Source organism: Nonomuraea wenchangensis (genome assembly GCF_900111685.1).
Taxonomy (GTDB): Bacteria; Actinomycetota; Actinomycetes; order Streptosporangiales; family Streptosporangiaceae; genus Nonomuraea; species Nonomuraea wenchangensis.
The window spans coordinates 1-56,799 of the sequence record NZ_FOHX01000019.1; the positions used below are offsets into that span (position 1 = coordinate 1).

General features: G+C 71.4%; 51 protein-coding genes and 1 other RNA gene (1 of these 52 only partly in view). 30 read left to right on the plus strand and 22 right to left on the minus strand.

From position 1 onward, the window contains the following. Window positions 1-1,008: 1,008 nt before the first annotated feature. The 4 genes from rnpB to BMW85_RS39160 form a co-directional block, all read right to left on the minus strand. Window positions 1,009-1,399: RNase P RNA component class A (rnpB, locus tag BMW85_RS39145), an RNA gene on the minus strand. A gap of 161 nt (window positions 1,400-1,560) precedes the next feature. Continuing rightward, a complete protein-coding gene (locus BMW85_RS39150) occupies window positions 1,561-2,847 on the minus strand; it encodes a bifunctional RNase H/acid phosphatase (RefSeq protein ID WP_245775318.1) in 1,287 nt (428 codons plus the stop codon). Then, window positions 2,844-3,584, minus strand: coding sequence for a zinc ribbon domain-containing protein (locus tag BMW85_RS39155; protein ID WP_091092002.1), 741 nt, complete (start codon window positions 3,582-3,584; stop codon window positions 2,844-2,846). The genes BMW85_RS39150 and BMW85_RS39155 overlap by 4 nt, the downstream gene beginning before the upstream one ends. Window positions 3,585-3,586: 2 nt before the next feature. Then, a complete protein-coding gene (locus tag BMW85_RS39160) occupies window positions 3,587-4,387 on the minus strand; it encodes a Nif3-like dinuclear metal center hexameric protein (RefSeq protein WP_091092004.1) in 801 nt (266 codons plus the stop codon). A gap of 94 nt (window positions 4,388-4,481) precedes the next feature. On the opposite strand from BMW85_RS39160, the gene BMW85_RS39165 reads away from it, so the two are divergent. Next, complete coding sequence (locus BMW85_RS39165) at window positions 4,482-5,936, plus strand: flavin-containing monooxygenase (protein WP_091092005.1); 1,455 nt, start codon at window positions 4,482-4,484, stop codon at window positions 5,934-5,936. 9 nt (window positions 5,937-5,945) lie between these two features. Further along, window positions 5,946-6,977 (plus strand): dipeptidase, encoded by a 1,032-nt coding sequence (locus BMW85_RS39170; RefSeq protein WP_091092007.1) that lies wholly within the window; start codon window positions 5,946-5,948, stop codon window positions 6,975-6,977. Between the two features lie 21 nt (window positions 6,978-6,998). On the opposite strand, the gene BMW85_RS39175 is transcribed toward BMW85_RS39170, so the two are convergent. Then, window positions 6,999-7,391, minus strand: coding sequence for an SSI family serine proteinase inhibitor (locus BMW85_RS39175; protein WP_091092008.1), 393 nt, complete (start codon window positions 7,389-7,391; stop codon window positions 6,999-7,001). Window positions 7,392-7,460: 69 nt separating this feature from the next. Here BMW85_RS39175 and BMW85_RS39180 point away from each other — a divergent pair, with 69 nt between their 5' ends. From BMW85_RS39180 to BMW85_RS39190, 3 genes are all read left to right on the plus strand, one after another. Next, a complete protein-coding gene (locus tag BMW85_RS39180; RefSeq protein WP_177241113.1) occupies window positions 7,461-8,249 on the plus strand; it encodes a GNAT family N-acetyltransferase in 789 nt (262 codons plus the stop codon). Between the two features lie 66 nt (window positions 8,250-8,315). Beyond that, window positions 8,316-9,743, plus strand: coding sequence for an Nramp family divalent metal transporter (locus tag BMW85_RS39185; protein WP_091092010.1), 1,428 nt, complete (start codon window positions 8,316-8,318; stop codon window positions 9,741-9,743). Between the two features lie 51 nt (window positions 9,744-9,794). Next, the gene (locus BMW85_RS39190) at window positions 9,795-10,802 is read left to right on the plus strand and encodes a helix-turn-helix transcriptional regulator (protein ID WP_091092011.1); all 1,008 of its coding nucleotides are present in this window, start codon (window positions 9,795-9,797) and stop codon (window positions 10,800-10,802) included. Here the strand turns inward: BMW85_RS39190 and BMW85_RS39195 are convergent. Genes BMW85_RS39195 through BMW85_RS39205 form a run of 3 tightly spaced genes read right to left on the minus strand, consistent with a single transcriptional unit; the run spans window position 10,797 to window position 14,484 of the window. After that, entirely contained in the window at window positions 10,797-12,287 is a 1,491-nt protein-coding gene (locus BMW85_RS39195) for an AMP-binding protein (protein WP_091092013.1), read from the minus strand. The genes BMW85_RS39190 and BMW85_RS39195 overlap by 6 nt on opposite strands. Next, entirely contained in the window at window positions 12,287-13,321 is a 1,035-nt protein-coding gene (locus BMW85_RS39200) for an acyl-CoA dehydrogenase family protein (RefSeq protein ID WP_091092014.1), read from the minus strand. The genes BMW85_RS39195 and BMW85_RS39200 overlap by 1 nt, the downstream gene beginning before the upstream one ends. Further along, window positions 13,318-14,484 carry an acyl-CoA dehydrogenase family protein gene (locus BMW85_RS39205; protein WP_091092016.1) on the minus strand — a complete coding sequence of 389 codons (1,167 nt, stop codon included), beginning with the start codon at window positions 14,482-14,484 and terminating at the stop codon, window positions 13,318-13,320. Before BMW85_RS39205 ends, BMW85_RS39200 begins: the two co-directional genes overlap by 4 nt. A gap of 203 nt (window positions 14,485-14,687) precedes the next feature. On the opposite strand from BMW85_RS39205, the gene BMW85_RS39210 reads away from it, so the two are divergent. From BMW85_RS39210 to BMW85_RS39220, 3 genes are all read left to right on the plus strand, one after another. After that, the gene (locus tag BMW85_RS39210) at window positions 14,688-15,287 is read left to right on the plus strand and encodes a TetR/AcrR family transcriptional regulator (protein WP_091092018.1); all 600 of its coding nucleotides are present in this window, start codon (window positions 14,688-14,690) and stop codon (window positions 15,285-15,287) included. A gap of 66 nt (window positions 15,288-15,353) precedes the next feature. Beyond that, window positions 15,354-16,340: an AurF N-oxygenase family protein gene (locus BMW85_RS39215; protein WP_091092019.1), complete on the plus strand. Its 987-nt coding sequence runs from the start codon at window positions 15,354-15,356 to the stop codon at window positions 16,338-16,340. Next, the gene (locus tag BMW85_RS39220) at window positions 16,337-17,191 is read left to right on the plus strand and encodes an SDR family NAD(P)-dependent oxidoreductase (protein ID WP_091092021.1); all 855 of its coding nucleotides are present in this window, start codon (window positions 16,337-16,339) and stop codon (window positions 17,189-17,191) included. The genes BMW85_RS39215 and BMW85_RS39220 overlap by 4 nt, the downstream gene beginning before the upstream one ends. On the opposite strand, the gene BMW85_RS39225 is transcribed toward BMW85_RS39220, so the two are convergent. Further along, window positions 17,121-17,918, minus strand: coding sequence for a class I SAM-dependent methyltransferase (locus tag BMW85_RS39225; protein WP_177241114.1), 798 nt, complete (start codon window positions 17,916-17,918; stop codon window positions 17,121-17,123). The two genes, BMW85_RS39220 and BMW85_RS39225, sit on opposite strands and share 71 nt — an antisense overlap. A 51-nt stretch (window positions 17,919-17,969) precedes the next feature. Between BMW85_RS39225 and BMW85_RS39230 the strand changes: the two genes are divergently transcribed. Together BMW85_RS39230 and BMW85_RS39235 are read left to right on the plus strand one after the other, a co-directional pair. Beyond that, on the plus strand, window positions 17,970-18,704 hold the full coding sequence (locus tag BMW85_RS39230; RefSeq protein WP_245775319.1) for a copper resistance CopC family protein: 735 nt from the start codon (window positions 17,970-17,972) through the stop codon (window positions 18,702-18,704). After that, window positions 18,701-19,732, plus strand: a complete 1,032-nt coding sequence (locus BMW85_RS39235; protein ID WP_091092024.1) for a CopD family protein — start codon at window positions 18,701-18,703, stop codon at window positions 19,730-19,732. The genes BMW85_RS39230 and BMW85_RS39235 overlap by 4 nt, the downstream gene beginning before the upstream one ends. Before the next feature lie 21 nt (window positions 19,733-19,753). Here the strand turns inward: BMW85_RS39235 and BMW85_RS39240 are convergent, their stop codons facing one another. Then, the gene (locus tag BMW85_RS39240) at window positions 19,754-20,932 is read right to left on the minus strand and encodes a hypothetical protein (RefSeq protein WP_245775320.1); all 1,179 of its coding nucleotides are present in this window, start codon (window positions 20,930-20,932) and stop codon (window positions 19,754-19,756) included. Window positions 20,933-21,020: 88 nt separating this feature from the next. Between BMW85_RS39240 and BMW85_RS39245 the strand changes: the two genes are divergently transcribed. Further along, on the plus strand, window positions 21,021-21,554 hold the full coding sequence (locus tag BMW85_RS39245; protein WP_091092028.1) for a GNAT family N-acetyltransferase: 534 nt from the start codon (window positions 21,021-21,023) through the stop codon (window positions 21,552-21,554). On the opposite strand, the gene BMW85_RS39250 is transcribed toward BMW85_RS39245, so the two are convergent. Continuing rightward, complete coding sequence (locus tag BMW85_RS39250) at window positions 21,445-22,815, minus strand: cytochrome P450 (RefSeq protein WP_218156135.1); 1,371 nt, start codon at window positions 22,813-22,815, stop codon at window positions 21,445-21,447. The two genes, BMW85_RS39245 and BMW85_RS39250, sit on opposite strands and share 110 nt — an antisense overlap. A gap of 124 nt (window positions 22,816-22,939) precedes the next feature. Between BMW85_RS39250 and BMW85_RS39255 the strand changes: the two genes are divergently transcribed. The 4 genes from BMW85_RS39255 (at window position 22,940) to BMW85_RS39275 (ending at window position 27,974) form a co-directional block, all read left to right on the plus strand. Next, window positions 22,940-23,395 (plus strand): PaaI family thioesterase, encoded by a 456-nt coding sequence (locus BMW85_RS39255; protein WP_218156137.1) that lies wholly within the window; start codon window positions 22,940-22,942, stop codon window positions 23,393-23,395. A gap of 112 nt (window positions 23,396-23,507) precedes the next feature. Continuing rightward, window positions 23,508-26,429 carry an alpha/beta fold hydrolase gene (locus tag BMW85_RS39260; protein ID WP_245775321.1) on the plus strand — a complete coding sequence of 974 codons (2,922 nt, stop codon included), beginning with the start codon at window positions 23,508-23,510 and terminating at the stop codon, window positions 26,427-26,429. Continuing rightward, on the plus strand, window positions 26,426-27,271 hold the full coding sequence (locus BMW85_RS39270; protein ID WP_091092031.1) for an ABC transporter permease: 846 nt from the start codon (window positions 26,426-26,428) through the stop codon (window positions 27,269-27,271). Before BMW85_RS39260 ends, BMW85_RS39270 begins: the two co-directional genes overlap by 4 nt. 391 nt (window positions 27,272-27,662) lie before the next feature. Then, window positions 27,663-27,974 carry a hypothetical protein gene (locus tag BMW85_RS39275; protein ID WP_143082562.1) on the plus strand — a complete coding sequence of 104 codons (312 nt, stop codon included), beginning with the start codon at window positions 27,663-27,665 and terminating at the stop codon, window positions 27,972-27,974. A 65-nt stretch (window positions 27,975-28,039) separates the two neighbouring features. On the opposite strand, the gene BMW85_RS39280 is transcribed toward BMW85_RS39275, so the two are convergent. Next, complete coding sequence (locus BMW85_RS39280; protein WP_091092035.1) at window positions 28,040-28,495, minus strand: GNAT family N-acetyltransferase; 456 nt, start codon at window positions 28,493-28,495, stop codon at window positions 28,040-28,042. A gap of 256 nt (window positions 28,496-28,751) precedes the next feature. Between BMW85_RS39280 and BMW85_RS39285 the strand changes: the two genes are divergently transcribed. Then, window positions 28,752-30,878, plus strand: coding sequence for an ATP-binding protein (locus BMW85_RS39285; RefSeq protein WP_245775322.1), 2,127 nt, complete (start codon window positions 28,752-28,754; stop codon window positions 30,876-30,878). 300 nt (window positions 30,879-31,178) lie between these two features. On the opposite strand, the gene BMW85_RS39290 is transcribed toward BMW85_RS39285, so the two are convergent. Further along, complete coding sequence (locus tag BMW85_RS39290) at window positions 31,179-31,589, minus strand: organic hydroperoxide resistance protein (RefSeq protein WP_091092038.1); 411 nt, start codon at window positions 31,587-31,589, stop codon at window positions 31,179-31,181. A gap of 270 nt (window positions 31,590-31,859) precedes the next feature. Between BMW85_RS39290 and BMW85_RS39295 the strand changes: the two genes are divergently transcribed. Both BMW85_RS39295 and BMW85_RS39300 read left to right on the plus strand, forming a co-directional pair. Then, window positions 31,860-32,468 (plus strand): TetR/AcrR family transcriptional regulator, encoded by a 609-nt coding sequence (locus BMW85_RS39295; RefSeq protein WP_177241115.1) that lies wholly within the window; start codon window positions 31,860-31,862, stop codon window positions 32,466-32,468. 284 nt (window positions 32,469-32,752) lie between these two features. Further along, a complete protein-coding gene (locus tag BMW85_RS39300) occupies window positions 32,753-33,760 on the plus strand; it encodes a DUF4236 domain-containing protein (RefSeq protein WP_091092042.1) in 1,008 nt (335 codons plus the stop codon). Window positions 33,761-33,891: 131 nt separating this feature from the next. Here the strand turns inward: BMW85_RS39300 and BMW85_RS51605 are convergent, their stop codons facing one another. The 3 genes from BMW85_RS51605 to BMW85_RS39310 form a co-directional block, all read right to left on the minus strand. Beyond that, complete coding sequence (locus BMW85_RS51605; protein ID WP_245775323.1) at window positions 33,892-34,317, minus strand: hypothetical protein; 426 nt, start codon at window positions 34,315-34,317, stop codon at window positions 33,892-33,894. A gap of 86 nt (window positions 34,318-34,403) precedes the next feature. Next, window positions 34,404-34,919, minus strand: a complete 516-nt coding sequence (locus BMW85_RS51610; RefSeq protein WP_342743490.1) for a DUF5685 family protein — start codon at window positions 34,917-34,919, stop codon at window positions 34,404-34,406. Between the two features lie 46 nt (window positions 34,920-34,965). Continuing rightward, a complete protein-coding gene (locus tag BMW85_RS39310) occupies window positions 34,966-35,967 on the minus strand; it encodes a terpene synthase family protein (RefSeq protein WP_143082564.1) in 1,002 nt (333 codons plus the stop codon). A gap of 240 nt (window positions 35,968-36,207) precedes the next feature. On the opposite strand from BMW85_RS39310, the gene BMW85_RS39315 reads away from it, so the two are divergent. Then, the gene (locus BMW85_RS39315; RefSeq protein WP_091092045.1) at window positions 36,208-37,116 is read left to right on the plus strand and encodes a proteasome assembly chaperone family protein; all 909 of its coding nucleotides are present in this window, start codon (window positions 36,208-36,210) and stop codon (window positions 37,114-37,116) included. A gap of 45 nt (window positions 37,117-37,161) precedes the next feature. Further along, window positions 37,162-38,202 carry a Gfo/Idh/MocA family oxidoreductase gene (locus BMW85_RS39320; RefSeq protein ID WP_091092047.1) on the plus strand — a complete coding sequence of 347 codons (1,041 nt, stop codon included), beginning with the start codon at window positions 37,162-37,164 and terminating at the stop codon, window positions 38,200-38,202. Between the two features lie 25 nt (window positions 38,203-38,227). Here the strand turns inward: BMW85_RS39320 and BMW85_RS39325 are convergent, their stop codons facing one another. Continuing rightward, the gene (locus tag BMW85_RS39325) at window positions 38,228-39,022 is read right to left on the minus strand and encodes a tyrosine-protein phosphatase (RefSeq protein ID WP_091092048.1); all 795 of its coding nucleotides are present in this window, start codon (window positions 39,020-39,022) and stop codon (window positions 38,228-38,230) included. 74 nt (window positions 39,023-39,096) lie between these two features. Between BMW85_RS39325 and BMW85_RS39330 the strand changes: the two genes are divergently transcribed. After that, entirely contained in the window at window positions 39,097-39,969 is an 873-nt protein-coding gene (locus BMW85_RS39330) for a hypothetical protein (RefSeq protein ID WP_143082565.1), read from the plus strand. 14 nt (window positions 39,970-39,983) lie between these two features. On the opposite strand, the gene BMW85_RS39335 is transcribed toward BMW85_RS39330, so the two are convergent. Both BMW85_RS39335 and BMW85_RS39340 read right to left on the minus strand, forming a co-directional pair. Beyond that, window positions 39,984-42,530, minus strand: a complete 2,547-nt coding sequence (locus BMW85_RS39335) for an ATP-binding protein (RefSeq protein WP_091092052.1) — start codon at window positions 42,528-42,530, stop codon at window positions 39,984-39,986. 85 nt (window positions 42,531-42,615) lie between these two features. Further along, a complete protein-coding gene (locus tag BMW85_RS39340; RefSeq protein ID WP_245775324.1) occupies window positions 42,616-44,718 on the minus strand; it encodes a M6 family metalloprotease domain-containing protein in 2,103 nt (700 codons plus the stop codon). A 106-nt stretch (window positions 44,719-44,824) separates the two neighbouring features. Here BMW85_RS39340 and BMW85_RS39345 point away from each other — a divergent pair, with 106 nt between their 5' ends. Together BMW85_RS39345 and BMW85_RS39350 are read left to right on the plus strand one after the other, a co-directional pair. After that, complete coding sequence (locus BMW85_RS39345; RefSeq protein ID WP_091092053.1) at window positions 44,825-45,973, plus strand: PucR family transcriptional regulator; 1,149 nt, start codon at window positions 44,825-44,827, stop codon at window positions 45,971-45,973. Window positions 45,974-46,055: 82 nt separating this feature from the next. Continuing rightward, window positions 46,056-47,087, plus strand: a complete 1,032-nt coding sequence (locus BMW85_RS39350) for an amidohydrolase family protein (protein ID WP_091092054.1) — start codon at window positions 46,056-46,058, stop codon at window positions 47,085-47,087. A 5-nt stretch (window positions 47,088-47,092) separates the two neighbouring features. Here the strand turns inward: BMW85_RS39350 and BMW85_RS39355 are convergent, their stop codons facing one another. Then, window positions 47,093-47,551, minus strand: a complete 459-nt coding sequence (locus BMW85_RS39355) for a MarR family winged helix-turn-helix transcriptional regulator (RefSeq protein WP_091092056.1) — start codon at window positions 47,549-47,551, stop codon at window positions 47,093-47,095. 68 nt (window positions 47,552-47,619) lie between these two features. Between BMW85_RS39355 and BMW85_RS39360 the strand changes: the two genes are divergently transcribed. From BMW85_RS39360 to BMW85_RS39385, 6 genes are all read left to right on the plus strand, one after another. Next, complete coding sequence (locus BMW85_RS39360) at window positions 47,620-49,356, plus strand: ABC transporter ATP-binding protein (protein ID WP_091092058.1); 1,737 nt, start codon at window positions 47,620-47,622, stop codon at window positions 49,354-49,356. A gap of 105 nt (window positions 49,357-49,461) precedes the next feature. Then, window positions 49,462-50,718, plus strand: coding sequence for an MFS transporter (locus BMW85_RS39365; protein WP_218156139.1), 1,257 nt, complete (start codon window positions 49,462-49,464; stop codon window positions 50,716-50,718). A 111-nt stretch (window positions 50,719-50,829) separates the two neighbouring features. Next, window positions 50,830-51,258 carry an Hsp20/alpha crystallin family protein gene (locus tag BMW85_RS39370; RefSeq protein ID WP_091092062.1) on the plus strand — a complete coding sequence of 143 codons (429 nt, stop codon included), beginning with the start codon at window positions 50,830-50,832 and terminating at the stop codon, window positions 51,256-51,258. Between the two features lie 54 nt (window positions 51,259-51,312). Next, complete coding sequence (locus BMW85_RS39375) at window positions 51,313-51,627, plus strand: MerR family transcriptional regulator (protein ID WP_091092064.1); 315 nt, start codon at window positions 51,313-51,315, stop codon at window positions 51,625-51,627. 44 nt (window positions 51,628-51,671) lie between these two features. Continuing rightward, entirely contained in the window at window positions 51,672-52,220 is a 549-nt protein-coding gene (locus BMW85_RS39380; RefSeq protein WP_091092065.1) for a hemerythrin domain-containing protein, read from the plus strand. 63 nt (window positions 52,221-52,283) lie between these two features. After that, the gene (locus BMW85_RS39385; RefSeq protein WP_091092067.1) at window positions 52,284-52,589 is read left to right on the plus strand and encodes a DUF5709 domain-containing protein; all 306 of its coding nucleotides are present in this window, start codon (window positions 52,284-52,286) and stop codon (window positions 52,587-52,589) included. Between the two features lie 72 nt (window positions 52,590-52,661). Here the strand turns inward: BMW85_RS39385 and BMW85_RS39390 are convergent, their stop codons facing one another. Beyond that, the gene (locus BMW85_RS39390) at window positions 52,662-53,315 is read right to left on the minus strand and encodes an HAD family hydrolase (protein WP_091092068.1); all 654 of its coding nucleotides are present in this window, start codon (window positions 53,313-53,315) and stop codon (window positions 52,662-52,664) included. Window positions 53,316-53,486: 171 nt separating this feature from the next. Between BMW85_RS39390 and BMW85_RS39395 the strand changes: the two genes are divergently transcribed. Further along, complete coding sequence (locus BMW85_RS39395; RefSeq protein WP_177241116.1) at window positions 53,487-54,038, plus strand: Uma2 family endonuclease; 552 nt, start codon at window positions 53,487-53,489, stop codon at window positions 54,036-54,038. Here BMW85_RS39395 and hrpA read toward each other — a convergent pair. Beyond that, window positions 54,028-56,799: the 3' portion of an ATP-dependent RNA helicase HrpA gene (hrpA, locus tag BMW85_RS39400; protein ID WP_091092072.1), read on the minus strand. 1,104 nt of this gene lie beyond the right edge of the window; the window shows 2,772 of its 3,876 coding nt (coding positions 1,105-3,876); its start codon lies off the right edge, out of view; its stop codon occupies window positions 54,028-54,030. The genes BMW85_RS39395 and hrpA overlap by 11 nt on opposite strands.

A 56,799-nucleotide genomic window follows, 5' to 3' on the forward strand; every position in this document is an offset into this window, starting at 1 on the left:
GTTCGCCCCGGAACCACCGCAGCACCAGGACCGCCTGCCAGAACGGGGTAAGGGCGCGGCTCCCTTTGGGGGTGCCGAGCCGGCGGCGCTCGTCGTGCAGCAGTCGGGCAACATAGTGAATCAGCGCGCGGGAGACGTCGAGCGTGGCACGATGAGCAATCACGTGGAGCCTTCCGGGTGACGGGATTTCTTGTGGTGAGAACTCATCTACCGGAGGCTCCACGTCTGTCTCCGGCCTTCGACGACTTCTCCCGAAAGGCCCGAAACGTTACTGCGGGCGTCCCGGACATCCCCTATCACCCGAATTATTTCGCTGAGATCACCTCACTGAGGCCTTTCATCCGTGGGTGAGCTCGTAGTTTTGCAGGACGGGGATCGGCTGGCATCGCCGAGGCGGTGGAACTCACGATCAACGAAGTCACCCATGCTCGCGCCACACGAACCGACCTCGTCGTCGTTGACCAGATCGGTTGGAGACGTCGTTCGGATGGCAGCATCGCCACTCGTGGTGGTCGCCGGCGACATTGGGTAGGTTGGGAACCTGCCGACCAGGACCTTCAGGTAACCCGGTATCGCTATCACCTACCAGATCGATGATCAAGGCTCCGTTCTTTCTATCGCAAGCCAGTGACCTCATCGGTTTGAACGCGTGGCGTGAAGTCCGTTAAGGGTCGATGTGGCAGTCAGGCAGGCTACGTCGATTGCAGGTAGCCGCTGATGGTCGGCGGGGTTGCTGCACTTTGCTGCTGCATGTACTGCCGTGCCAGTCGTCGGATACGAGCTGTACCGTATCTATGATCTCCCAATTGCACCTCAAGCTCTCCACCGCCCCGAAGTTTTTCGAGTGTTTGACTTATCGTTATGTGCATCAGAAGGGTGGTATTGAGTCGTCGATTGCGTGAAGGGTGCTAGTAAGTTCCAAGGCATTCAAGCCGGTACTCGTTGTGCCCCGAAAGTGCCCTGATTGATCAACGGCGGGGAAACGGCGCAGCTCAAGGGAGAGAAAGGGTGACGAGTCGGCCTGTAGGCCGGGTTCTGTCCTTCGTGTGAAGGGGCGACCATCCATCTAGGGCCGTCGTTGCCGGCGGCCTCGAGCGGTCTACCCGCGCGGCTCGGGCGGGCAGCCCTCGAACGTCGCGCGCGGAACGCTCCGAGAAGCGTTCCTTCTTGACCTTGCTCCGGGTGGGGTTTACCTAGCCGCCCACGTCGCCGTGGGCGCTGGTGGTCTCTTACACCACCCTTTCACCCTTACCTCCCGGCGTGCGGGAGGCGGTCTGCTTTCTGTGGCACTGTCCCGCGGGTCACCCCGGGTCGGTGTTACCGACCACCCTGCCCTGTGGAGCCCGGACCTTCCTCGGCGGGCCCGCTGGGAGCCCGACGCGGTCGCCCGGCCGACTCGTCTGGCAAAGGGTATCAGTTTCAAGCCGTTCTCAACTCAGCCGCAAGATCGGACCGGTGGAATGGGCAAGGTCATCGCCTGAGGGGGGCGATGCGCAGGCGGCCGTGCCGGGGCCTTGGCGGACCCCGGCACGGCCACAGCTCCGCGTGCGTAAGTGTGATTCAGCGCAAGTGTGCGGTGTCGTTGAAGGACTTCACTACGGCGGGGCCGTCGGCGTAGTACTCGATGAGGCTCAGGCAGGCCAGGTCGAGGTGCATGCGGTAAAGAGACTCCAGCGGGGCCATGAGCGCCTGGCGCAGGAGCATCTTGATCGGGGTGACGTGGGAGACGGCGAGGACGGTCTTGCCTTCGTACCGCTCCACCAGGCGCTCCCCCGCCGCCTGCACGCGGCGGGCGGCCACGGCGAAGCTCTCGCCGCCGGGCGGGGCGGCCTCGGGGTCGGCCAGCCAGGCGGCCAGCTCGGCGGGCCAGCGGCGCTGGACCTCCGTGAAGGTGTGTCCCTCCCACTCGCCGAAGTCGGCTTCCCTTAGCTCGTCGTCCACCTCGACGTCGAGGCCGGTGCGGGCCGCGATGGCGGCGGCGGTCTGGCGGGCGCGCTTCAGCGGGGAGGAGACGATCACGTCGGGACGGTACGGCTCCCGAGACAGGCGTACGGCGGCGGCCTCCGCCTGGGACAGGCCGTTGGGCGTGAGCTCGGGGTCGCCGAGGCCGGAGAAGCGGCGTTCGAGGGAGAGCTCGGTCTCGCCGTGGCGGAGGAGGAGCAGGGAGGTGGCGACGCGGGTGGGAGGACGCCACCCGGTGCCCGTCTCCACGTTCTTCCCGGCGGCCCGGGTGCGTTGCTGGGCGGCGGCCACGGAGGCGGTGGGTGCGGAGAGGTCCGAGGTGCGCGCGGCGGATCCCCTGGCCGGGGCGGAGATGCCGCTTACGTCCAGGAGGTCGGTCTGCTCAAGCGAGGGCGAGGGGGAAGGGGGCAATCCCGGTTCGGCGCTGTCGCTTGTGCCGCCGGCCCTCCAGCGCAGCCCCTGGGCGGCGGCGTCCATGGCCTCGTTGGCCAGGCGGTCGGCGTGCTGGTTGCGTTCGCGCGGAATCCAGGTCCACTCCGTGACCCGCAGCCGCCGCACCAGCGCCCCCGCCTCGGAGGCGAGCGGGCGCAGCCCTTCGTTCTTGATCTTCCAGCGGCCGGCCATCTGCTCGACGACCAGCTTGGAGTCCATCCTGACGGCGACCGCCGCGCCCTCGCCGCCCACCCGCAGCACGGCCTGCAGCCCGGCGATGAGCCCGCGGTATTCGGCCACGTTGTTGGTGGTGACGCCGATGGCCTCGGCGGCCTCGGCGAGCACCTGGCCGCTCGCCGCGTCCTTGACGACCGCGCCGTAGCCGGCCGGGCCGGGGTTGCCGCGCGAGCCGCCGTCGGCCTCGATGACGTAGTGGGTCACAGGGTGGGTCACAGGCCGGACTCTGCGGTGCGGACGAGGATCCGCCGGCACTCCTCGCAGCGGAGCACCTCGTCGTGGGGCGCGGCCTTGATGGAGTTCATCTCGGCGATGGACAGGGCGACCTTGCAGCCCTGGCAGCGCCCGTGGCGGAGCATGGCCGCGCCGACGCCGTACTGCTCCCTGAGCTTCTGGTAGAGCTTGAGCAGGTCGGCGGGGATCTCGGCGGCGACGCCGGTGCGGCGGCCCTGGACGTCGGCCGCCTCCTTGTCGATCTCCTTCAGGGCGGCGTCGCGGCGGTCCTCGGCGGCCGAGCGCGCGGCGGCGGTCTCGTCGCGCTTGGCCACCAGGTCGCGCACCTTGCTGTCGGCGGCCTCGCGCCGCTCCATGATCTCCAGCACGACCTCCTCCAGGTCGCCCTGCCGCTTGTGCAGCGAGGCGATCTCGGACTGCAGGCTCGCCAGGTCGCGGGGGGAGGTCACGGCGCCGGAGTCGAGGCGCTTCTGGTCGCGGTCGGCGCGGGTGCGTACGGCGTCGACGTCGCTCTCGGCCTTGGTCTGCTCGCGGGCGAGGTCGCCGGCCTCGGTCTCGGCCTCGATGACCTGGGTGGCGAGCCTGGCGTACTGCTTGGAGCGCTCGTCGATCTCGGCCAGCTCGGGCAGGGTGCGGCGGCGATGGGCCAGCCGGTCGGCCACGGAGTCGAGCTCTGCCAGGTCGAGCAATCTCTTCTGGGCGTCAGGCGCAGCTTTCATGATCAATATCCTCTTGTCCAAGCATCGGTGACCGTGGCGGAGACACGCGTCTCAACGGTAACGCCACTGGCGTGCAGGATGGACGCCGCGCTGTCCAGCCACGGCCACTCGGTCGCCCAGTGCGCGGCGTCGATCAGCGCGGGCCCGCCGGACTCGACGAACTCGCTGGCCGGATGGTGCCGAAGGTCGGCGGTCAGGAACACGTCGACGCCGGCCTCGGCGGCGGCGCCGAGCAGGGAGTCGCCCGCTCCCCCGCTGACCGCGACCCGGCGCACCGGCCGGGAAAGGTCGCCCGCCACTCTGATGCCCCACGCCGTGCGGGGCAGCCCCTCGGCCGCCCGCGCCGCGAACTCGCCCAGCGTCGTCGGCTCGGCCGGCTCCCCGATGCGGCCGAGGCCGCGCCACGGGTCGTCGGGGAAGGGCCGCAGCGGCACGAGGTCGCCGGTCAGGCCGACGGCGCGGGCCAGCGCGTCGGAGACTCCGGGGTTGGCGACGTCGGCGTTGGTGTGGGCGGTGTAGAGGGCGACGCCGCGCCTGATCAGGGTGTGGATCAGCCGGCCTTTGGGGGTGGTGGCGGCCACGCTCGTGGTGCCGCGCAGGTAGAGGGGGTGATGGACGACGATGAGGTCGGCGCCCCATTCCAGGGCCTCCTCGGCCACGGCCGCGACGGGGTCGACGGCGAGCAGCACCCGCCGCACCTCCTGGTCGGGGTCGCCGGTGACCAGCCCCACCGCGTCCCACGACTCCGCCCGGGCGGGCGGGTAGGCCGCCTCGAGCACTCCGATCACGTCCGTCAACGTCACAGCAGCCACCTGCGAAGACTATCGGCCTTCCGGAGGGTCGCGACGGATCGACGTTCGGCGTAATGTAAGTGGACACTGACTGGCGGAGGGTGGCATGGCACCAAGCGTCGCGATCATCGGAGCCGGCTTCGGCGGACTGTGCATGGCGATCCGGTTGGAAAGGGCCGGGATCCGCTCGTACACGATCTTCGAGAAGGCGGACGACCTCGGCGGGACCTGGCGCGACAACAGTTATCCGGGGGCGGGCTGCGACATCCCGTCCCACCTTTACTCCTACTCCTTCGAGAAGTACGCGAGCTGGACCCGTCGTTACCCGGACCAGCCGGAGATCCTCGGCTATCTGGAGCACTGCGCCGACAAGTACGACGTACGACGGAAGATCAGGTTCCGCAACGAGGTCCGGAGCGCGGCGTTCGACGGCCGCCAGTGGCAGATCACCGCCGCCGGGCCGGACGGGGGCGAGCGGACGGAGGCGTTCGACGTCATGGTGGTGAGCGTCGGCCAGCTCAACCGCCCCCACCTCCCCGACATCCCCGGAATGTCGGACTTCACGGGCGTCTCCTTCCACTCCGCCCGCTGGAACCACGACCACGACCTCACCGGCAGGCAGGTCGCGGTGATCGGCACCGGCTCGTCGGCGGCCCAGCTCATCCCGCCCGTCGCCGAGCGGGCCGCGCGACTGCACGTCTTCCAGCGCACACCCAACTGGGTGATCCCCAAGCCGGACGCCACGTTCGGCCCGCTGACCAAGCTCGCCCTCCACTACGTCCCCGGCCTGCAGCGGGCCTACCGGGAGTGGATCTACCGGTACGCCGAGGCCACCCTCTACCCCGCGCTGGCCGAGGGCTGGAGCACCGGCCTGCTGAGGAAGCGGGCGCTCGGCCACCTGTACGAGCAGGTGCCGGACCGGGCGCTGCGCGCCAAGCTCACCCCCGACTACCCGCCGGGCTGCAAACGGGTCGTCATCGACAGCCGCTTCTACCCCGCCCTCACCAGGGACAACGTGGACGTGATCACCGACAAGATCGTTCGCATCGGCCCACGCGGCGTCGAGACCACCGAAGGGCTGCGCGAGGTCGACACGATCGTCTACGCGACCGGGTTCAGGAGCACGGAGTTCCTGACCCCGATGGAGATCACCGGCCGCTCCGGCCGGTCACTGCACGAGCGGTGGGCGAACGGCGCGGAGGCCTATCTCGGCATCTCGGTGCCGGAGTTCCCCAACATGTTCCTGCTGTACGGCCCCAACACCAACCTCGGACACAACTCGATCATCTTCATGCTCGAATGCCAGGTCGCCCACATCATGGCCTGCCTGCCCCGGCTGGCCGAGCAGGGCCCGATCGAGGTGCGCCCCGAGGTGATGGCGGCCTGGACCCGGCAGCTCGACACCGCCATGGAGCGCATGGTGTGGGGCGGCGGCTGCCAGAGCTGGTACAAAACGGCCGAAGGCCGCGTCACCAACAACTGGCCGGGCTCGACGACGCTCTACCGCAGGCTCACCGGCAAGGCACCGGGCGGCGCCTACCGGCCGAGCCCGGCACGGTAACGTCCGAGCATGACGCTTCACCCCTTGCACCGGCGTGCCGTCGTCGCCGACACGCACAACGACCTGCTGATGGCCGTCTCCGCCCGCCCGCCGCACGTGTGGTCGTCGTTCTTCCGCGAGCGCTGGCTGCCGCAGCTCACCGCGGGCGGCGTCGACCTGCAGGTCCTGCCGGTCTTCATCGACGACCAGTATCGTCCCGAGGGCGCGCTGCGGCAGACGCTGCGGATGATCGAGTGCGCCCACGTGATCGCCGAGGGCAACGCCGACCGGGTCGCGCTCTGCCGCGACGCCCGCGAGATCGACGCGGCGCTGGAGTCGGGCAGGATCGCGCTGGTGCTGGCGCTGGAGAGCATGCCGGGCCTGGACGCCAGCGTCGAGCTGATCCCGACGATGCACCGGCTGGGCGTGCGGGTGGCGTCGATCGCGCACTTCGGTCGCACGCCGCTGGCCGACGGCAGCGCCGAGGACGCCACCGGCAGCGGCCTGACCTCGCACGGCGTCGCCGTGCTGGCGGAGATGGAGCGGCTCGGCGTCATCTTCGACGTCTCCCACCTCGGGGCCTCCGGCGTCGCGCACGTCCTGGAGCTGGCCACCAGGCCGGTCATCGCCACCCATTCCTCGGCCCGCGCGCTGCGCGACCACCACCGCAACCTCACCGACGAGCAGCTGCGCGGGGTGGCCGCGACCGGCGGCGTGGTCTGCGTCAACTTCTTCGCCCCCTTCCTGGCCGAGCAGCCGGCCGGCTACACGCTGGACCGCCTGCTCGACCACATCGAGCACATCGCCGGCGTGGCCGGCCTCGACCACGTCGGCCTCGGCCCCGACTTCGTCAAGGAGGTCTACGACGACCTGCTGCCGCCGTTCTGCGAGGGCGAGAACGACCGCGGCGTGGACCCGAAGGCCACGGTGCCCGGCCTCGCGGGACCGGAGGGCCTGCCCCTGGTCACCGAGGGGCTGCTCGCCCGCGGCCTGCCGGAGAAGGACGTCGAGAAGATCATCGGCGGCAACGTGCACCGCCTCTTCGGCGAGCTGCTGACCTGAGCCCGGGGCCGGGCCCGTCGGCTACACCACCGGGCCGAGGGTCCGGCTCATCAGGCACCTGTTGGGGAACTCGTGGTGGTAGGCGATCCGCCGGCCGTACCAGCCGCCCGCGACCTTGACGTCGACCGGCGCGTAGACGTGGAGACACGGGCCGGGGTCGACGTCGAGCTCCTCCACCGTGCCGTCCACCGACTGCAGCGCGCGGCAGGCGTCGCCGGGCCGCGGGTGACTGCCGCCGTCGGGGTCGCAGGTCAGCAGGTAACGGTAGGCGCCGCCGCCTTTCGCGGCGGTGACGGTGATGACGAGATCCGCGCCCGCGGCGGCCGAGGCCGGCGAGGCCGCGAGCGGCACGGCCACGAGCGCGGCGGCGCAGAGGGCGGCGGCGGTGCGGAGGACGGTGGGCACTGCTTTCATGGAACCTCCTGGTCACGGGCGTCCCGGTCCGGGACGGCGCCTCCCATTATGACTACGAGGAGTGACGGAATGGTGACCATCGGTTGGTCGGACGCGGCGGCGAGGGCCGGCGTGACGATCAGGGAGCTGTCGGAGATCGACGAGTTCCAGCAGGTCAACCGGCTGTTCGACGACATCTGGCACCCGGAGCCACGCAACGTGCCCGTCCCCCTGGAGCTGATGATCGGTTTCGCGCACGCCGGTGGCTACGTGGCCGGGGCCTACGAAGGCGACACGCTGGTCGGCGCGTCCGTCGGGTTCCTGGCAGCCGACCGGACGCTGCACTCGCACGTCACGGGCACGGTGGCGGGCCGCGGCATCGGCTACGCGCTGAAGCTCCACCAGCGCGACTGGTGCAGGAAGCGCGGGCTGAGGCGGATCACCTGGACCTTCGACCCGCTCGTCCGCCGCAACGCCCGCTTCAACCTGGTCAAGCTGGGCGCCCGCCCGGAGGAGTACCTGGAGGACTTCTACGGGACGATGGCGGACGCGATCAACGAGGGCGACGCCTCCGACCGGCTGCTCGCGGCGTGGCCCGTGGACCAGGACCGCCGGGCGGCGGCGGACGCGCCCGCCGTGGACGAGCCGCCGCGCGCGCTCCTGGCCTGCGAGAACGGCCGCCCGGTCTTCCACCTCGCGGGCGGCGAGGTGGTGCTCGTCGGCACCCCGCCCGACGTCGAGGAGCTGCGCCGTACCGACCCCGGCACGGCCGCGGAGTGGCGCGCGGCGGTCCGCACGGCGCTCGGCGGGCTCATGGGCGCGGGCGGCGAGGTCATCGGGTTCACCAATCAGGGCGAGTACGAAGTATGGGTTCACTAGCCCTTTCACACCAGTTGGGGATCTTTGTAAGGTGATCGGTGAGTCACGCCTAGCAAGGAGATCCGCATGGCGGAGTTCACCCCCACCGTTCCTGCGCGAGTCCTTCCCCCCGTCACCGTCCGAGACCTGCCCGAACCACCCCGATCGACCTGGCGCGTCATCGGCCCCGGCTTAGTCGGCGCCGGCGTCGGCCTGGCGTCGGGCGAGTTCATCCTCTGGCCGTACATCGCCTCCCAAGTCGGATTGATCTTCGTCTGGGGCGCGGCGGTCGGCATCATCACCCAGTGGTTCCTCAACATGGAGATCGAGCGCTACACGCTGGCCACCGGCGAGACCGCGCTCACCGGCTTCAGCCGCATGTGGCGGCACTGGGGCCTGGTCTTCGTCCTCATGACGCTCTGCTCCAACCTGTGGCCGGGCTGGGTGACCAGCTCGGCCACCATGGTCACGTACCTCACCGGGACCGGCGCGGGCAGCGTCCGGTGGATCGCGATCGGCATGCTGCTGCTGATCGCGCTCGGCCTGACCCTGGCGCCGGTGATCTACACGGCGCTGGAACGGGTGATCTTCGTCAAGATCGCCCTGGTCGTGACGCTGATCGTGGTCGCGGTGCTGTTCGCCATCACCGCCGACAGCTGGGTCGAGCTGGGCAAGGGCATGACCGTGGACGCCGGGTTCCCGGTGCCCGAGCTGGAGTTCGCGGTGCTCATGGGAGCCATCGCGTACGCGGGCGCGGGCGGCGGCCAGAACCTGTGCCAGAGCAACTGGATCCGCGACAAGGGCTTCGGCATGGGCCTGTACGTCCCCCGCCTGGTCAGCCCGGTCACCGGCCAGGAGGAGGCGGCGCCCACGACGGGCTTCCAGTTCGCCCCGACCGCCGCCAACCTCGCCCGCTGGCGGCGGTGGTGGCGCTTCGCCAACGTCGAGCAGGCGTGGACGTTCGCCCTGGTGTCGTTCGTGACGATCGCCCTGATGTCGATGCTGGCGTACTCGACCGTCTTCGGCCGGGAGGGGCTGCAGAACAGCATCGGCTTCCTGGAGGTGGAGGGCCGGGCGCTGCAGGAGACCGTCGGCGCGTGGTTCGGCGTGCTGTTCTGGGTGATCGGCGCGCTGGCGCTGTTCGCCTCGGCGATGGGCATCGTCGACTACACCTCGCGCCTCGCCTCCGACACGATCAAGACGGTCTACCTGCGTGACAAGCCGGTGTCGGTCAACCGCGTCTACTTCCTGACCGTCTGGGCGCTGGTGCTGGTCGGCATCGTGATCCTGCTGCTGGGCTTCGACCAGCCGCTGATCCTGCTGGTGTTCTCGGCGAGCTTCGCGGCCGTGATGATGTTCGTGTACTCGATCCTGCTGATCGTGCTCAACCGGCGGGCCCTGCCCAGGGAGATCAGGGTGCGGTCGTACCGGCTGGGGGCGCTGGTCTGGTCGGTCGCGTTCTTCGGCTCGCTGACCGTCCTGACCGTCGTGCAGCAGGCGCAGAAGCTGTTCTGAGCTCCCGAAGGCGGAACGGTTCCTGCCGCGAAGGCGGGCAGACTGGGCGTCATGCTGGAAACCTCCGCCCGCCTGCTCAAGCTGCTCTCGCTCCTCCAGGCGCACCGCGAGTGGTCCGGCCCCGAGCTGGCCTCCCGGCTCGGGGTCTCGACCCGGACCATCCGCAACGACGTGGAACGGCTGCGCACACTCGGCTACCCGGTGCACGCCACGCCGGGCGTCGCGGGCGGCTACCGACTCGGGGCGGGCGCCGCGCTGCCGCCGCTGCTGCTCGACGACGAGGAGGCGGTGGCGGTGGCCGTCGGGCTGGGCCGGGCGGCGGGTGGCGGCGTGGAGGGCATCGAGGAGACGTCGGTGCGCGCCCTCGCCAAGCTGGAGCAGGTGCTGCCGGCGCGGCTGCGGCGCCGGGTGCAGGCGCTCAACTCCTACACGGTGCAGGCGCCGTACCGGATGCCCGACGGGCCCGCCGTGCCGCCCGAGCTGCTGACCACGATCGCGAACGCGGCCCGCGACCACGAGCGGCTGCGTTTCGACTACACCGGCCACGACGGCGACGACACGGTCCGCGACGTCGAGCCGCACCGCCTGGTGCACCGGCGGGGCCGCTGGTACCTGGTGGCCTACGACGTCGAGCGGCGCGACTGGCGTACGTTCCGGGTGGACCGGGTCCGGCCGCGCACCCCCGGCGGCCCCCGGTTCGGCCCGCGCGAGCTGCCGGCGGACGGCGACGTGGCGGCGTACGTGGAGCGCGGCGTCAGCACGGCGATGGTGCGCCACCGGGCGACGCTGCTCGTGCACGCCCCGGCCGGGCGGCTCGGCTACCTGGCCAGGTTCGGGATGGAGGCACGGCCACGTGACGAGGCGAGCTGCCTGGTGGAGGTCGGCGGCGACGACCTCGAGGGCCTGGCGGTGTGGGTCGGGTTCATCCGCGAGGACTTCGAGGTGCTCGACCCGCCGGAGCTGGCCGAGGCCGTGGGGCGGCTGGCGGAGCGCTACCGCCGCGCGGCCGGCGGCCGGTCCGGGCCCGGCGAGCGGCCGGGCCCGGACCATGGTCTATGACGTGCCTTCCAGGTACTCGGCGCGTACCTTCGAGCGCGACAGCTTGCCCGTGGGGGTGCGCGGCAGCAGCTCGCGGTACTCGACGACCTTCGGGTGCTTGAACCTGGCGATGCGCGGCCCGCAGTGCTCCAGCAGCTCGGCGGTCAGCTCCGGCCCCGCCTCGACGCCCTCGGCCGGCTGGACGAGCGCGACCACGTTGTGCCCCCACTCCTCGTCCGGCACCCCGATGACGGCCACGTCGGCCACGGCGGGGTGCTCCAGGAGCGCGGCCTCGATCTCGGCCGGGTAGATGTTCACCCCGCCGGAGACGATGAGGTCGGTGCGCCGGTCGCACAGGAACAGGAAGCCGTCCTCGTCGAGATAGCCGATGTCGCCCGGTGTGTACCACTCTCCGCGCATGCTGGCGGCGGTCTTCGCCGGGTCCTTGCGGTACTCGAAGCCGCCCATGGAGGATTTGACGTAGATCATGCCGGGCTCGCCGGGCGGCAGCTCCTCGCCGTCCTCGTCGAGGATCTTCGCCTCGAACATGGGCGCGGGCCGGCCGACCGTGCCAGGCCTGGCCAGCCAGTCGTGCGGCTTGACCGAGAAGGCGATCGTGGACTCGGTGGAGCCGTAGTACTCGTAGAGCACCGGCCCCCACCAGTCCATGATCTGCTGCTTGACCGCGACCGGGCAGGCCGCCGCCGTGTGGATGACCTGGCGCAGGCTGGAGACGTCGTACTTGGCGCGTACGTCCTCCGGGAGCTGGAGCATCCGGTGGAACATGGTCGGGACCATCATCGCGTTCGTCACCCGGTAGCGCTGGACCAGCTCCAGGATGTTCTCCGGGTCGAACCGCGGGGTGATCACCACGGTGTGCCCGAAGTGCAGCGCGAACTGGGTGTGCGCGCACGGCGCGGAGTGGTACATCGGCGAGGTCACGAGGTGGGTCTCGTCGCCCGGCTTGAGGTCCACGACCTCGCCGAAGAACCACGCGTACAGCGGCACGATCGCCTCAGGCGCGGCGCCCGGCAGCGCGCGCTGGACGCCCTTCGGGAAGCCGGTCGTGCCGGAGGTGTACCACATGACGGCGCCGCTGGTCCGGTCGGCGGGCGCGTCGCCCGGCTGCCCCTCGGCGAGCCCGGCCGTGCCTACCTCGCCGCCGGACACCTGGTGGTCGGGGCCGGTGACGACGACCTTGGCGTCGCAGTCGCGCAGGATGTACGCCACCTCGGCCTCGGTCAGGTGCCAGTTGATCGGCACGTAGTAGAGGCCGAGCTGGCCGGTGGCCATGAGCATGACCACCGCGTCGATGCCGTTGGGCAGCACGCCCGCCACCACGTCGCCGACGCCGAGCCCGCGGGCGCGCAGGCCGTGCGAGACCTGGTTGACGCGGGTGAGCAGCTCGCCGTACGTGGTGCGGGTGCCGTCGGTGTCGATGACGGCCAGGCGGTCGGGGTGGGCGGCGGCGATGGCGTAGAAACCGGGAGTCTTGTCGAGGTCCATCACAGCTCCAGGAGCTCCGCGAGTCGGGCACGGTGGATCCGGGGCGGGCCGAGCAGCACTTCGTCGGCCTTGGCCCGCTTGTAGAACAGGTGAGCGTCGTGCTCCCATGTGTAGCCGATGCCGCCGTACAGCAACAGATGGTCGCGGGCGACCTCGAAGCAGGCGCGGCCGATGTACGCCTGGGCGAGCGCGGCGGCCTCCGGCAGCTCGTCGGGGGCCTCGTCGGCGGCCCAGGCGGCGTACCTGACGATGGACTCGGCCTGTTCGAGCTTGTTGTGCATGTCGGCGAGCTTGTGCTTGACCCCCTGGTAGGAGCCGATGTAGCGGCCGAAGGCGACGCGGATCTTGGCGTAGGCGACGATGGCGTCGAGCGCGGCCCGCATGACGCCGAGCTGCTCGGCGGCGAGCGCGACGCACACCCGGTCCATGACGCCGTCGTCCCTGCGGGCGCCGAGCACCCGGCAGGGCGCGCCGTCGAGGACGATCTCGGCCTGGCCGCGTGTGATGTCGAGGGCGTCCAGTGCGGTCCTGGTGACGCCGGGGGCGGTCAGCTCGACGGCGACCATGACCGCGCCGCCGTCGGCGGCGGTCGCGGGCGTGACCAGCACGTCGGCCTCCATGCCGCTCAGCACCTGCGCCAGCCGCCCGCTGACGGACGTGCCGTCGCAGGCCGGCAGGTCTCCGGTAGGCAGGCCCAGGGTGGCGGCGAGACGGCCGTCGGCGATGCCGGACAGCAGCTCCTTGTCGGGCGTCGCGGTCAGCGCGATCGCGGCGAACGCGGTGGCGAGGAACGGTCCCGGCAGCAGCGCGGCGCCGGTCTCCTCCAGCGCGACCGACAGCTCGGTGAGGCCGGCGCCGGCGCCGCCGTACTCCTCGGGGATGATCAGGCCGGACAGGCCCAGCTCGCCGTTCAGCCGGGCGTAGACCTGCGGGTCGTAGCCCTCGCGGGCCTTGCGCAGCGGCGAGGCCGACCCCAGGAAGGACCTGACGGACTCCTGGAGCTGCCGCTGCTCTTCGCCGAGTACGAGCTTCACGCCTGCGTCCCCACCTTCAGGTCCTTGAACGGCACGTTCTTGTCCACCCGCGGCTCCGGCGGCAGCCCGAGCACGCGGTCGCCCACGATGTTGCGCATGATCTCGTTGGTGCCGCCGCCGAGCGCCATGCCGGGCGCCATGGACAGGGCCTGGGCGAGCGGGTGGTCGGCCAGCGCCGTCTCCGGCCCGACGAGCTGGGTGGCGAGGTCCGCCTGGAACAGCGTGAGCTCGGCCAGCAGCAGCTTGGCGCCGCTGCCCCGCGCGCCCGGGAAGATGCCGGCCTTGGTCTCCTGGGACAGGCGCTGGTTGAACAGGGCCAGCGCGCGGCTGCGGATGTGCAGCTCGACGAGCTGGTCGCGGACCAGCGGGTCGCTCGTGTCGAGGACCCTGCGCAGCGCCTCCACGGAGGCCGGGTGGTCCTTCGAGCCGCCCATGCCGACGCCCGCGGAGATCGACAGCCGCTCGTGCAGCAGCGTCGTGACGGCCACGCTCCAGCCGTCGTTGACCTCGCCGACGCGGTGCTCGTCGGGGATGATCACGTTGTCGAAGTAGATCTCGTTGAAGTTGGACCGGCCGGACATGTCCTTGAGCGGGCGGACGGTCACGCCCGGGTGGTGCATGTCCACCACGAACATGGTGAGGCCCTTGTGCTTGGGCACCTCCACGTCGGTACGGGCCAGCAGCAGCCCCCAGTCGGCGTGGTGGGCCACCGAGGTCCACACCTTCTGGCCGTTGATTACCCAGTGGTCGCCGTCGCGCTCGGCCTTGGTCTGCAGGCTGGCGACGTCGCTGCCCGCGCCCGGCTCGGAGAAGAGCTGGCACCAGATCTCCTCGCCGCGCAGGAGCGGGCGGACGAACCGTTCGCGCTGGGCGTCGGTGCCCCGGTCGACGAGGGTCGGGCCGGTCATCCCGAGGCCGATCGAGAAGACGTAGGTGGGCAGGGTGTAGTCGCGGGCCTCGGCGGCGAAGGCGCGCTCCTCCGCCTGCGTCAGCCCCTGGCCGCCCCATTGCGCGGGCCAGGTGATGCCGGAGTAGCCGGCGTCGTAGAGCTTGGCCATGAACTCCTTGGCCCTGGAGATGGCGTCCGTCCCGGGCGGATCGTCGTGCGGAGCGTTCTCCTCCAGCCAGGCCCTGGCTGCACGCCGATAGTCAGCAAGGTTCACTTCGACTCCTCGGTATCAGTGCTCACTTACTCTAATCAGGCGAACGCGGGACGCATAGAGCATCGCTCTGCGACGCCGCGTACCTGGGGGTGGCGGCACGGGCGAGCGGGTAAGGGATGGTTTCCGGCCCTGATCGACTGCGGACGAGGACCGGCCGATACCATGATCAAGAAGATAGTCAGCTTGGAAAAGAGTTACCCGTTGTGACATCAGGTTTCAGCCGATTACGGCGCGAGGATCTCCTGAAGACCGCCTGCGAGGTGATCGCGGAACAGGGCTTCGGCCACACCAGGACCGTCGACATCGCCCGCGCCGCGGGCGTCAGCCAGGCCCTGCTCTTCTACCACTTCGAGAGCAAGGAACGGCTGTTCGCCCAGGCTTTCATGTACGCCGCCCGGCAGCACCTGACCACGCTGGAGGACATCGAGCAGTCCAAGGCCGCGCCGCTGGACCGGCTGCGCAGCCTGCTGCGCGTGTGCGCCCCCAGCATGCAGCCGGAGGGCTGGCGCCTGTGGATCGACGCGTGGGCGGAGGCGATGCGCAACGCGGAGCTGGAGCAGATCTCCCGCCGGATCGACACCCACGGCCGGCTGCTGCTGCGCGCGATCATCGAGGACGGCGCGGCGGCGGGCGAGTTCACCTGTCCGGATCCCGACGGGACGTCCTGGCGGATCTTCGCGCTCATCGACGGGCTGGCCATCCAGACCACCGTGCATCCCAAGGTGCTCTCGCGGCGGCGGGTCAACACGCTGATCCGTACGGCGGCGGCGAACGAGCTCGGCGTATCCCTCGAAAAGCTGTGAAACACCCCCCTTCCCGAGTTATTGGACGATTCGTACAATTACTTGGTGAGGAGAGGAGTGCATGCGATGACACGCGCACCGAGCTCTATCACCGCCAGGGAAGCCGACGAGCAGGTCTCCGGCCACGCCGCCTACCGGGCGGTCATCGACCGCCTGTCGAAGGCGTCGGTGGACAAGCACTGGGAGCCCTACCGCGACATCCCCTGGGACGACCCCGAGTACCGGGTGGACCCCGCCGACCCCCGGTGGGAGCTGCCCGGGGTGGACAAACTGGGCGGACACCCCTGGTACCGCGCCCGGACCCCCGAGACGCGCGCCGCCATCGGCCTGTGGCGGGTGGCCACCGCCATGAAGATCGGCCTGCAGTTCGAGAACCTGCTCAAGCGCGGGCTGCTCAACTACGCCTACCGGCTGCCGAACGGGTCACCGGAGTTCCGGTACGTCTACCACGAGACCATCGAAGAGGGACATCACGGGATGATGTTCCAGGAGTTCGTGAACCGTACCGGGATGCCGATCCGGGGCATGCCCCGGCCGCTGTCGTTAGTCGCGCAGGTCGCGCCGCTGATCCCGCTGATCTCGACCGAGCTGTTCTTCGTGTTCGTGCTCGGCGGCGAGGACCCCATCGACCACGTACAGCGCAAGGTGCTCAAGGACGACCGGCCGCACCACCCGCTGGAGGAGACGATCATGCGCATCCACATCGCGGAGGAGGCCAGGCACATCTCCTTCGCCCGGCACTACCTGCGTAACCGGGTGCCTCGCATGCCCGCGTACCGGCGGCTCATGCTCGGCGTCGCCGCGCCGCTGATCCTCGGAGTGATGGCCCGCATCATGCTCGCGCCGCCCGGCGCGATGATCCGGCACTTCCGCATCCCCCCGAACGTCGTCGCCGAGGTCTACCTGCGCAACCCCGAGGCGCGGCGCGAGATCCGCGACTCGGTGGGCAGGACCCGTGAGCTCTGTGTCGAGCTGGGACTGGTCAACCGGTTCACCCGGCGGCTCTGGCGGGCCATGGGCATCTGGGCGGAGCCGCGGGCGGCGGGCCGGTGAGGACCGCGATCGTCACCGGAGGGGCGTCCGGGATCGGGCGGGCGCTGGCGCGGGCGCTCGCCGCGCGCGGCGTCGCCGTCACGGTCGCCGACCTGAACGAACCCGCCGACCTCGCCGGCTGGGGCAAGGGCGAGCTGGAGTACGCGCGGGTGGACGTCACCGACGCCGAGGCCGTGGCCGCGCTCGTCGCCCGGGTGGCCGGCGAGCGGGGCCGGCTGGACTTCATGGTCAACAACGCCGGCATCGCGGTCGGCGGCACCGCGCTGGAGATGACGCGGGCGCACTGGGACCGCACGATCGACGTCAACCTGCGCGGCGTCGTGCACGGGGTGCTCGCGGCCTACCCGATCATGGTGCGGCAGGGGCACGGGCACATCGTCAACACCGCGTCGCTGGCGGGGCTGGTGCCCGCGCCGCTGATGCTGCCGTACACCGCCACCAAGCACGCCGTCGTCGGGCTGTCGCTGGCGCTGCGGGCCGAGGCGGCCGAGCACGGCGTACGCGTGTGCGTGGTCTGCCCCGGGTTCGTGGACACGCCGCTGCTCGACAACGCCAACCCCGGGCTGCCCGCCACCAGGGTCGGCGCGGCGGCGCGGCAGGCGATCGGGCACGGCCCCGGACGGCTCTACTCCGCCGACGCGCTCGCCGCGGACGTCCTGCGCGGCATGGCCCGCGGCAAGGCCGTCATCTCGGCGCCCGCGTCGGCGCGGATCGCCTGGCGGCTGGCGCGGCTGTGGCCCGGCGGCGCGGTGCGGGCGGCTCAGCTGGCGTCCCGGCTGGTCAACCGCGGGCAGGACGGCCGGGAGAACGGTCCGCGGGACGGCGGGCCACGACCACCTCGGTCTGCCTGACGTGCTCCCACTCGCCTGAGGGGTTGTCCGCGAGCAACTCCCTCCTCGCGTCCTCGACGAACGCCTCCAGCCGCTCGCCCAGCAGCGGCGGCGTGCTGTAGGAGTAGGAGAACTGCAGGCCGAGCACGCTGTCGAGGTCGGACGTCACGCGCCGCTCGTAGCAGGCCGTGGTGAGGTCGGAGAAGGGCGAGGCCGCCAGGACGTCGTGGTGGTGCAGGCCGGTCGCCTTGTAGGAGTCGGACGCCGTCCGCGTCCCCTTCCCCACACCGAGGCGGGCGCGCACCCGCCGCATCGCCGGCTCCCACGGCTCCTCCGGCGGCTGCCGGGACGGCCCCAGCAGCACGACCACGCCGTCCGGCGGGAGCAACCGGTCCAGCTCGGCCAGCACCGCGCGGCGGTCCATCCAGTGGAACGAACGGCCCATCACCACGTGCCCGAACGGCGGCAGCGCGGCCAGCCCGGTGGAGTCGCCGGACAGCCAGCGGATGTTCGGCACGTGCGCGCCCAGACGCCGGCCCTCCGCCAGCATCTCCGGGTCCGGATCGACGGCCAGGACCTCGCGTACGTGCGGGGCCAGCGGGATCGCCACCGTCCCCGGGCCGCAGCCGAGGTCGAGCACCGTCGCGTCCCTGCCCAGGACGGCGGCCACGTGGGCGATGGCCTCCTCGCCGTGATCCAGCCGGTGTCTCGCGTAGTACGGCGCCGCGCCGCTGAACGGGCTTCCCATGGATGGGACCATATACGGGTTCTTGACGTGTTCGATGGAAGGCTTTCGGCTTTGAGGCGGCTACTCACGGTCCTGCTGCTCGCCTGTGTCGCGGCGGTGGTCGTTCCTCCGTACGCGGCTCAGGCGCACAACGTACTGGTCGGCAGCGACCCCCGGGACGGGGCGACGCTGACGGCGGCGCCTGAGCGGGTGACGCTGGTCTTCGACCAGGCGGTGCGGCAGGGGTACGCGCAGATCGGGATCACCGGGGCGGACGGCTCCTCCTGGGCCGACGGGGACGCGGTCGTGGCGGCGGAACGGGTGTCGGTGAAGCTCAAGCCGCTGCCTGGAGGCGGGGCTTACGTGGTGGGCTACCGCATTCTGTCGGCCGACGGGCACCCGGTGACCGGCAAGCTCACCTTCACCCTGGCCCCAGCGGCCGCCGCCTCCCCGGCGCCCGCGAGGGCCACCCCGGACGCCGCGGCCACCCCCGGCACGGCGTCGGCCCCGGAGGCTGTGGCGGCCTCGGACGCCGCAGGGGCCTCAGGGGCGGCGGCCGAGGCGGCGGCGAACGGCGGGGCCGGGATGGCGGTCGTCTGGATCGTCGGGGCGCTGGTGCTGCTCGCCGCCGGCACCGCCGTCGCCCTCCGCCGCACCCCACCCCCGGCCCCCGCCACACCAGGCACCCCGCCCCCGACCCCGACGGCACCCGCCGCCCCGGACGCCGCCTCCACGACCGACCCCGCCGCCCCCGGAGCCACTGACTCCACGGGAGCGGCGGAGGCCGGTGAGGGGGTGCGGGCGTGAGTGTCGCGGCTGCCTCCCTCGCCCGCCCCCGGACCGGCGGGCGGCTGCTGGCCGGGGCGTTCGGCGTGTGCGCCGTGGTCGCGGCCGTGGCGGCGAGCACGTTCACCGCGCAGGAGGCCGTCCCCGGCATCCCGATGCCCGGCCCGGTCGTCGAGGTGGGCCTGCCCGTCGTACGGGTCCTGCTCGACCTCGCCGCCGTCGCCGTGGTCGGCCTGAGCCTGCTGCCGAAGCTGCTCGGCTTCGACACCCCCGACCGTACGGAGCCGATCCTGCTGCGGGTGCGCCCGCTGGCCGTGATCGCGGCCTGGGCGTGGGCGATCTGCGCCCTGCTGACGATCGTGTTCCAGACGGCGGAGCTGAACCCGGGCGTCGTGCCCACGTTCGGAATGATCGCCGCCTATGTCGGGACCGTCGGCACGGGCCAGGGCCTGCTGTTCAGCGCCGCGTGCGCGCTCGCCGCGGCCGGGATCGGGCTGATGGCGGTGCGGTTCGGCGAGAAGGTCCCCGCCGAGCTGCGGATCATCGTGGCGCTGTTCGGGCTGCTGCCCATCCCTGTGACCGGCCACGCCGTCGATTCGGTCTGGCACGACCCGATCATGGTCTCGATGGAGATCCACGTGATGGGCTCGGCCGCCTGGACCGGCGGTCTGATCGCGACCGTCGCGTTCGTGGGACCGCACCGCGACCTGCTGGCGGTGACGCTGCCGAAGTTCTCCCGGCTGGCGACGTTGTGCCTGCTGCTGGTCGGCCTGTCGGGCCTGGTGACCGGGCTCGGCACGATGGCGCTGACGCCGGGCGTGACGCTGCCGGACGCGATCGTGACCAGCCACTACGGGCTGCTGGTCGTGGCCAAGACCGCGCTGGTGGCCGCGCTGGTGCCGCTGGCCGCGCACATCCGGTTCCGTCTGCTGCCCGCCATCAGGACCGGCCGGGCCACCGCCCTGGTGGGCTGGGCGGTGGCCGAGGTGTCGGTGATGGGCCTGGCGTACGGGGTGGCGGTCGCGCTCACCCGCGCCTCCATCGCCTGACCGGCCGGCCGGGATCGGGGCTCAGGCGGTGGCGACCGCCGGGGCCTCGATCGGCGCGGAAGCGGGGACGCGCCTGCGGGCGACCCACTCGGCGGCGAGCCAGGCGGCCAGCAGCCCCAGCCCGGCCCACACGGCGGAGGCCGTGGCGAGGGGCGGCGCGCCGGCCAGCCCTTCCTGGCCCTTCACGGCGCCGTACACCGCGCCCATGATCGTGCTCTGCGCGACGAGCGCTCCGTACGCGACGGCGGTCGCCCCCACGGCCCCCACGACGGCGCGTACGGCGGGCATCCGCAGCAGGAACGCCACGTCCACCATGAGCCCGGCCACGACCAGGAAGAACGGCACCGCCGACGGCGGGAAGCCGGTGAAGGTCAGCAGCGGCCAGATCAGCGTCCGGAAGGCCACGTACGCCCCGGCGACGAGGGTGGCGGCGCCGAAGCGGCCGATCAGCAGCCGCGCCACCACCAGCACCGACAGCCCGGCGACCACGGCGTAGACCGGGTAGAGGAAGTCGGGCACCGGCAGCGCGAAGCCGAGCATCATCGTACGGTCCACGGGCCGCCCCATCTGGTCGGCGGCGAACTGCAGCAGGATCGGCTCGGCGTAGACGGCGTTGTTGTCCCAGGCGCCGACCGACAGGATGCCGTACTCCTGGTGCTGCTCGGGGAAGTGCACGTTCTCCAGGAAGAAGGCGAGGAACGCGGCCAGCACGAGCGTGCGTTCCCTGCCGGGCGGCGCGCCCATGAACCAGCCGCGGATCACCCCCGCGATCATGAAGAACGTTCCAACGTAGAGCATGATGTGCGACGGGCTCCACGAGGTGATGTCGAGCCCGTTGACGCGGTGGTTGATCAGGTCGAGCGGGACCGCGACGAGGAAGATCCCCGTGCCCCACTGGATCAGCCTGAGCGCGAGCTTGTCGACGCCGTAGCCGGTGTAGCCGTGGATGATCGTCAGCGCCACCACGATCGCCGTGCCCGCCGAGTTGAGCAGGTGGGGCGGGGCGAGGTCGTCGCGCAGCCACTTGAAGTGCCACGAGACGTCCCAGGCCGAGCCGAGCAGCTTGAGCGTGAGCGCCACCAGCCATCCGAAGTAGAGCACCCTGAACAGGTCGTTCGGCGTCTCGCGCCCCGCCTGGCCTCTGGTCCAGTACGGCAAGGCCCACTCAGCGGCCTTTTTGATCGATGCTGGAGACTTCACGGGAGTGAATCTTACGGTCCTCGGCGACTCCGGGTCTCGTCCCCTGAACACAAGGGGCATCTCCCCTCCTGCTGCGACAATCCGCCATATGTCCTACGAACTTCGGGCGGCTCGGCCGGAGGACTCCGGCGTCATCGAGGAGGTCCGCCTGGCCACCTGGCGCGTCGCCTACCGCGACATCATGCCCGCGGACTTTCTGGCCGGGCTGGAGGTGCGGCCCGAGATCGTCCGCAACCGCGCCGACGCCCTGGCGAGCGGGCAGGTGAGGGGCCGGGTGGGGGTACGCGATGACGTACGCGGGTTCGCCCTGTACGGCCCCTCGCGCGACGAGGACGTGCCCGGTATGGAGGTGTACGCCATCTACGTGCTGCCCGAGGAGTTCTCGACCGGCATGGGGCGGGCCCTGATGGCCTCCGCCGTCGAAGACCTGGCGTCGTCCGGGCATCGGGAGGCCGGGCTGTGGGTGCTGGCGGCGAACGCGCGGGCGCGCCGGTTCTACGAGCGGTTCGGGTTCAGCCTGTCCGGCCGGTCGAAGATGCTGCCCGACCCTCCCCTGGAGGAGGTCCACTACCGGATGGACCTTGCAGGGGGCGCGCGGTCAGGCGTACCGGCAGGCGCTTGAGCCCGTTCTGGAAGTTGGAGGTGAGGCGCCGGGGCTCGCCGGCGAGCTCGACGTCCCAGCGGAGCAGCTCCCTGAGCGTCGCGCGGAACTGCACGCGGGCCAGGTGCGCACCGAGGCAGACGTGCGGGCCGAAGCCGAAGCTGACGTGGTCGTTCGGGGCGCGGGCGAGGTCGAGGCGGTCGGCGTTGGGGAAGACGGACGGGTCGCGGTTGGCCGAGGCGTGGTAGACGACCACCTTCTGGCCCGCGTGTACGTGGTGCCCGCCGAGGGTCAGGTCACGGGTCGCCGTACGGCGGAAGTGGATCACCGGCGGCCAGAACCGCAGCAGCTCCTCGACCGCGGACTCCAGGAGGAACGGGTCCGCGCGCAGACGGGCCAGCTCGGCCGGGTGCTCCAGGAGCGTGAGCAGGCCGCCGGGGATGCCGTTGCGCAGAGTCTCGTTGCCCGCCACGGCGAACAGGAAGAACATGTTCTCGAACTCGCTCTCCGTCAGGCCGCCGCGCCGCATGGCGGACATGACGGACCCGTCGTCCACGGGCGTCGTGGCGAGGGCGTGCGCGTAGCCGAACATGTCCGCCAGCGCCGCCCGCGACCTCGGGTTCACGCCCGGCCGCGGCTCCGGCCTGGACGCGACAGCCCGGCGGCCCATCGGCGTGAGCGAGGCGACGTCGGCCGTGGACAGGCCCGCGTGATCGGCGTCCTGGTAGCCGATGACCCGCGAGGCCCAGTCGTACAGCAGCCGCCGGTCCCGCGCGGGCACCCCCATCACGTGGGCCAGCGTCCATACCGGCAGGTCGGCGGCCACCTCCACGAAGTCGCACGTGCCGCGCGCGAACAGCGCCGCCGCGCGTTCGGCGATCGCCTGCTCCAGCGTACGGACCGCGCGCGGGGTGAAGGCCGCCGCCACGATCCGGCGCAGCCTGGAGTGGTCCGGCGGGTCCATGTTCAACATCATGTCCTGGACGAACGCCAGGTCGGACGGGGTGTCGGGGTCACGGATCTGGGTGGCGCCGAGGTGCGAGGAGAAGTCCTCGGGGGTGCGGAGGACGTGCTTGACGTCGGCGTGCCTGAAGACGGCCCAGAAGCCGGGGCCCTCGCGCCACGGGCCGACGGCGGGCTCGGGTATCCAGCGGACCGGGGTCTCCTCGCGGAGGCGGGCGAAGAGGTCGTAAGGGACGGAGTTCTCGTACGTGGACGGCAAAAAGACCCGAACCGCCTCCGCGTCCGTCGCCGCCGCCATGTCCGATCGATGCGCCGTCATCCCCCGCCCCTTCCTGCCGGCCCTCTCGCTCCGCATACGAGCCTTCCCCCGCCCCCGCACGCGGTTATCCACAGGCAGGCACTTCTCGCCTTCGCAATGCCGGGCGAGCGTGCATGATGACCGCGTGACCTCAGCAGACCTGACACCGCAGACTCCGGCACCGGCCGGCGGCATCGTCCCGGAAGCCCTGGACGCCATCCTCCGTGACAACTTCGCCCCGTGGATCCAGCGGCTCGGCCTACGCGTCGAGGAGGCGGGCGAGCGCCGCACCGTCCTGCGCCTGCCCTGGTCCGACGAGCTGGCGCGCGAGGGCGGCGGCCTGTCCGGGCAGGCGATGATGGCCGCCGCCGACACCGCCACGGCCCTGGCCGTCTGCGCCGCGCGCGGCGGGTTCGTGCCGATGACGACCGTGCAGCAGTCCACGACGTTCCAGCGTCCGGTGTCGGGCCGTGACGTCCTGGTCGACGTACGCATCACCAAGCTGGGCCGCACCCTCGCCTTCGCCGAGATCACCCTCACCGCAGAGGGCACCGCCGAGCCGGCCGCCCACGCCACCACCGTCTACGCCCTTCTGGGCTGACCTTTCAGTGATCTACCTGTTCCCGCAGGTCAACGGCACCGAGCACGACCGTGACGGGCCGCCGGGACGTCCGTCTCAGAAATCTCTCAGGTGCGGAAAGTAGGCTCTCGGCATGAAACGTGTGGCCGCGCTGGTGGCAGCACTCGCCCTGATCGGGGTGACGACCTGGCTGGTGTGGCCGTCGGCTCCGCAGGCGCGGGGCCAGGACCAGGCGATAAGTGTCGTCGACGGAACCGACGATGACCAACGGGTGCAGCTGGACGCCACCTTCTTCCCTCCCTCCGGCGGCGGCAAGGCGCCGGTCGTGCTGCTCGCGCACGGGTTCGGCGGCAGCAAGCAGAGCATGAGGCAGCAGGCGGCGCAGCTCGCCCAGGACGGCTACGCGGTTCTGACCTGGTCGGCGCGGGGCTTCGGACGTTCGACGGGCGAGATCGCGCTCAACTCCCCCGACTACGAGGTCAAGGACGTCAAGCAGCTCATCGACTGGGTGGCCAAGCGGCCCGAGGTCCAGCTCGACGCCACGGGCGACCCGCGGGTGGGCATCGTGGGCGGCTCGTACGGCGGGGCCATCGCGCTGATGACGGCGGCCTTCGACCAGCGTGTCGACGCGATCGTCCCGCAGATCACCTGGGCCGACCTGGCCGACGCCCTGTTCCCCAACAACGCCGTCCAGGCGACGCCCGCCGGGCTCGGCGACCCCGAGACGGGCGTCTTCAAGCGCATGTGGTCGGGCATCTTCTTCGGCCGCGGCCTGTCCCTCGACAGCTTCGCCCAGCAGAGCCAGAGCCAGGCGCAGGGCCAGGGCCCGGCGCAGAACGGCCAGAACGGCCAGAACGGGCAGAACGGGCAGGGCCAGAACGGGCAGAACGGGCAGAACGGGCAGGGCCAGAACGCTCAAGGCCAGAACGGCCAGGGGCAGGGCGGCCAGTCGCGTGGTCAGGGCCTTGGGCAGACGGCCATGCCGATGACGCCCGAGGAGGCGCGGTGCGGCCGGTTCCTGCCGGCCATCTGCGACATCTACCAGACCGTGGCCAAGGACGGCCGGGCCACCTCCGAGGCGATCACGCTCCTGCGCGCCTCCAGCCCGGTCACCGTGGCCAACCGCATCAAGGCCCCCACGCTGCTGCTGCAGGGCCAGCGCGACTCGCTGTTCCCGCTGAGCCACGCCGACGCCAACGCCAAGGCGATCGCCTCCGCCGGCACCCCGGTCAGCATCGCCTGGTTCGACGGCGGGCACGACGGCGGCAACGGCGAGGCCGACTGGCTCTACGAGCAGACCTCCGCCTGGCTCGCCCGCTACCTCAAGGGCGAGGGCTCGGCGCAGGCGGCGCCGCCAGTCAGCGGCTTCACGGTCACCCGTGACGGCGGCCGCGACCCCGGCACCCGCCAGCGCATCCGCCTGCACCCCGAGACGTCGTCCTACCCGGGCCTCGGCGGCACCGACACGACCACCGTCCAGCTCGCCGGCCCTGAGCAGAACATCGTCAACCCGCCCGGCGGCGCCCCCGCGGCGATCTCGACCGTGCCCGGCGTCGGCTCGCTCCTGGGCGGCCAGAGCGGCGGCGTGTCGATCGACATGCCCGGTCAGAGCGCGGTGTTCGAGTCCCCGCCGCTGACCGCGCCGCTGCAGCTCACCGGCAGCTCCACCGCCGTGGTCAAGGTGACCGGCGAGGGTGAGGCGACGCTGTTCGCCAAGGTCTACGACGTGTCCGACGGCTCGCAGCTTCCGGTCCTGCCCGCCGGGCAGGTGGCGCCGTTCCGGGTGACGTTCCCGGACGGCGGCGGCAGTGTGGAGGTCACGGTCGCGTTGCCCGCCGCCGACCACAACTTCGCCGCCGGACACCGGCTGCGCCTGGTGGTGGCCACGACCGACATGGGGTTCGCCACGCCGGCCGAGCCCGCCACCTACCAGGTGGCGCTCTCTTCACCGGAGCTCACCGTCCCGACGGTGCGCACCCTGTCGGCCCCGCCGGCCGGGATCGCCTGGTGGGTGTGGGCGATGCCGCTGACCGCGATCGTGATCGCCGCGATCCTCCTGGCCACGGGCCGCACCTCCACTCGCGCCACCACCGGCCGCGTGTCCGGCACCCGGGCCACCGCCGACCGTACGACCGCCACCCGCGCCATCACCAACGGCGCCACCGCCCCAGACCCCACGACCACGCAAGCCTCCGACCCCACCTCCACGCCCGTTCCCGAGCCCGCCTCCGCGTCCGCCCTCCAACCTGCGTCCGCGCCCGAGCCTGCTTCCGTTCCCGGCCGCGGGGACGATCAGGGCGTGGACGACGACGGCCAGGCGGTTCCACTGGAGATCAAGGGGCTCACGAAGGCGTACCGCAACGGGGAGCTGGCCGTCGACGGGCTGTCGTTCCGCGTCGAACGGGGCCAGGTCCTCGGTCTGCTCGGCCCCAACGGCGCCGGCAAGACGACCACGATGCGGATGATGATGGGCCTCATCCGCCCCGACGACGGCGAGGTCCGCATCTTCGGCGAGCGGGTGACGCCGGGCGCGCCCGTGCTGTCCAGGCTCGGGTCGTTCGTGGAGGGTCCCGGCTTCCTGCCGCATCTGTCCGGCCGCGACAACATCGAGCTCTACTGGGCGGCGACCGGCCGTCCCCCCGCCGACGCGCACTTCGAGGAGGCGCTGGAGATCGCGGGCCTGGGCAAGGCGCTGGAGCGGGCCGTACGCACCTACTCGCAGGGCATGCGGCAGCGGCTCGCCATCGCGCAGGCCATGCTCGGCCTGCCGGATCTGCTGGTCCTCGACGAGCCCACGAACGGTCTCGACCCGCCCCAGATCCGCGAGATGCGCGAGGTGCTCAAGCGCTACGCGCGCGACGGCCGCACCGTGATCGTCTCCAGTCACCTGCTCGCCGAGGTGGAGCAGACCTGCAGCCACGTCGTGGTCATGCACCGGGGGCGGCTCGTCTCTGCGGGGCCGGTGTCGCGGCTGCTCACCTCGGCCAAGCCCGCCAACGGGCACGGGCCGCGCCTGGAAGACGTGTTCCTCGACCTCATCGGAGACAAGTCATGACCGCCGCGCCGGGCTACGCGCCCCGCCGCACCCTGCCGCTGCGCGTGGAGATCGTCCGGCAGTTCAAGCGGCGGCGGACGCTCGTCATGTTCGGGCTGCTGCTGGCCCTGCCGTGGATCCTGGTGATCGCCTTCCAGTTCGGGCCCCAGTCCAACAACGGCGGGCAGTCGCTGCGCATCTCCGACCTGGCGACGCAGAGCGGCCTCAACTTCGCCGCCTTCGCCCTGTCGGTGTCGGCCAACTTCCTGCTGGTGGTGGCGGTCGCGATGTTCTGCGGCGACACCGTGTCCAGCGAGGCCAACTGGTCGTCGCTGCGCTACCTGCTGGCCGCGCCGATCCCCCGGGACCGTTTGCTGCGGCAGAAGCTGATCGTGGCGCTCGGCTACTCGGCGGCGGCCGTGATCTGCCTGCCGGTGATGGCGCTGGTGGCGGGCACGCTGGCGTTCGGCTGGAACGACATCCAGGTGCCGGTCACCGGGGAGGTCATCCCGGCGGTGGACGTGCTGCCGCGCTTCGGCATCGTGATCGGGTACGCCCTCGTCAGTCAGCTCGTGGTGGCGGCGCTGGCGTTCCTCGTCTCGACCATGACCGACTCCCCGCTCGGGGCGGTCGGCGGGGCGGTGGGGCTGTGGATCGTCTCGACGATCCTGCAGGCGGTCGAGGCGCTGGGGTCGCTGCGCGAGTTCCTGCCCACCTACTGGAACAACGCCTGGACGGACGCGCTCACGCCCGAAATGGACTGGGGCGGCATGGTCAAGGGCGCGTCGGTGTCGATCACGTACGCGGCCATCCTGGTCGCGATCGCCTTCCGCCGCTTCCGCCGCAAGGACGTGGTGAGCTGAACGGGACCGGCCGGGCCGCGTCCCCGTACCAGCGGGGACACGGGCCGGCCGGCCGCGTGAGGACGCGCGTCTCCTGAGCCGCGCGCCTCCTGAGCCGCGTGCGCGAGGGCGGTCTCCAGGAGAAGAGCCGGCCACCCGTCTCGCAATGGACTCGCAGGTGTGCCCGTATGGGGTGTCGGCGGGCGAGTTCAGCGGCTCGTCGTAGGGGCCGGGCCTGTGTCAGGAGGAGGGTTCGCTGCGTCGCTCCCGGGCCGGTGACCGACGCCCGGCTGCAGAGGTTCAAGGGAGGAGTCGCGTGAGCAGCTTTCCGAGCCGGCGCTGAACCTGCCGTGGCGCCGGGCGCCCACGCGTGCTTTCCTGGCTTCAAACTGCCTAGCGGCCAGGGGGTTCCGTGAGAAGGATCAGCTGGCTGACGTTGCTCCCGGCGTTCATTCTCGCCATCGCGGCCTGCCAACCACGCGTCAGCCGGTGGGTGGACGTCGAGAACCGCACCGGTGAAACCGTGACCGTGAAGTGGCTCGGTGACACGAGTTACGACCGGCAGCTCTCCGCCGGGGAAGCAGTCCGGATTCCGGTCGTGTCGGGAGGATGCCTGCGCGACGGAGCCGAGGACGTGATCGTGGCCGAGACCACCAGTGGACGCCGATTCACCTTCGGGCCGCCCGCCTGCGAAGGCGGGAAGTGGACGCTGCCCGCCCGGTGATCCACGCTTGAGCTCCGTGCCGAACCGCTCCGGCTTTCGTTCAGCCGAGCGGGTCTGGTCGCCGGTCAGGTAAGGGCGCGTTCGAAGGTGATCAGGGTGGTGCCGGGGCCGTTGTAGGCGGGGTGCGGGCCGTGGACCGTGAATCCCATGCGCCGGTGGAACGCGATGGATCCCTCGTTCACGGGCGAGGTGATCGCCTTCACCACCTGCCGTCCGTGTCCCCGGGCGATGCCGAAGAACGCCTCGTACAGCCTCCGGCCCAGGCCGGTGCCCCGGGCGGCCGGGGAGACGCCGACGAAGTGGATGTACGCCTCGTCCTCCGCCGACGGCGAGGGGAAGCCGACGAGGAAGCCGGCGAGCTCGCCCGCGCCGGTCGAGGCGATCAGGCTCGTCCGGTGGAAGTGGTCGAGGAAGAGCCGGGGCAGGGAGGGGAGGATGGGACGGCCCCACCACGTGTCGACGACGGCGGCGATGGCGTCGTAGTCGCCCGGTGTGGCGGGGCGCAGCGCGGGCGTGATCATCGCGGCACCCGGACGGTCACGGGGCCTTCAGTCCCAGTGCGGGGGCCGGTTGTCCAGGTAGAAGCTGTCCGGGTCCTCGTCGGGGAGGTCGTCGCCCCAGCCGAGGTCCAGGTCGTCCGAAGTCTGTTCGGGGTAAAAATCTTCCACGACCGACATGCTACCCAGACATAGAAAGCAACACCGCGCGTGTCCCCAGGTCCAGGGACACGCGGCATTCGCGGGGGTACGATGCCATGGTTGGTGTCGCCTATCCCCCGTGAGGCTGCGCATGGCCACCCCGACAGGCTGGCGACGAGAGGGTAATCTTCCGGCGGAGCTCACCAGCTTCGTCGGCCGCACGCGGCTGCTCGCCAACCTCAAACGGCACCTGGGCGAGTCCCGGCTGGTGACGGTCACGGGCATCGGAGGCGTCGGGAAGTCGCGCACGGTGCTGCGCCTGGCGCACCAGGTCCGCGCGCAATATCCGGACGGCGTCTGGTTCGCCGACCTGGCCCGGCTGCAGGACGCGGGCATGGTCAAGCACACGATCTCCTCGGCGCTGCGCATAGCCGACCAGTCCTCGCGGGCGGAGTCGGAGTCGCTGTCGGAGTGGGTGGGCGAGCGCGACATGCTGCTCATCATCGACACCTGCGAGCACGTGGTGCAGGGCTGCGCGGAGCTGGTGCACGAGTTGCTGGAGGCGGCGCCCAACCTTAAGGTGCTGGCCACGAGCCGCCAGTCGCTGCACCTGCCGTACGAGCACGTGGTCCCGGTCCCGCCGCTGCAGGTGCCCGGCGACGACCCGGCGGCGAACCTGTTCACCAACGAGTCGGTGCAGTTGTTCGCCGCCCGCGCGGGGGCGAGCGTGCCGGACTTCCAGCTCGACGAGAGCAACATCGGCACGGTGGCCGAGCTGTGCCGGCGGCTCGACGGGATCCCGCTGGCGATCGAGCTGGCCGCGGTGCGGCTGCGGGCGCTGTCGGTCGACCAGATCCTGGGGCTGCTGGCCGACCGGTTCAGCCTGCTGGCCGGGGCGAGCCGTACGGCCCTGCCCCGTCACCAGACGCTGCGCGCGGCGATCGGCTGGAGCCACGAGCTGTGCGAGCCGGCCGAGCGGCTGCTGTGGGCGCGGCTGTCGGTGTTCGCGGGCGACTTCGAGCTGGACGCGGCCCGTTTCGTCTGCTCCGACGGCCGTCTGCCTTCGGAGGACATCACGGATCTCGTGACCGGCCTGGTGGAGAAGTCGGTCCTGCTGATCAGGAGCAACCACGCCGGCGTCCGCTACAAGCTGATCGACACCCTGGCCGAGTACGGCGACGAGTGGCTGGACAAGCTCGGCCAGCGCGAGCAGATGCGCCAGCGGCACCTGGAGTACTACCTGAGCCTGGCCCAGCGCAGCGAGGACGCCTGGTCGGGCCCGCGGCAGATCTACTGGTTCGTACGGATGCGCCAGGAGCACGACAACGTGCGGGTGGCGCTGGAGCACGCGCTGAAGACGCCAGGCAAGGAGATCCTGGCGCTGACGCTGCTGTCGTCGTTGTGGTTCATGTGGGTGTGCTGCGGTTTCGCCCGCGAGGGGCGGCTCTATCTGGAGCGGGCGCTGCAGGCCAATCCCGAGTTCAGCAAGGAGCGCTGCAAGGCGCTGTGGGTGCTGTCGTACGTCAAGAGCGCCCAGGGCGACAGCGCGGGAGCCCAGTCGTCGGCCGAGGAGTGCAGCACCGAGGCGGTGCGGGTGGGCGACTCGCGGGCGGTGATCCTGGCCTCGAAGATGCAGGGCACGGCCGCGCTGCTCCAGGGCGACCTGCAGAAGGCGAGCGCGCTGCTGGGCGTGGCGATCGAGTTCAACACCGACAACAAGGAGCTCAACCCGGGCCTGCTGCCCGCCATCGTCGAGCTGTCGCTGGTGCTGTGCTCGCAGGGCGAACTGTACGAGGCCGAGTCGCTGCTGCAGGACTGCCTGCAGGTGTGCCGCGAGCGCGGCGAGCTGTGGGTCAGCTCCCACGCGCAGTGGGCGCTGGCGGGCACGAGGCTGGCGACCGGCCGGGCGGACGAGGCGCTGCACAACGTCCGGGAGGCCCTGCGCATCAAGCGGCACTTCCACGACACGCTCGGCACGCTGCTGGCGCTGGAGACGGCCGCGCGCATCTTCGCCGCGCTCAATCACCCGGCGATGGCCACGCAGTTGCTGGGGGCGCTGCAGCAGAACTGGAAGACGGCCGGCCTGCCGCAGCTGGGCGCGCCCTGGATGACGGACGACCACGACGAGTGCATCCGGGCGTGCAAACGGGAGCTGGGCGAGCTGACCTACAAGGACACCTTCGAGGAGGGCGCGCGGCGCGATCTGGACGAGGCGTCCGCGCTCGCGCTGGGCGAGCTGGACGCCACGGACGAGAACCGGGCCTGAGAGTCCGGTCGGTCAGAGCCTTCAGGCCAGCCGTCATGGCGCCTGAAGGCTCACCGACGAGGAACGGGCCTTGATCGAGCCTCGCCTGCCGTTGGGCGAGCGAGGCCCGATCCCGAACCTGCGGCAGCAGTCCAACGCGGTGATGTGACGGTTTCGCGCCGGCAGCCCCTGGCGCGACCTGCCTACCCGAGTACGGCCCTGGTCCACCGCCTACGAGCCTCCGACCGGCCTGGAGATCCGGACTTCGTACCGGCTCCAGATCGTCCTCCGCAGCCGCGCCCTTGGGGAGCGGCGTGCGCGTCAGTCGAGGAGCAGTTCGACGGGCATGTTGCCGCGGGTGGCGTTGGAGTAGGGACAGACCTGGTGGGTGGTGTCCAGGAGGGTTCGTGCCTGCTCCGAGGTGAGGGTGTCGGGCAGTTTCACGCGCAGGATGGCATCCAGCCCATAGCCGCCCTTGCCATTGGGTGACAGACCGACCTCCGCGGTGACCGAGGCGTCGGACACGTCGAGGCCCTGCTGGGCCGCCACGAGTTTGATGGAGGTGGCGAAGCAGGCGGCGTACCCGGCGGCGAAGAGCTGCTCGGGATTGGTGCCGGCGCCGTTGCCGCCCAGCTCTTTCTGCAGGGCGAGCCGGACGTCCAACCGGCCGTCCGAGGAGACCGCCCGGCCGTCGCGGCCTTCTGAGGTGGCGGTGGCGGTGTAGACGCGCATGGGATTTCCCTTCATGGTCGCGGAGTTCTCGTGCCTGTCGCGCCGCCGTTGGCGACGAGTGCCGAGTTGGGCGCGGACCGCTGCGGGCAGCGGCGCACATCCAGCGAGCAGCAGACCGCATCCCTTCTCCGGGTGCCGGCTGCGGTCTCGGTCATGCAAGGACGCCCTGTTCATAACGGACTGATCGGTCCGGACCGATCGGTCCAATGTTGGGGGCAGGTCGCTACGCTGTCAACAGAGATTCTGGAACTCATCGCGAAGGGATCAAGGGTGACGCGCACACCGGTTCCCGGCACCCGCCGGCGCATCCTCCAGACGGCCGCACGCCTGTTCAAGGAGCACGGTGCGCGGGCCGTGGGCATGCAGCAGGTCGTCGAGGAGACGGGGCTCGGCAAGAGCGCGCTCTACCGCGAGTTCACCAGCAAGGACGAACTGGTGAGGGCCTGGGTGGCCGAGCTGCACGACCATGCCTGGGCACAGATCGACAGCGCGATCGCCCGGCACGAGGGCGATCCCGCCCGCCAGCTCCTGGCCGTCGTGGAGCACGCCCAGGAGAGCACCCAGGACTCCGACGCCCACGGCTGCACCTTCTACAACACCTCGGCGGAGTTCCGCGACCCCGGCCACCCCGGCCGCAGGGAGGCCGTCGACCACCTCGAGCGGCTACGCGAGCGGCTGTCCGCCCTCGCCACCGCGGCACGCGCCACCGACCCCGACGCCCTGGCCGACATGCTGATGCTCATCATCTCCGGCCTCTACGCCAACGCGGCCACGCTCGGCCCCTCCGGCCCCGCCGCCCGATCCGTCGCCGCCGCGCGCATCCTCATCGACCAGCACGTCCCCGCACACGTACCCACTCCTGAGGGCAGGAGGGCTTGATCCGCTTCGACGGACATTCACGATCAGCTCGGGGAAGAACAAGCCGCGCCCTCGCCACTCGTTCACGCCGGCTTCGATCTGAGCCTGTACGAATCCAAGCTCCCCCGCCCAGAGCGGGCTCAGGTGGAGCAAGCGGACAAGCACCAGACACGATCTTGTCTGCGGGAACGAACCGTCGTCATGACGAGCCAGAGCCGTCTTGACTGCGTTCTGACGCGGTGTGCGAGCTCCAGGACCTCCCTCTGCCGCGGTAACGGGCGCACGGGCCGGAAGGATTCCTCATCGTGGGCTTCTATGTGCGCACCAGCCTCAGGGTTGGACCGTTCCGTTTCACCCTCAGCCAGGCCGGGATGGGCGTCTCGACCGCGATCCCGGGCCTTCGGACGGGGATGGGCCCCCGCGGCAACGTCGTGCGCATGGGACGCGGAGCGGTCTCCTACCGGACCGTCGCGCCCGGCCGTGACGTGGTCATGCACGATGTCGTCCGCCTGGTCCCGGCCCAGCCGAGTGACGTCGTCCAGCAGTTGCGGAAGGCCGCCGGGCGCCGGCCGTACTGGCCGTTCGCCCTGGCCGCCCTGCTCGTCGCGGGGCTGCTGACCGGACGCTTCAGCCTGGTCGTCATCGCCGTCGGGCTGCCTTTCGTGCTCTGGGTGGCGTTGCGCGATCGGGCCGCTCGCGCGGTGGTCATCATGTACGACGTGACCGACGAGGCCGCTTCACGCTTCGACCACCTCGTCAACGCGATCACCGGCCTCCAGCGGGCCCACGGGTTCTGGCTGATCACCGCATCCGGCGCGATCACCAGCACCTACCAGTTCAAGGTGAACGCCGGCGCCTCCAAGCTGCTGCGCCGAGTGAACGCCTCAGCCCTGCTGGCGGGACCACGGATCCTGGTCACCAACGTCGCCGTCCCGACCCTCACCGCGGGCAGCCTGTCGGTGCACTTCCTCCCTGACCGCGTCCTGATCCGGGACGGCCGCCACGTCGCCGACCTCGCCTACCAGCACCTCCAGGTCGCTGTGGAACACGCCCGCTTCATCGAGGAGGGCCCGGTGCCAGGCGACGGCACGATCGTGGACTCCACCTGGCGCTACGTCAACGTCAAGGGCGGCCCCGACCGCCGCTTCAAGAACAACGCCCGCCTGCCCGTCCTGCTGTACGGCAGGCTCGTCCTCCGCAGCCACGGCGCGCTCAACCTTGTCTGGGACGCCTCTCAGGTCCCGCTCGTCCACGCTGTGGCGAACGCCCTCCACCAGTCCATCTCCGCTCGACCACCTGTGATCCACTCCTGAGGTGGCCTACTACCTCGCCGCGCGTCGAACGGGAGGCCTCGGCGGCGAGCAGTCGCAGCCGTCAATCGCAGCCGCAACTGCAGCCGTCGCAACCGCAACCGCCGTCCTCGCCCGAGCAGCAGGAACAACAGTCACCGCAGTTGCCGCAGCACTCGTAACCGGAACAGTCGAAGCGCCCGCAGCAGGAGCTCTCGCGGTCCTCGTCCCAGGCGGGCCGGTACAGGCCGCAGGTGCAGCAGGTCAGCGCGGCGCATGCCAGCGACAGCAGCCCGCCGGGATCCCGCTTCGGCGGCCGTCGTCCCGGCGGCGCGCAGGTCGGCGTGCGCGGCGTCGCAGTGGCGGCGCGCCTCGTCCGGGCCGGTGCCGGTGGCGGTCAGCGGGTTGTACGCCCCGGACGCGCCGTCGTCGGCCAGATCCTCCACCGCGTCGATCAGGTGGGCCAGCCTCCCGAACCCGCGACCGGCCGCCTCCAGGGCCTCGCGGTTGTGCGGCTTGCCCGCGAGCACCCCCGTGTGCGCGAACGCCGCCGCCACGGCGTCCTCGGTCGGCCCCGTCAACTCTCGTAATCCGGGCGCCGCGCGGCTGCGCGAGGGACTCTGGGCGGGGACGCGTTCCAGGAGGGCCTGGCGGGCGGCCGCCGCCGTCAGCGGGGTGGGGTCGAAGCCCAGCGTGCCGGCCGTGGCCGTACCGGCGGAGGACCAGCGGCCCGCCAGGCGGGTGGCGCCGGCGGCCAGGGGCGGCGGGCGTACATGCCGTCACCGTCCGCCACGTGGTCGTTCACCTTGCCGGCCGCCAGAAGCAGCGACACCGAGGCCGCCAGCCGTACCCCCTTGGACTCCACCACGTCGGCGCTTCTGAAGCCGCGCAGCGCGCACGGGCCCGCCTTCCGGCGCAAGGTGGGCGCGGACGTCTGGGCCTCGGTCAGGACGGACACGAGCAGGCCGTCGTAGTTGGTCACCAGACGGGACAGGTGTCCGTGCTCGTCGCGGAGGGCCAAGCAGAGTCCGCACAAGTGGCCCATCCAGTCCGCGTAGAGCCCCTTGCACAGGACGTGCCGACACGGGCGGACAATGCCGAACATACGTCCCCTTATGATCCCAGCGGAGAGCCAACCGTAGCAACAGGGCGTCAGAGGATGCGGCAACGACCGCCCGCGCATTGCTCGCCATACCCGCCACCCAGGTTCTGCCGCCGGCGCACGCCGGCTAGACGGCTCGGGGCCAGCGGGTGTCGTCGGGCCACGCGCCGATGTAGCGGGCGCTGCCGAGCGAGAACTCGATGTGGCCGCGCACCCAGTGTTCGAGGCCGCGGACGTACTTCCGGACCGGCAGGGTGGCCCAGCGGTCGAGCGCCAGGCTCCGGTCGAGGAAGGCGGCGACGGCCTCGTTGTGCATCTGCGCGACCTCGACCAGGGCGTCCTGGAGCGTGAGGGACTTGTGCGTGGCCAGCACGGTGACGAGGTTGTGCCGGGCTTTGTCGTTGCCGCGTTCCTTGGCGTAGGACAGCAGGTCGTTGTCCCAGCCGATGAGGTCGCAGGCGAGGTCGGAGAGCATCCGCACGTCGGGGTGGTGCCACTCCTCGGCTTCGAGGCGGTAGCCGCCGCCGACGTCGATGAGGGCGAAGCAGGTGTACGTGGCCCCGGTGATGCGGCGCATCATGACGTAGTCCTCGGGGGTGGGGATCAGGTCCACCTCTCGGTTGGCGGCCTCCCAGATCTGGGCGAACAGGTATTCCTTCACCGTCGTCCGCCAGCGGTCCACCTGGGCGGGGGTGGCGAGCTCGGAGATGCGGTGGAGGAGCTCCTGGAGCGCGAGGCCGAACGCGTCGCTCTCGTCGGGGTCGCGGCGGCCGTCCAGGATTTCGAGGAGCGGCGGCAGGGCGCGGGCCAGCGCGGAGGCGCGGTGTCCCATCAGCTCGCCCTCGCAGAAGGCGTCGTCGAACGCGAACAGCCAGTTGTACCAGTCGTTGATCAGCCGGAGGCTGTCACGCGGCACCGCGGGATTGGTCCGTGCCGCGAGCATACCGATCTTGGAGCGCCGGAAGTGCTCGATGGTCTCGGCGCCTTTGAGCATGTGCGAGGCGGCCAGCCAGGTGTGGCTCTCCGCATCGACCTCGACGGCGTGCTCGTTCGTCTCGCTGGGGAACGGGCACGGCAGCGGAGGGATGTGGAGTGGTCGCCCGGAGAAGGAGTGCGCAGAAGTAGCCACGCCCTAAGCATGACTACGGACTGCTCGAATGGCCACAGTGCGCATGTTCACCGGCTTTAATTCTTATTTCACACTGTGAATCCCATCGCGCGAACCATCGGATAAAGTGCGCCGCTCGCCCTCCCGTCGCGCCGGGTCCCGGCCGTACGGAACATCATGCCTCGATAGGGTGCCGTGCGCGGAATCGTTCCGACCCGCCATAGGTTCTGGAAAGAGTACCTAGGGAAAGGTTGTCCAACCGTGTTCGACCCGAAGGATCTCTACGAGCTCGCCGATGAGCTGCCCGAGCTGCGTGAGCCGGTGTTGCTGTACCACTTCGACGGCTTCGTCGACGCGGGGGGCTCCGGGCGTCTGGCGCTGGGCCACCTGCTGGCAGAGCTGGAGCACCGGGTTGTGGCGACGTTCGACGTGGACCGGTTGCTCGACTACCGCTCCCGCCGGCCCATCATGACGTTCGACACCGACCGCTGGGTGGAGTGCGAGAGCCCGGAGCTGGCCGTTCACCTGTTGGAGGACGCGACGGGGACGCCCTTCCTGCTCATGCAGGGGCCCGAGCCCGACCGGGAGTGGGAGCTTTTCACCGCCGCGGTGAAGACGCTGGCGGAGCGGCTGCGGGTGAGCAAGCTGGTGACCTTGCACGGCATCCCGATGGCCGTGCCGCACACCCGCCCGCTCGGGGTCACCATGCACGCCAGCCGGCCGGAGCTGGTCAACACCCAGAACAGCGCGTTCGGTCGGGTCCAGGTGCCGGGCAGCGTGGCGGCGCTGATCGAGCTGCGGCTCGGCGCGCAGGGCTTCGACGCGATGGGGTACGCGGTGCACGTGCCGCACTACCTGTCGCAGGCGGAGTACCCGACGGCCGCGGTGACCGCGCTGGAGGCGGTGACGCGGGGCACCGGGCTGGTGTTCCCGATGGACGGGCTGCGCGACGCCGCCCAGCGCACCACGGCGGAGATCGAGGAGCAGATCCGGGCCTCCACCGAGCTCTCCACCGCGATCACCGGCCTGGAGCAGCAGTACGACGCCTTCGCCGCGGGCGCCGAACGCGAGAACCTCATCGCCGAGTCGACCCCGATGCCGACCGGCGACGAGCTCGCCGCCCAGTTCGAGCGTTTCCTCGCCGAACGTGAGGATCCGCCCGCCTCCTGAGCACGCGCCGCCGGGCCCCCGGGGCGGTTTGGGTAGCCTGGCCGGATGAGCGAGATCAGGGTCGGGCTGGTCGGGTACGGAGTCGCCGGGGCGTTCTTCCACGCGCCGCTGATCGCCGCCACTCCGGGGCTGCGGCTGGCCGCGGTCGTCACCCGCGATCCGGGGCGGCAGTCCGAGGTGGCCGGCCGCTACGGCGCGCAGGGCGTCGCCGACGTACGGGAGCTGTGGGAGCGCAGCGACCTGGTCGTGGTCGCCTCGCCCAACAGGACGCACGTGGCCACCGCCGCCGCGGCCATCGAGCAGGGGCTGCCGGTCGTGGTGGACAAACCGCTGGCCGGCACCGCCGAGGAGGGCCGCGAGCTGGTGCGCCTGGCCAAGGAGCGCGGCGTGCTCCTGACCGTCTTCCAGAACCGCCGGTGGGACGGCGACTTCCTGACCGTGCGGCGGCTGGCGGAGGAGGGGGCGCTCGGCGAGATCCGGCGCTTCGAGTCGCGCTTCGAGCGCTGGCGGCCGACGCCCAAGGGCGGCTGGCGGGAGAGCGGCGGCCCCGAGGAGATCGGCGGGCTGCTCTACGACCTGGGCAGCCACCTGGTGGACCAGGCGATGCGGCTGCTCGGGCCGGTACGCGAGGTCTACTGCGAGAGCGACGTACGGCGGCAGGGGGTCTCCTCCGACGACGACACGTTCGTGGCGCTGACGCACGACGGCGGGGCGCGTTCGCACCTGTGGGCCAGCTCGGTGGCGGCGCGGCTCGGGCCTCGTTTCCGGGTGCTGGGGTCGGCCGCCGCGTACGTCAAGCACGGCATGGACGTGCAGGAGGAGCGGCTGCGCGCCGGGATCGCGCCCGACGCGCCCGGTTTCGGGGAGGACGAGGAGGACCGCTGGGGCGAGCTCGGCACCGTCGAGCGGCACCGGCGGGTGCGCACCGAGCCGGGGGCCTACCTCGACTTCTACCGGGGCGTGGCGGCGGCGCTGCGCGACGGCGGGCCGCCGCCGGTGGACCCGGAGAGCGCGGTGGACGTGCTCACCGTGCTGGAGGCGGCCCGGCTGTCGGCCACCCAGCGCATCGTGGTCCACCTGCCCTGAGCGTCGTCAGTCCCGTAGCCGGTTGTCAGTCCCGTAGCCGGGCGCGCATGGCGGCCGAGTCGTCCGCGGTCCAGCCGTTGGCCGCCAGCCAGCCCCTCGGCCCGCCGAACCGTTCGTCCAGCACCCTGAAGAACTGCTCCAGGTAGCGGGCGCGGGGCGCGTGGTCGTCGGCGGGACGGGAGTCGAGGTCGCCGCGGTAGGTCTCGCTGGCGCGCAGGCGCTCCAGGATCAGCTCCAGCCGCTCGCCGGTCGCCACGTAGTCGGCCACGATGGCCTCCCGCGTCGCGCCCGCGACCTCCAGCGCCAGCGCGCACAGCACGCCGGTGCGGTCCTTGCCCGCCGCGCAGTGCACCAGGGCCGCCCCGTCGTCCAGCGCCATCGTGCGCAGCGCCTCGATCACCGCGGACGGCCGGTCGCGCAGGTAGCCGAAGTAGAAGCCGGTGACCCGCAGTTCCTCGTCCAGGGCGCGCTCGGCCCACGGCAGCACCCGTTCGCCGTCGATGCCCGCGGGCGCGGTGTCGGCCTCGACGTCGGTGTAGCGCCCGCCCTCGGCGAACAACGTCAGATGGTGATGCCGCACCTCCGGCACCCGCGTCAGCGGGCCGGGGCCCTCCAGCGTGACCTCCGGCGTGGAGCGGAGGTCCACCACGTGCCGCAGCTTCAGCTCGCCGACCAGCAGGTCGACGTCGCGGGGCGTGAGCCCCTGCAGGTTGTCGGACCGGAAGATCCGTCCACTCTTCGTGACGCCTCCGTCGCCAAGGGCGACGCCACCCAGGTCGCGCGCGTTGACCGCGCCCTCAAGCTCGATCCACCTCGTCATTTCGCTCATCATCTTCGACCCTATATGTCCAGCAAATATGAGCGGATTCGAGTTTCATAACGCAGCATTAACGTATGGATCCACGAGCTCTGCCTCCACGGCTGGTGATCGATCCCTCGCTGCCCCGGGAGATCTCGGTAGAGCTGCGGTCGAGCCCGCACATCCTCCGCATGGCTCGGGGCGGCAAGCGCATGGACACCACGTTCAACCCCGCGCTGCTGTTCGTCCTGCCCGCCATGCTGCTGCTGATCGGCATCGTGGTCGGCTTTCCGCTCGCCGTCGTGGCGACCGCCGGGGTCGGGCTGATCACGCTGTTGCGGTGGATGGCGGTGGAGGGCGCGTACCGCACGACGAAACGGCGGCTGCGCCTCGCCTACGCGCACGCCGACCACTACGTGCTCGCCGAGGACCTGGACTACCCCTGCCAGCAGTTGCTGCGCCGGGCCCAGAACGCGGTCGAGGTCATCCTCGGCTCCAAGGTGCACCGGGCGGGCCTGATCGACACGATCGACAACCAGGTGACGCTGCCCGAGGAGGTCTGGCAGATCGCGCAGCGGCTGCGCAAGCTGTCGGCCATGCACGCCGAGCACGGCAAGCTGGTGCCGCGCGAGCTGCCGCCCGGCATGGAGGAGGCGTTCAAGCCGTACTCCAACGCCCTCGACGCCGCCTGGACGTCGCTGTCGAAGCGGGTACGCCACCTGGAGAAGTACGCCAAACAGGTGATCAAGACCGACAAGGTCTACCAGACGCACCGGCGCCTGGAGGCGCTGGCCGCCAGGACGCCGGACTACCAGCGGCTGATCGCCGAGACCGTCCACGACGAGCTGGCGCACCAGCACATCAGGGAGCTCGCCGACCAGGCGGCGCACGCGCGCAAGATGTTCGAGGAGAGCATCACGCAGGCCAGGCAGGCGGCGGGAGCGCTGCTGCGCGCCCCGCTCACCTGAAGGCGCCCGAGCGCTCAGGGGGCGGCCCGCCGGAGCAGTTCGAGGGTCCTGCGCATGCCCGCCTCGTTGCCGAGGCTGCGGTAGAGGTCCCTGGCCTGCTCCAGCGGCCCCACGGCGGCCTGCCGCCCGCCCGCGTCCAGGTGGACCTCCCCCAGGTAGCGGAGGCTGAGCGCCATCCACCATCGGTCCTGCAGCTCCTCGAAGGCGGCGACGGCGCGGCGCAGCTCCCGCTCCGACTCCTCGATGCGGCCGAGGCGGGCCAGCGCGCGCCCCGCCGAGACGGCGGTGCGCGCCACGCCCCACGAGTCGCCGAGCGCGGCCAGGATGTCCTCCGCGCGGTGCACCTGGTCCAGCTCGCGCAGCCCGCCGGCGGGGTCGCCGACCTCGCCGGCGGCCCGCAGGCAGCGGGCCTCCTCCCACAGCTCGCCCCGCTGCCGGAACATCTCACCCGCCCGGTCGAGGCTGAGGCCCGCCCGGGTGAACAGCCCTGCGGCGATCCTGCGGTCGCCCTCGCGCTGCTCGCCCCGCGCCTGCGCCGCCAGCACCTCGCCGTAGACGCGTAGCGTCTGGGCCTCGGAGTAGCGGTTGCCCTGGCTCTTGAACACCTCCAGGGCCTCCTCCAGCAGCTCTCTCGCCTCCTCGGGCCGCCGCTCGGCCATCCGCATCTCGGCCAGGTTGCGCTGGGTGCGGGCCATCCACCACGGGTCGTCCTCGCCCTTGAACGCGGTGATGGCGCCGATCAGGTAGTCCTGCGCCCGGTCCAGGTGCCCGTCGTTGAACAGCGTCATGCCGATGGTGCGCCTGGCCCGCGCCGCCCACCAGCTCTCGCCGAGCTCGGTGAAGACGTCCATGGCCCGCCGGGCCTCCTCCAGTGCGCGCTCGCGCAGGCCGAGGCCGCCGTGCACGGCGGCGCTGTCGAGCAGCGCGATGGCGAGGGCCCGCGCGTCGCCGGCGCGTTCGGCCGCGGCCCGGCCGATCTCCGCGACCGCCTTCCAGTCGGCCCAGTACGCGCGCAGTGAGTGACACAGCGAGCAGAACGCGCGGGCGAGGCCCCAGGTCAGCTCCCACAGTTCGAGCCGGCGGGCCAGATCGACCATGGCCAGCAGCGCCAGGCGCTCGGCGTTGAGCCAGTCGGCGGCCCGGACCTCGCCGTCGGCGGTGGAGCGGCGGCCGCCCTTGCTCCAGTCCTGCGGCCAGCGGTTCTGGGCGGCCTCCTCGGCGCGGCGGCGGTAGCCGTACAGCACCCGCTCCAGCGCGGCGCGGCGGCGGGCCGGCTCGTCCTGACCGGTCAGCTCGGCGGCGAAGACCTGGACGAGGTCGTGCAGCCGGTAGCGCATCGTGCCGGTCTGGTCGGTGCCCGAGTATTCGGCGAGCTGGGCGTCGATGAGCGCTTCGAGCTGGTCGCCGCCCTCCAGGCCGCTGATGTCGAGCAGCTCGCCGGCCACCCAGCCGGGCACGTCGGGCGCGGGCAGCGCGCTGAGCAGGCGCAGCAGGCGGCGCTGCATGCCGGTGCAGTCGTCGTAGCTGAGCTGCACCGACGCGCGCACGCTGGTCTCGACGGTCTGGGCCACTTCGAGCTGGTCGAGGCGGCGGCGGGTGTCGGCGAGCCGGCTCGCCATCTCGCGCAGCGTCCACTGCTCGCGGGTGGCGAGGCGCCCGCCGCAGATGTTGATCGCGAGCGGAAGGTGGTCGCACAGCCGGACGATCTCCTTGGCGGAGTCGAGGTCGTCCACGACGCGGGCGCCGCCGGCGAGCCTGGCCAGCAGCTCGACGCCGTGCGCCTCGGTGAGCACGCCGAGGCGGCGGTCGTGGGTGCCGCTCAGGAACAGCGGGGAGCGCGAGGTGACCAGCACCGCGCAGCCGGGCTCGGCCGGGATGATCGGCCTGACCTGGTCGGCGTCGTGGGCGTTGTCCAGGCCGATGAGGATCTTGCGGCCCTTGGTCCAGGTCAGCCAGAGCTTGCGCAGTTCGTCCAGTCCGCCGGGGTCGGTGGTGAGGCGTACGCCGAGCGCGCGCAGGAAGCCGATGAGGACCTCGTCGGGGCGGACCGGGGCGCCGAGGCCGCCGCGCAGGTCGGCGTAGAGGCGGCCGTCGGGGAACCAGCCGGCGATCTCCTGGCTGAAGCGGGTCATGAGGGCGGACTTGCCGACGCCGCCGCGGCCGTAGACGGAGATGACGAGCGGCGGCGCCAGGTCGCCGGCCCGGCGGCGGGCGGTGGCGACGTCGCGCAGCTCGGCCAGGGCCTCGGCGCGGCCGGTGAAGTGCTCGGGAACGGGCGGCCACTGGTCGGGCGCCTGGCCGCCGCCGGCGCGGGCCGCCGCACGGCGTCTCGGCTGCGACTCGGTGGTGGCCCAGGTGGTGAGGCCGACGAGGACGGCGGCGGCCACGGTCACGCCGACCTTGGCGCTGGGCGGGATGTCCCAATCGACGCTGGCCGCCAGGATGCTCGCGGCGGCGGCCGCGAGGCCGGCCGACACGGACGCGGCCCACGGCACCTTCGCGCGCCTGCGCCGGGGCCTGTCGGGTAAGTCCTCGATCTTCTCCGGCAGGTCGTCGCTCAACCGGTACCCCCTTCCGAGGGTCGATTCAAGCCGATGGGGCACGGCCGCGCCAGCCGTGCCCCACCGTTTCCCCGGAGGGATCTCGCTACAGGCCGATCACCTGGCAGGTGGCTGTCATCTTCTTGGTCGGGTCGCTCTCGGAGGTGGCCGTGAGCTTGACCTGCGCCAGGCGGTCGCCGCCGGCGTCGCGGACCGCGTTCACGGTCACGGTGTCGTGCTTGCCGAAGGCGACGGCGGCCAGCTCGTTCGGGACCTGGACGTTCCAGCCCTTGCCCTTGACCTCGGCCGACAGCCGGTAGACGTCGGAGCCGAGGTAGGCGCTGACGTCCTCCGGGTGCTGCCCCTGCGCCGGGGCCGCCTTGCCGGTGTTGAACAGCGGGAAGGTGCAGGTGGAGAGGTTCTTGCCGGTGGGGACGCCGGCGCCGGGCAGCAGCTTGACGCCGCGCCGCTGCGGGCCCGCGCCGTCCAGCGAGCGGACGGCCACCTTGTACGTCAGCTCGCCGTCCTTGTTGCGCTTCAGGTCGAGGACGTAGAAGTGCAGGCGGTTGGCCTCGTCCACGTGCTCGTACTGGCTGCCGGAGCCGGTGCCTGCGTGGAAGAGCGCGTCGGAGAGCTGGCGGTAGTCGCCGATGGTGATCGGGACCTTGGTGCCGTCCGGCAGGACGTAGTCGGTCATGCCGATGTCCTGCGGGTTGGCGTCGATCACCCACTCGAACGGGGAGCGGTCCTGGTTCTTGGTCTTGGCCAGCAGGACGCCCGAGTCGGGGGTGAAGGAGTCGGCGCCCATGCGGTCCACGACCTCGACCGTGTAGTTCTCGTAGCCGCCGCCATCGCACAGCGGGTCGGCGGCGTTGCAGGAGCTGTTGTCGGCGCCGTCGAAGGCGATGTTGACGCCGGACAGCTCGTCCTTGCCGGGCTGCACGGCCCGCGCCAGCACGTCGGCCACGACCAGGCCGGACTGGGCGAGGGCGGGGCGGGACAGGCGCAGCACGTTCTGCTCGTCCACCATGTTGAGCTTGATCTTGTTGCGCAGCATGTGCTGCGCGCCCATGGACCCGCCCGAGGTCGGCGGGATGAGCCAGCGCGAGTGCGGGCCGCCGGGGCCGTTGAAGCTGCCGCGGCTCAGCATCTCCCAGATGCCGGTGTAGGCGCGTTTCGGCGGCACCGAGTACGGGTTGTTGTAGTTGTCGGCGATGCCGAAGATGTGGCTCAGCTCATGGGCGTAGACCCCCATGCCGGAGCTCTCGGCCTGCACCGAGTCGATGCCGAAGCGGGCGTTCGGCCAGAAGGTGGAGCCGGCCTGCCAGGAGGTCCACTCGACGTAGCGGGTCCTGGACCAGTTGGGCAGGTTGGGGTCGTCGGGGCCCCACTCGTCCGGCACGTCCTCCTTGGTGGGGAACTTCATCATGCCGAACTCCTGCCAGGTGGACGACTCGTCCTGGCCGGCGCTCAGGTAGAAGACGAAGTCGAACTGGGCGGCGCCCTCCTGGCCGACGTCGGCGAGCCAAGCGGCGTTGCCGTCGTTACGCAGGTTCTTCGTGCAGGTGTCGCCGGCGGGGCAGGCGTCCCGCTGGTACTCCATGGCGTACTCGTGGTCCTTGCCCGGCATCGTGTACGGGCCGAACCCGGTCAGCTCGACCCCGATGCGCCCGCCGGAGTCCTCCATCCAGTACTCGTGGATGGTGTGCCCCTTGTTGAGCGCGTTGGGGGTGTTGAGGAAGTCCTGGTAGAACTTCGCGACCTGGTCACGCGGGACGTCGTGGGCCTCGGCGCTCGGGTTCGCGAAGATCGTCGAGCCCTTGGGCTGGGTGACGACGAACGGCTGGTTCGGGTAGTCCAGCAGGACGAGCGCGCCCTTGAAGGTGCGCTGCGAGCCCTTGACGTTGGGGTCGTTCCACTTGGTGCCGGGCGGCTTCTTGTAGTCCGCCCAGGTCATGTTGTCGGGATTCTCCCAGTTCTGCGGGTCGATCGGCTGGATGCCCGACGTCGTGGGACGCCCGCGCAGGGTCTGGGCGCTGTCCATGGGCGTGTCGCTCTGCCACGGCTGCGTCTGGGGCCAGTGGGCGCGGCGCCACGGGTGCTCGGGGTCGCTGGGGGGTGCTGCGGAAGCTGGGGTCGCCACCAACGCGATCGGAACCATCACGATGGTCGCGAGCAGCCCCTTGAATAGCTTCTTCGGGACAATCACGACACGACGCTATAGACGTTGTTGACCCAGATCATCGCGCAGTTGTAGGGAAGACCCATAGCGAGTTGTCCTACAAACGCAGAAATATCCAGGTGAAGGGGTCTCCGTGGCGGATCTCCAGCGGACCGTGGACGAGCTCGCCGCCCGTCTCGGCCGCCCCCTGCTGCTGGAGGACCGGGTGCAGCGCGTCGTGGCCTACAGCGAGCAGAACGGCGCCATGGACGACATCCGCCGCGACTCGATCCTGCGCCGTCGTACGACGCCGGAGGTGCGCGCCTGGTTACGGTCGGCCGGCATCCACGAGGCCACCGCCCCCATCCGCACCGCGGGCGCGCCGCACCTGGGCCTGCTGCCGCGGGTGTGCGTACCGGTCCGGCACTCGGGCGGGCTGCTCGGCTTCCTGTGGTTCATCGACTCGGACCCGCCCATGTCGGCCGCCCAGGTCGGCGAGGCCCTGGCCGCCCTACCCGGCCTGGCGCTCGCGCTCTACCACGAGAGCCTGGCCTCGGAGCTGGCCTCGCACCGGGAGCTGGAGGCGGTCACCGGGCTGCTGCTCGGCGAGCGGGACGCGGCCAGGCAGCTCATCGAGGCGGGCGCGTTCCCGCAGGCGCGGGCGGTCACCGTGCACGTGGTCAGGCCGCTCGCGGCCGAGCCGTCGGACTCGCTGCGGCTGGCGCTGGAGCAGGGGCTGCTGGCGCTGCGGCGGCGGCTGAGCGGGCACCATCCGCTGCACCTGGTCCGCTACGACCACGGCGTGCTGCTCACGGCCGGGGCCGCGCTCGCGGCGGCCGAGCTGCACGCGGCCATGCAGGTGCCGGTGGTCGTCGGGGTCGGGCGGGAGCGGGCGGCGCTGGCGGAGGCGGCGGAGTCGTACCGGGAGGCGCGGCACGCGGCCGAGGTCGCCGCCCGTGTCCCCGCGCTCGGCCGGACGACCGAGTGGGACCGGCTCGGCGTGTACCGCATGCTCACCCACCTGCCCGCCCAGGAGCTGCATCCGGGGCTGGAGGAGCTGCTCGCCGACGACCAGCACCTGCCGCTGCTGGAGACCCTGGAGATCTACCTCGACCTGGCGGGCAGCGCGGTGGCCACGTCGCGGGCGCTGCGGCTGCACCGCACCTCGCTGTACTACCGGCTGCAGCGGGTGGAGGCGCTCGCGCGTACCGATCTGAAGGACGGCGAGGAGCGGCTGGCCCTGCATCTCAGCCTCAAGCTCGCCCGCCTGTCGGGACGTTACTCACCTCGGGATTTGCCCTAGCGATTTGCGTACTTGGACCTGATTGATTCCCTGGCCCGGCTCACGTTTAATGCCCTGAAGGGTTATCGGACGGAGAGTGCTGATGCCGCTGGCGACGCGTGCGGGACCGATGCTCGCCCGGCCGCGCTCGGGACGGCGGCGCCCGTCCGCGCCGGTCGTGCTCCACTCCGCGCCGATCGTGCTGCCCGTCAGCGCCGCGCCGCTCCGCGACGGGGCCGTGGTGGTCCGCGGCGACCGGGTCCTGCAGGTGGGGGCGCGGGCGGAGCTGCTCGCGTACTTTCCTGTCGAGACCGAGCACCGCTGGCCCGGGATGATCGTCGCCGGAGCGGTGGACGCCTGCGCGGCCGGGGCGCCCGAGCCCGGCGTGACCGCGCGCGCCACGGTGGTCCGCGATCCGCACGAGCCCGCCGGGCTGCCCGGCATCGCCTACGTCGAGGTGCGCAGCGCCGCCGAGGAGGAATGGGAGTCACGCGAGCGGGACGCCGTCATCACCGCCATCCGCGAGGCCGACCGGCCGGGCGGGTGCGGGCTCGCCGCCCGCACCCGGGATCCGCAGGTGCTGGAGGACGTGGCGATGCTGGCCCGTACGTTCGGGCTGCGGCTGCTGGCCGACCTCGACACCCACGCGCCCGTCGCCCTCGACGAGGCCGGGGTGCTCGGGCCGCTGTGCCACACGATCTGCTCCCGGCCGCTGGACCCCGGCGAGCGCAAGCTGCTGCGGCTGCGCCGCACGGCCGTGGCCGTCGGCCCCGCGCATCCCGCGGCGGACGTGCTGGCCCTGCTGGAGGAGGGCAACATCGTCGCCTTCGGCTGTCTCGGGCTGCCGGGCGGGCCGCTCGCGCTGGCGGCGGACGTACGGCGGCGGGCCCGCGAGCTCGGGCTGCGCCCCCGCGCGCTGGACCGGCGGCTGGTGGCGGCGGCCACGCTGGGCGGGGCGCGGGCGCTGGGCATGGACCAGGGGGCGGGCCGCATCGGGACGCTGGGTCCCGGGGCGCGGGCCGACTTCGCGGTGCACGACGCGCGCGGGCGTTATCCGTACGCGGCGCTGCTGGCCGGGGCGCCGTGCGCCGGCACGGTGCTCGGCGGCGCGATCGTCGCGGGCACCCCTGAGTAGCGCGGTCACCCCTCGCGGGCCTGCTCCAGGTCGCGTCCCCTCGCCTCGGCCGCCGCGTCCACGGTGGCGAGCAGCTCGCCCAGCTGCTCGCGCTGCCCCGGCGTGAGCACGGCGAACAGCTCCTCGCCCGCCCGCCGGCGCGCGTCGCGGGCCCGCTCGTCGGCCGCCCTCCCCTCCGGCGTCAGCTCGACCAGCGTGGAGCGGCGGTTCGCCGGATCGGTACGCCGCCGCACCAGCCCCGCCTCCTCCAGCGCGTCCACGACGGGCGTGAGCGAGCGCGGCACGATGCGCAGCTCCTCGGCGAGCCGGACCATGCGCAGCGGCCGCCCCGGGTCGGCGGCGAGCACCCGCAGCGCTCGCGCGTGGCTCGGGCTGAGCCCCATCGGGACCAGCCGCCGCACGTAGCCGTGCCGCAGCCGCCGGTTGACCAGGTGCATCAGCTCCGCCAGCTCTCTCTCACCCATGCCGACAGTTTAGCCGGAACAAATATGAGTTAACCTCTGTTTGAGTGCCCATCTGAAAGGAGCACCACTTGGCGGAGGAACCACGGGCGCCGCTGCGGCGCATCATCACCCTGTTCCGCCCCTACCGGAGCCGGCTGGCCCTGGTGGGCGCGCTCATCCTGCTGTCGTCGCTGGTGTCGCTCGCCTCGCCGTTCCTCCTCCGCGAGGTGCTGGACGTCGCCATCCCGGCCAGGGACGCCGGGCTGCTCGCGCTGCTGGCCCTCGGCATGATCGCGGTGGCCGTCACCACCAGCGTGTTCGACGTGCTGCAGACGCTCATCTCCACGACGGTCGGCCAGCGGGTGATGCACGACCTGCGCATCGCCGTGTACGCGCACCTCCAGCGCATGTCCCTGGCCTTCTTCACCCGCACCAGGACCGGCGAGGTGCAGTCCCGCATCGCCAACGACATCGGCGGCATGCAGCAGGTCGTCACCTCGACCGCCTCCTCCCTCGTCTCGAACCTCACCACCGTGATCGCGACGATCGCCGCCATGGTCGCACTCGACTGGCGGCTGACCGTGATCTCGCTCCTGCTGCTGCCGCTGTTCGTGTGGATCAGCCGCAGGGTCGGCGCCGAGCGCAAGCGCATCACCTCCGAACGGCAGCGCAAGCTCGCCACCATCGCCTCGATGGTCCAGGAGTCGCTGTCGGTCAGCGGCATCCTGCTCGGCCGCACGATGGGCCGTTCCGACGCGCTGACCGAGCGCTTCGGCCGCGCCTCCGACGAGCTGGCCGACCTCGGCGTACGGATGAGCATGTCCGGGCGGTGGCGGCAGGCGTCCATCCAGATCGTCATGGCCGCGATGCCGGCGGTGGTCTACTGGGCGGTCGGCCACACGGGGGCCATCTCGGTCGGGACGCTGGTGGCGTTCACGACGTTGCAGACCAGCCTGTTCCGGCCGGCGGTGTCGCTGCTGCGGCTCGGCGTGGAGGTGCAGACGTCGCTGGCGCTGTTCGGGCGCATCTTCGAGTACCTGGACCTGCCGGTCGACATCCGGCCCGGCACGCGGACGCTGGAGCGGGTGCGCGGCGAGGTGCGTTTCGAGGGGGTCGAGTTCGCCTACGGCGACACGCCCACGCTGAGCGGCGTGGACCTCACCGTACCCGCCGGGTCGAGGGTGGCGGTCGTGGGCGAGACGGGCGCGGGCAAGACCACGCTGAGCTACCTGCCACCCCGCCTGTACGACGTCACCGGCGGCCGGGTGACCATCGACGGGGTGGACGTGCGGGAGCTGACGTTCGAGACGCTGAGCGCGACCGTCGGCGTGGTCTCGCAGGAGACCTATCTCTTCCACGCCTCGATCGCCGACAACCTGCGCTTCGCCCGTCCGGACGCGAGCGACGAGGAGCTGGAGGCGGCGGCCAGGGCCGCGCGCATCCACGACCACATCGCGGCGCTCCCCGACGGGTACGACACGCTGGTGGGCGAGCGCGGCTACCGCTTCTCCGGCGGCGAGAAGCAGCGCCTGGCCATCGCGCGCACGCTGCTGCGCGACCCGCCGGTGCTGATCCTCGACGAGGCCACGAGCGCGCTCGACACGCAGACCGAGCGGGCGGTGCAGGAGGCGCTGGACGCGCTGGCGCGGGGGCGTACGACGATCACGATCGCGCACCGGCTGTCCACGGTGCGGGACGCCGACCAGATCGTGGTGCTCGACCGGGGCCGGATCGCCGAGCGCGGCACCCATGAGGAGCTGATGGCGGCGGGCGGTCACTACGCGGCGCTCGTCAGCCGGGATCGGCCGGAGCTGCTGTCCGCATAATCGCCTTTTAAACGTGTTCTGCCTCACATTTCGGTCAGGCCGGAATGTGCTTCCCGGATCCGCACGTTCGGACCTCCGGTTTGCAAGTTCAAGGCTAGGACCCCCGTGTTGCCCCCGTCATCCTCCACGTTCCGCGCTCTCCGCCACCACAACTACCGGTTGTGGGCTGGGGCCGACATCGTCTCCGTCACCGGCACCTGGATGCAGGTCCTCGGCCTCAACTGGCTCGTCCTGACGATCACCGACTCCGCGACCAGCGTCGGCGTCAGCCTCGTCGTACAGGCGTTGCCGACCCTGCTGCTGGGGATGTGGGGCGGGGCGCTCGCCGACCGGCTGCCGACCCGTCCCGTCGTGATCGCCGCGCAGCTCGCGCAGGCGGCGCTGGCGGCCGCGCTGGCCGTGATCGCGTACACGGGGGTCTCGTCGGTGGCGCCGATCTACATGGTGGCGCTGCTCAGCGGCGTGATCGGGGCGCTCGGCGGGCCGGCGCTCGGCCGCTTCGGCGCCGAGGTCGTGCCGCCCGACGACCTGCCGAACGCCATGGCGCTCGGCTCGATCCTCAGCTCCGGAGCCCGCATCCTGGGCATGAGCCTGGCCGGGGCGCTGCTGCCGCTCACCGGCGACGGCGGCCTGTTCGTCATCAACGCGGCCACGTTCTTCGTGGTCATCGCGGCGGTGCTGGCGATGCGGCGCGCGGAGTTCCACCAGCTGGAGGCGGCCGAGCGGCGGCCCGGCGCGGTGCTGGAGGGACTGCGGCTCGTGCTGCGCACCCCCTGGCTGCTCGTGGTGCTGGCGCTGTGGTTCGTCTCGGGCAGCGTGGGCCGCAACTTCCAGGTCACGATGGCCGCCATGAGCGCCGGCCCCCTGGGGGCGGGCGTGGGCGGCTACGGCCTGCTGTCCACGGTCTTCGCCGTCGGCACGGTGCTCGGCGGCTTCCTCGCCGCCTCCCGGCCACGCCTCACCGTCCGGCTGCTGCTGATCACCACGTTCGTGACCGGGGCGGCGCAGGCGCTGAGCGGGCTCATGCCGGGGTTGTGGACGTTCGCGGCGCTGATGGTGCCGATCGCGGCGGGCGCGGTGACCGTGGACACCACCGTCAGCGCGCGGGCGCAGCTCGACAGCCCCGAGGCGATGCGCGGCCGGATCATCGCGGCGCTGTCCATCGTCAGCGCGGGCGCGGGCGCGCTCGGCGGGCCGCTGCTGGGCTGGCTCAGCGACACCTTCGGTCCCCGGCTCGCCCTGGAGATCGGCGGCGTGTGCTGCGTGGCGGCCTCACTGCTCGCGGCCGTGGCGCTGGCCCGCCTCTCGGGCCGGACCCTCCGGCAGGCGGTACGGCCCCGCCCCGCGCCCGCGCAGATCTAACCGTTCGGATAGGTCTTCCTTACCCCAGTTGCCTGCCCTTCCCGCGGGAGCTAACCTGTAATTGCAGTTGGAGGTTAGATACAACCTAGAGCGCAGCGAGGAGGTCCCGACATGCTTCTCACCTCGATCGACCCGTTCATCCAGGAGTTCGAGCGGCAGTTCAACCGCCTGGCCCGGCAGACCTTCGACAACGGCTCGGCCATGCCGATGGACGGCCTGCGCCGCGACGACGACGTCGTCCTGCGCTTCGACCTTCCCGGCATCGACCCCGACTCCATCGAGGTCACCGTGGACCGCGGCGTCCTCAGCGTCAGCGCGCGCCGCGAGGAGGAGCTCGGCGAGAACGAGCGGGTGTTCGTGCGCGAGCGCCCCATGGGCGTCTTCACCCGCCGGGTCTACCTGTCGGAGCACCTCGACAGCGACCGGATCGACGCGGGCTACGCCAACGGCGTGCTCACCGTCCGCATCCCGGTGCTGGAGCGGGCCAAGCCGCGCAAGGTCGAGATCCGGCGAGGCGACACCAAGGCCATCAGGGCGTGACCCACGCGGCGCGGGGGCGGGCGTCCACGTCCGCCCCCGTACCATGAGGAGGTCATGATGGCCGATCTGCCCTTCGACGACGAGCACGCCCCGCTCTACTCCCTCGGGCAGGTGGCGGCGATGCTCAACGTCCAGCAGGCCTACCTGCGCCGCCTCGACCAGCACGACGTGGTCACGCCGCGCCGCTCCGAGGGCGGCCAGCGGCGCTACTCCCGCCGCGACATCCTGATCGTCCAGCACGTCACCCGCATGGCCGACGAGGGCATGACCCTCATCGCCATCCGCCGCATCCTGGAGCTCGAACGCGAGCTCGCCGCACTCCGCGAGGAGCTGAGGCGCACCCGCGAGCGCCTGCGCGAGCTGGAGTGACCCCGGCCGATTGGGATGCCTTCCCTTGGGTAGCGCTTGACCCCATGGCAACCGACGTCATCACCCTGATCACCCAGGACCACCGGACCGTCGAATCCCTCTTCGACCGGCTCAAGAAGGGCGAGGGCGACACCAAGGCCACCGTGGCCGAGCTGCACGCCCTCCTGGTCGCGCACGCCCGTGCCGAGGAGGACCGCGTCTACCCCGGCATCGACGCCCACCACGGCGTCGAGGAGCACAAGGAGGCCGAGGTCCTGCTCGACGCACTCGTACGGGCCACGCCCGGCACCCCCGAGTTCCGCTCCACGCTGGAGAAGCTCGTCGAGTCGGTGCAGCACCACGTCGAGGAGGAGGAGAGCGACCTCCTGCCCCAGCTTCGGAAGTCGGCCGACGACAAGCGGCTCCAGGAGCTCGGACGGGCCTTTCAGGAGCGCAGGAACGCCGAGCTCAAGGCGCTCGGCGCGACCGCCCCGACCACCGGCGACACCACCAAGGCCGAGCTGTACGAGCAGGCGCAGCGGGCCGACATCCCCGGCCGTTCGCAGATGGACAAGGAAGAGCTGGCCAAAGCCCTCAAGCGGGCTGATTCTTAGGATTTCGTACCTGTCCGGGGGTAGGGGAACCTTATGAGTCAACTACCTCCGGACCGGTTCGGAATGAGCGACGAACAGGACATCGAGGTCTCGGAGTGGACCGACGACCTAGGGCTCAACCACGAGGTCGTCCCCGACGACCCGAGGCACCGGGACACGCTCGACGAGCGGCTGTGGCGCGAGGCGCCCGAGCGCCTGCACGAGCCGCGCTCGATGCACCGGCTCACGCAGCCCGACGAGGGCCTGGAGCCGGATCGGGAGGACGAGGAGGTCGCCGAGGACCAGGGCCCCGACGGCGGCGACCTGTCGGCCGAGGAGCGGGCGATCCACATCGACCTGGGCGAGGACCTCGACGAGGACTTCAGGTGAGCCCCGCCGACTTCGGATGAGCCCCGCCGACTTCGGGTGGGCCGCGCCGTCTTGAGGTGAGCCGCGCCGCCGCTACGTCAGCCGCCGCGCCGCCTCCAGGACCTCGTGCAGGTCGTCGACGATCACGTCGGCGACCCGTGCCTCCGGCCGCGCGGCGTGCAGATAGCCCCAGGGGCCGCGGCGGAGCAGCGCGGTGCGCATGCCAGCCCGCCCCGCAGGGAGCACGTCGTTGTCGAGCCGGTCGCCGACGTAGAGGATCTCCTCCGGCTCCCGTCCCGCGACCGCCGCGACCTTGGCGAAGAACTCCGGCTGCGGCTTGGCCACCCCCCATCCGTCCGAGGTGTGGACGGAGTCGGCCGGCAGCTCCATCGCGGCCAGCGCGTCGTAGGCGCGGCGCGGCTGGTTGCCCGCGATGATCACCTGGTAGCCGGCCTCGCGCAGCGCCCCGAGCGCCGGGCGGACGTCCGGGTAGAGGTCGTCGCCGTCGAAGTGGTTGCGCAGCCCGTCCGGGTCGTCCCGCTCCCACGCCGCCTCCTCGGCGTCGAGGTCGATGCCCGGCCGGATGATCTCGAACGCCTCGCTGTGCGACCGGTCCAGCGCCGCCATGCCGCCGAGCGCGCCCATGAGCACGAAGTAGCTCACGCCGATCCGCTCGGCCCACCGCGTCCAGATGCGCGTCTCGTCGATCAGCGTCTCGCCGACGTCGAACACCACAGCCTTGACCATCGATTTCCCCCGCATCCGACATTCAACCGCAAACCGGAATTCTGCCACGCGCTGGGGCCTCTCCGAGTGGCGGCTGTGCGATACTTAGCGTGCCCGTTCGAATACGAAGGGATAGGTCCGATGGTAGCCATGGCGACCGAGCCTCCGGCCACTCAGCCAGAGGACACCAGCATGCGTGTGCCGCACACCGCGAGAGATTTGTTCGATGCCCTGCCCTCCCTCCCCGGCTTCCGGGCCGAGGTCATCGAGGGGAAACTGATCGTGAGCCCGATGGGCACCCCCGAGCACCTGTGGATGGCCGCCGATCTGCACGACGCCCTCCAGCCGCTCCGCCGGGAGCGGGGCTGGCGCGGATCACCCCAGGGCCCGTCCGTCTGCATAGAAGGCCCCCGCGACTCCCTCGCGCCCGACTACGTGCTGGTGCCGCCGCACTGTGCGCGCTGGGGGCAGGAGGTGCTGTCGTCCTACGTGATCATGGTCGCTGAGGTGGTCTCGCCCAGCAGCGTGCACATCGACCGCGAGGAGAAGCGGCACCTCTACGCCGTCGGCCGGGTGCCCGTCTACCTGCTGATCGACCCCGTGCCCGAGGTGCCTGCCGTCACCGTGCACAGCGACATCGCCGACGGCGTCTACCGGTCGATCTCCACCGTCCCGATGGGCAAGCCGCTGCGCCTGCCCGCCCCCGTCGACTTCGAGCTCGACACCTCGGTCTTCATGATGTGAGCTTGTCCATCGCCTTGGTGATGCGCTTCTCGCTGATCGGCGTGGGCGTGCCCAGGGTCTGGGCGAAGAAGCTGACCCGCAGCTCCTCGATCATCCAGCGGATCTCCACCACGTCGGGATCGCCGCGCCGCGCCGGCGGCAGCTTGTCCAGCAGCTCGTGGTAGTCGTCCTCGACCTTGTGCACCCGGTCCATCCACTCCTGGTCGCGCCACGGGTCCTCGGGCAGCTTCGTGAGGCGGCGCTCGACGGCGCGGATGTAGCGCAGCAGGTCGGACAGGCGGCGGTGACCGGTCGCCGTGACGAACCCCTTGTAGATCAGGTGGCCGAGCTGGTCGCGCACGTCGTCGGTGGCGGCGCTCGGGCGCATGGCGTCGAGTCGGGCCGTCGCCTCGTGCCACACGGCCAGGATCTGCTCCACCTTCGCCAGCACCCCGGCCGCCGTGTCGTGCAGCTCGGCGCGGACGTGCTGGTAGAGCCGGTCGAAGGCGACCGGGTCCCAGGCGGGGCCGCCGGCCTCCCCCATGAGCTGGTCGACGGCCGCGTTGACCACGTCGTCGAAGAGCGCGACCGCGCCGCCGTGCGGGCTGCGCGACAGCGCAAGCTTGGCCTGGTTGTTCAGGCCGGCCAGCAGGGACTTGGCCGGGTTGGTGACGTTGAGCAGGAGCAGGCGGCGCACGCCTGGCCAGTGGGCGCGGCGCTGCTCGGCCTCGGTCTCGAAGATCTTGATGGAGACGGACTCACCGGCGTCCACGAGCGCCGGGTAGCCCTTCATCCGGCCCTGCTCGAACACCTTCGGCAGGCTGCCGAAGCTCCAGGTGCGCAGGCCCGTACGCTCCAGGTCGTCGCCGGCCTCGGCGAGCGTCCGGCGCAGCCGGGGCGCGAGGCGGCGCTTGAGCGCGTCGAGGTCCTTGTCCTCGGCCAGCGTGCGCTTGCGTTCGTCGATCACGCGGTACGTGATCCGCAGGTGGTCAGGGATCTGGTCGAGCTGCCAGGACTCGCGCGGCACCCGTACGCCGGTCAGGCGCAGCAACTCGCGCTCCACGGCGGCCAGCAACGGCTCGCCGCCGGGCTTGACCGCGGCCAGCACCTGCTTGGCGTAGTTGGGGGCGGGCACGAAGTTGCGGCGCAGGTTCTTCGGCAGGGAGCGGATCAGCGCGGTGATCAGCTCCTCGCGCAGGCCGGGGATCTGCCAGTCGAAGCCGTCGGAGCCGACCTGGTTGAGCACCTGGAGCGGCACGTGCACGGTGACGCCGTCGGCGTCGGCGCCCGGCTCGAACTGGTAGGTCAGCCGCATCCGCTGGCCGAGCTGCTTCCACGTGTCGGGGTAGTCGCGGGCGCTGACGTCGGCGCCCTCGTTGACCAGCATCTCCGGCGAGAACGTGAGCAGGTCGGGCGTCTCCTGCCTGGCCGTCTTCCACCAGGCGTCGAAGTGCCGGGCCGAGACCACGTCGGCGGGGAGGCGCTGGTCGTAGAAGTCGAACAGGGCCTCGTCGCCCACCATGATGTCGCGCCGGCGGGCGCGGTTCTCCAGCTCCTCGACCTCGCCGAGCAGCTTGCGGTTGTCCTTGAGGAAGCGGTGGTGGGTGTCCCAGTCGCCCTCGACGAGGGCGTGCCTGATGAACAGCTCGCGGCACAGGTCGGGGTCGATGCGGCCGTAGTTGACCTTGCGGCCGACGACGAGCGGCACGCCGTAGAGCGTGACCTTCTCCATGGCGATGACCGCGCCCTGGTTCTTCTCCCAGTGGGGCTCGGAGTAGCTCCGTTTGACCAGGTGCTGGGCGAGGGGTTCGACCCAGGCGGGCTCGATCTTGGCGTTGACCCGCGCCCAGAGCCGGGAGGTCTCGACGAGCTCGGCCGACATGATCCACTGCGGCTGCTTCTTGGCCAGGGCCGAGCCGGGGAAGATCGCGAAGCGGGCGTTGCGGGCGCCGAGGTATTCCTGAATCGGGCGGCGGCCGCCGTCGGCCGGGCGCTGCTTGTCGAGCACGTCCTTGACACCGATGTGCGACAGCAGGCCGACCAGCAGCGACACGTGCACGTGGTAGGGGTCGGCGGGGGTGCTGTCGGGCTGCACGCCGAGCGACTGGCGGAGCTGGCTGTAGATGTCCTGCCACTCGCGTACGCGCAGGTAGTTGAGGAACTCGGCCTTGCACAGCCGGCGGAACGCGCTGGAGGACAGCTCCCGCTGTTTCTCGCGCAGGTAGTTCCACAGGTTGAGGTGGGCCATGAAGTCGGAGTCGGGGTCGGCGAAACGCCGGTGCTTCTCGTCGGCCTGCTGCTGCTTGTCGGCCGGCCGCTCGCGCGGGTCCTGGATGGACAGGGCGGCGGCGATGACCATGACCTCGCGCAGGCAGCCGTTCTTCTCCGCCTCCAGCACCATGCGGCCGAGCCGCGGGTCGACCGGCAGGGTGGCGAGCTTGCGGCCGACCGGCGTGAGCCGGCCCTGCTCGTCGAAGGCGCCCAGCTCGTGCAGCAGGTTGACGCCGTCCTTGACCTGGCGGCGGTCCGGCGGCTCGACGAACGGGAACGCCTCGATGTCGCCGAGCCCGATCGCGGTCATCTGCAGGATGACCGAGGCCAGGTTGGTCCGCAGGATCTCGGGGTCGGTGAACTCGGGCCGGCCGAGGAAGTCCTCCTCCTCGTACAGCCGGATGCAGATGCCGTCGGAGGTGCGGCCCGATCGGCCCTTGCGCTGGTTTGCGCTGGCCTGCGAGATGGGCTCGATGGGCAGGCGCTGGACCTTGGTGCGGTGGCTGTAGCG

Coding starts and splice junctions, on each gene's coding strand:
- BMW85_RS39225 (WP_177241114.1), bottom strand. CDS start 17,918: ATGGGAAGCCCGTTCAGCGGCGCGGCGCCGTACTACGCGAGACACCGG.
- BMW85_RS39250 (WP_218156135.1), bottom strand. CDS start 22,815: ATGACGGCGCATCGATCGGACATGGCGGCGGCGACGGACGCGGAGGCG.
- BMW85_RS39355 (WP_091092056.1), bottom strand. CDS start 47,551: ATGGGTGAGAGAGAGCTGGCGGAGCTGATGCACCTGGTCAACCGGCGG.
- BMW85_RS39245 (WP_091092028.1), top strand. CDS start 21,021: ATGTCCTACGAACTTCGGGCGGCTCGGCCGGAGGACTCCGGCGTCATC.
- BMW85_RS39375 (WP_091092064.1), top strand. CDS start 51,313: ATGATGGCCGATCTGCCCTTCGACGACGAGCACGCCCCGCTCTACTCC.
- BMW85_RS39380 (WP_091092065.1), top strand. CDS start 51,672: ATGGCAACCGACGTCATCACCCTGATCACCCAGGACCACCGGACCGTC.
- BMW85_RS51610 (WP_342743490.1), bottom strand. CDS start 34,919: ATGCGCGGGCGGTCGTTGCCGCATCCTCTGACGCCCTGTTGCTACGGT.
- BMW85_RS39175 (WP_091092008.1), bottom strand. CDS start 7,391: ATGAAAGCAGTGCCCACCGTCCTCCGCACCGCCGCCGCCCTCTGCGCC.
- BMW85_RS39165 (WP_091092005.1), top strand. CDS start 4,482: ATGGCACCAAGCGTCGCGATCATCGGAGCCGGCTTCGGCGGACTGTGC.
- BMW85_RS39320 (WP_091092047.1), top strand. CDS start 37,162: ATGAGCGAGATCAGGGTCGGGCTGGTCGGGTACGGAGTCGCCGGGGCG.
- BMW85_RS39290 (WP_091092038.1), bottom strand. CDS start 31,589: ATGCGCGTCTACACCGCCACCGCCACCTCAGAAGGCCGCGACGGCCGG.
- BMW85_RS39215 (WP_091092019.1), top strand. CDS start 15,354: ATGACACGCGCACCGAGCTCTATCACCGCCAGGGAAGCCGACGAGCAG.
- BMW85_RS39180 (WP_177241113.1), top strand. CDS start 7,461: ATGGTGACCATCGGTTGGTCGGACGCGGCGGCGAGGGCCGGCGTGACG.
- BMW85_RS39185 (WP_091092010.1), top strand. CDS start 8,316: ATGGCGGAGTTCACCCCCACCGTTCCTGCGCGAGTCCTTCCCCCCGTC.
- BMW85_RS39195 (WP_091092013.1), bottom strand. CDS start 12,287: ATGGACCTCGACAAGACTCCCGGTTTCTACGCCATCGCCGCCGCCCAC.
- BMW85_RS39330 (WP_143082565.1), top strand. CDS start 39,097: ATGGATCCACGAGCTCTGCCTCCACGGCTGGTGATCGATCCCTCGCTG.
- BMW85_RS39390 (WP_091092068.1), bottom strand. CDS start 53,315: ATGGTCAAGGCTGTGGTGTTCGACGTCGGCGAGACGCTGATCGACGAG.
- BMW85_RS39190 (WP_091092011.1), top strand. CDS start 9,795: ATGCTGGAAACCTCCGCCCGCCTGCTCAAGCTGCTCTCGCTCCTCCAG.
- BMW85_RS39370 (WP_091092062.1), top strand. CDS start 50,830: ATGCTTCTCACCTCGATCGACCCGTTCATCCAGGAGTTCGAGCGGCAG.
- BMW85_RS39170 (WP_091092007.1), top strand. CDS start 5,946: ATGACGCTTCACCCCTTGCACCGGCGTGCCGTCGTCGCCGACACGCAC.
- BMW85_RS39385 (WP_091092067.1), top strand. CDS start 52,284: ATGAGCGACGAACAGGACATCGAGGTCTCGGAGTGGACCGACGACCTA.
- BMW85_RS39350 (WP_091092054.1), top strand. CDS start 46,056: ATGCCGCTGGCGACGCGTGCGGGACCGATGCTCGCCCGGCCGCGCTCG.
- BMW85_RS39395 (WP_177241116.1), top strand. CDS start 53,487: ATGCGTGTGCCGCACACCGCGAGAGATTTGTTCGATGCCCTGCCCTCC.
- BMW85_RS39325 (WP_091092048.1), bottom strand. CDS start 39,022: ATGACGAGGTGGATCGAGCTTGAGGGCGCGGTCAACGCGCGCGACCTG.
- BMW85_RS39260 (WP_245775321.1), top strand. CDS start 23,508: ATGAAACGTGTGGCCGCGCTGGTGGCAGCACTCGCCCTGATCGGGGTG.
- BMW85_RS39155 (WP_091092002.1), bottom strand. CDS start 3,584: ATGAAAGCTGCGCCTGACGCCCAGAAGAGATTGCTCGACCTGGCAGAG.
- BMW85_RS39280 (WP_091092035.1), bottom strand. CDS start 28,495: ATGATCACGCCCGCGCTGCGCCCCGCCACACCGGGCGACTACGACGCC.
- BMW85_RS39270 (WP_091092031.1), top strand. CDS start 26,426: ATGACCGCCGCGCCGGGCTACGCGCCCCGCCGCACCCTGCCGCTGCGC.